This window comes from Brucella sp. NBRC 12953 (assembly GCF_040369775.1).
Lineage (GTDB): Bacteria > Pseudomonadota > Alphaproteobacteria > Rhizobiales > Rhizobiaceae > Brucella > Brucella pseudogrignonensis.
Genome location: NZ_BAABSV010000008.1, coordinates 56,976 through 114,646, shown reverse-complemented (window position 1 = coordinate 114,646; position 57,671 = coordinate 56,976). Strand labels below are relative to the sequence as shown.

Below are 57,671 nucleotides of genomic sequence, written 5' to 3'. Positions count from 1 at the left end.
CAAAAACGCGCCCCGAAAGGAGCGCGTTTTGTACTTCTATCATGCACCCAAACTAGGTACTTCTATATTAGTCAGTGGAAGACTGACCATCAGCGCCGATATAGGCGATGCGTAGGAGGTTGGTGGCACCTGGCGTTCCGAATGGTACGCCTGCGGTGACGATCAGACGATCACCAGCCTTGCCGAACTCTTCCTTGAAGGCGACCTGACAAGCATGGTCGACCATGTCTTCCAGATCGTGTGCATCTTCAGTCACAACACAATGCAGACCCCAGACAACCGAAAGACGGCGTGCGGTTTCAACAATCGGCGACAGTGCGATGATTGACGTGCGTGGGCGTTCACGCGCAGCGCGCAGACCCGTTGCACCCGAAGCCGTATAGGTGACGATAGCCGACAGGTTAAGCGTTTCAGCGATCTGACGAGCAGCAAGGGCAATCGCGTCAGAACCGGTTGGTTCTGGGATTGCGCGCTGTGCATCGAGAATGCCCGGATAGGTCGGCTCACGTTCGACCTTTTCCGCGATGCGGTTCATGGTTGCGACAGCTTCAACCGGATACTGACCGGAAGCAGATTCTGCCGAAAGCATGACAGCGTCAGCACCTTCAAACACTGCGGTCGCAACGTCCGATACTTCAGCGCGGGTCGGAACCGGTGCAGTGATCATCGATTCAAGCATCTGCGTGGCAACCACTACTGGCTTACCAGCGCGGCGTGCCTTGCGGATCATCTGCTTCTGAATGCCGGGAACGCTTTCCAGCGGCATTTCAACGCCGAGATCGCCACGCGCAACCATGATCGCGTCAGAGAGCTCAATGATCTCATCAAGACGGGTCACAGCCTGCGGCTTTTCGATCTTCGACATCAGGCCGACCTTGCCGCCCGAAATCTTGCGTGCTTCGATCAGATCTTCAGGGCGCTGAATGAACGACAGGGCAACCCAGTCAATTTCTTCCTGCAAAACAGCATGAAAATCTTTGAAGTCTTTTTCCGTCAGTGCGCCGACACCCAGCGTGGTATCCGGCAAGCTGACGCCCTTACGATCCGAAATGCTGGTGCCTGCAACAACCTTGCAGCGGATCGACTTGCCGTCGCTTGCTTCAGCAATCAGCTCCAGCTTGCCGTCGTCGATGAGAAGGCGGTGGCCCGGCTCAACAGCTTCCAGAATTTCCGGATGCGGAAGATAGACGCGGGTTTCGTCGCCAAGCTCTTCATTGTTGTCGAGCGTGAAGGTCTGGCCTGCAACGAGTGCGACCTTTGTATTCTTGAACTTGCCAACGCGCAGCTTTGGACCCTGAAGGTCGGCCAGAATCCCGATCGGGCGACCCAGTTCCTTTTCCACATTACGGATACGCTTGACGAGCGTGCGCATCAGATCATGATCCGCATGGCTCATATTGATACGGAAGACGTCTGCGCCAGCTTCAAAAAGCTTGCGGATAACGGATTCCTCGCCTGACGCCGGGCCGAGTGTGGCGAGAATCTTGACCTTGCGGTTGCGTTTCATTGGTTATTCGTTCCTGTAACTGTGGAGTTTTCTAACGGCGTTTCATCGGTGAGCTGTACCATCCAGCTCGATTGTTCCCCGGTATCGTATTCCTGGAAGCCATTGCGTTGAAACCCGCGTGCAAAACAGTCCTGAACACCAGTGATGCGGAATTCCTTTTCCGCCACACACATGTTCACTTTGCCTTCCCAGCGACCACCACTCTGAGAATCCTCAGCGTAAAGATAATAATAGCGCGAGGTCAGAGGCCCTTCGATCAGGGTTTTGCAGGTGGAACCATCAATGTGCCACCAGCCCTCCGTCACCCAACCAGCTTTGGCTCTGTAGCCAATGGCAACGCCAACGAGATTCTGGGTTGAGTTGCATACTCGAAAATCGGCTCGCGCTTCCATGGATGTCATCCCCAGAGCACCAATCAGCACACTGGAAAACAAACCCAAAAACATTGGAAGTCGCATTCGCCGAACTCCTTCAGCCCGCAATCGCTTTTGTCTCACGCAAGGAAATCCTCTTTCGGTCGCTCTCTTTTCGGCAGTTTCGCCTTTGATGTCAACGCAATCCCGGAGAGAACAAATCAGTTACAGCATTTCCATTCGAACTGCATAGCGATTTCAGCACGATTTAAACGATTAGATTCGTTCCTTTGCCGCATTCCGGAAACTCCTTCCCCATTCTTTTAAGAATGATCGTTGCAATCCCGGCTTTCTCATGACAGAGCTAAAACTACTTGTGATTTATGACAGAAATCCTACCTAAGAAGCTGCATCCATGTCATGTGATCCGTCCTTTTCCCCCGTCTATCAGGTCGACGGCAATCTCAGCCTCGGCCTGTTGTTGACCGCCGACCATGCCCGCCGTGATTTGCCGGCTGAATATGGTAGCCTTGGCCTGGCGCAAGGCGAGTTCGAGCGGCATATCGCCTATGATATCGGCGTTGAGGAACTGACACGTCAATTGGCTGCGAAGCTTGATGCACCAGCCGTCATGGGTGGCTTTTCACGCCTGCTGATTGATCCCAATCGCGGCGAAGACGATCCGACGCTTATCATGCAATTGTCTGATGGGGCGGTGATCTCCGGCAATTATCCGATGTCGCCCGAACAGCGTGAAATCCGCCTCGACCGCTTCTATCGCCCCTATCATGATGCAGTTGCATCCATGAGCACGCGGGTTGCAGCCGAAAGCGGGAAAGCCCCATTCATCGTCTCGATCCATTCGTTCACGCCAAACTGGCGCGGCAAGGATCGTCCGTGGCAAATCGGATTGCTTTGGGATTCTGATCCGCGCGCCGTTACACCACTGCTTTCCATGCTGCGCGAAGAGCCGGGCCTCATTGTCGGTGATAATGAGCCTTATGATGGCGCACTTAAAAACGATGCGATGTATCGTCATGCAACGGCGCGTGGTTATGCGCATGTTCTGATTGAAGTGCGTCAGGATCTGATTGCTGACAAGGCGGGTGCGCGTGAATGGGCCGATCGGCTTGCCCCCATGCTTAATGCCATCAACGCAATGCCGGAAATCCACGAAATCCGCCATTATGGTTCGCGTTCAGGCCCGGTTCCACATCTGACAGACTGACGCTTTGCCCGCTATCCACAGCCATAACGCGATAAAACGCGTTTTTCTTACCCCAGCGGCTCTTAATTTTGCCTGCGACTCGCAGGAAAACCATGTCCGACTTTCGGCAACGGTCCTGTTCCTGTAACGAGTGACCTTTGACCTTTATTGATAATCGAGCTGAATTGGAGAAACCCGTGAGCGACGACATTACCAGCGAAGCCCAGACCATCGCCGTAGGCCAGTTGCGTGCTTTCATCGAGCGCATCGAGCGTCTTGAAGAAGAAAAAAAGACCATCGGCGACGATATCAAGGAAGTTTACGCGGAATTGAAGGGTTCGGGGTTTGACAGCAAGGTCGTAAGGACCATTATTCGTCTGCGTAAAAAAGAAGACCATGAACGTCAGGAAGAAGAAGCCATGCTCCAGCTTTATATGGATGCACTTGGTATGGGCTGACATTTAGGGCGCGGTGCGTCCGGCCTGTTGCTTCTTCCTGAAATCGAAGCCCTGCGAATTCGCCGGAATTCGTACACACAGGAAGGGGATAGGGTCCATGGAGTTTAGAAAACTCGGACGTACTGAACTCGAGGTTTCGCCGCTTTGTTTTGGCGGCAATGTGTTTGGCTGGACGGTCGATGAAGCAACATCATTTTCGCTTCTCGACCGTTTTGTCGATGCCGGTCTCAATTTCATCGATACTGCGGACGTGTATTCCGCATGGGCACCGGGCAATATCGGTGGTGAATCCGAAACCATTATTGGCAACTGGCTGAAATCCCGCGGCCTGCGCCACAAGGTTGTGATTGCCACCAAGGTCGGTTCTGAAATGGGCCCCGACGAAAAAGGCCTTTCACCAAGCTATATCCGCAAAGCCGTCGATGCCTCCCTCAAACGGCTGCAAACCGACTATATCGATCTCTACCAGTCGCACTGGGATGATCCCGAAACGCCGTTTGAAGATGTTCTCGGCACCTATCAGGAGCTGATCAAGGCCGGTAAAGTCCGTGCAATCGGCGCATCCAATCTGACACCGGAACGTCTGACAGAATCGCTTGATGTTGCGAAGAAGCATGGCCTGCCGCGCTATGAAACCTTGCAGCCGCTTTACAATCTCTACGACAGATCGGCTTTTGAGGATGGACTTGAAGCGATCTGCCGCGACAATGAGTTGGGTGTTATCAATTATTATTCGCTGGCTTCCGGCTTCCTGACCGGCAAATACCGCTCAAAAGACGATCTCGGCCAGAGTGCGCGCGGTCAAACGGTAGAGAAATACCTGACGGATCGCGGGTCGCGGATTATTGCGGCACTTGATCAAGTTGCTCGTGCCAATGACGCTAAACCGGCGCAAATCGCAATTGCCTGGCTAATTGCGAGACCATCCATTACGGCACCAATCGCCAGCGCCACGCGTCTCACACAGCTCAATGAGCTGCTCGATGCCGCACAGATCAAGCTGGATGCTGAAGCGATTGCCCTGCTCGACAAGGCAAGCGCTTAACCAGAAACGAAACGGAAGGGTAAACTACCCTTCCAGTTCTTCGCGCAACATCTCCAGCTTCAGCCATTCTTCTTCCATGGCAGAGTGTTCAGAGCGCTTCTTTTCAAGAAGATCGGCAGTCTTTCCAAAAAGCGTCGGGTCTTTGGCATAAAGTTGCGGGTCGGCAAGCTTACCTTCCAGCACAGTCATTTCCTTTGCCAAAGCATCCATTTTGCCGGGTAAGGTTTCGAGCGCGAATTTCTGCTTATAGGAAAGCTTGCGCTTTTCATCGCGTTTGGGCTGCGGTGCATCCCCACCCTTTTCGTCAGTGCGAGCTGTCGTCGTCTTGACGTTGCGTTTTGCCAACGCCTGCTCTTTACGCTGTGCCATCATATCGGCATAGCCACCGGCATATTCGAGCCAGTTACCATCACCTTCCGGCGCGATTACAGACGTTACCGTACGATCAAGGAAATCGCGGTCGTGGCTTACAAGAATGACCGTTCCCGGAAAGCCGGAAACCAGTTCCTGCAACAGATCGAGCGTTTCCATGTCGAGATCGTTGGTCGGCTCGTCAAGGATCAGCAGATTGGCAGGCCGCGCCAGAACACGCGCCAACATCAGACGTGCCCGCTCACCACCGGAAAGTTCGCGGATTGGTGTCCGCGCTTGTTCCGGCTGGAACAGGAAGTCTTTCATGTAGGAAACAACATGGCGCTGCTCGCCATTGACCACGAGGCTTTCGCCACGCCCGTCTGTGAGATAATGCGCGAGCGTGTCATCAAGGTTCAGGCTTTCGCGCTTCTGATCAAGCTCGGCCATTTCCAGATTGACGCCAAGTCGTAATGTACCGGAATCAGGCTCAAGCTTGCCGGTCAGCATCGACAAAAGCGTCGTCTTGCCTGCGCCGTTTGGACCAACAAGACCGATACGGTCGCCACGTTGAACACGCGTCGAAAAATCCTGAACGAGAACGCGCTCGCCATAAGCCTTGTTCAGCTTCTTCGCTTCAATCACCAGCTTGCCGGATTCCTTGGAATCACTGGCCGCCAGAACAGCTGTACCCTGTGCCTTGCGGTGATTGCGGAAATCAGCGCGCATGGAATGCAACTCACCAAGACGGCGCATATTGCGCTTGCGGCGAGCGGTTACGCCATAGCGCAACCAATGTTCCTCGCGCGCAATCTGGCGCCCAAGCTTGTGATGGTCGCGTTCTTCTTCTTCGAGAACCTTGTCACGCCATTCCTCAAAATGACCAAAGCCCTGATCGATGCGGCGGGTAAGGCCGCGATCAAGCCAGACTGTCGAACGGCTGACATTCTCCAGAAAGCGGCGGTCGTGCGAGATTAGAACGATGGCTGAACGGATCTGACGCAGCTCACCTTCAAGCCATTCAATCGTTGTCAGATCGAGATGGTTGGTCGGCTCATCGAGCAACAATACATCAGGCTGTGGAGCAATCACGCGGGCAAGCGCTGCACGACGTGCTTCACCACCTGACAGATGATCGGGCTTTTCCTCGCCGGTAAGCCCCAGATGTTCCAGCAGATAGGTCACACGATGCGGATCGTCTGTTGGTCCAAGACCGGCTTCCACATACGCACGGACATTGGCAAAGCCATCAAGATCAGGCACCTGCGGCAGATAACGGATAGTGGCACCCGGATGCTTGTAGATTTCGCCAGAGGTCGCTTCGACCATACCGGCGGCAATTTTAAGCAGAGTGGATTTGCCGGAACCATTGCGTCCGACCAGCGCGATGCGGTCGCCCTCGCTAACCGAGAGGGCTGCGTCCTCAAGCAGCGGCGTGCCGCCAAAGGTTAGCTTGATCTGATCGAGGCGAAGAAGCGGAGGTGCCATGGTTCTCTTTGAAAAATGCCGTTGAAATTTCTGCCCTGCTTGTCGAGGACAAAACGCATTCTGTCAAATGGGTATGGCCAAAAAAGAAACAGGCCGGGTTTCCCCGGCCTGTTTGTTGAATTCAAAACCGCTCAGCGGCTTGGGCACCTTAGTTACAAGGTGCTTCGTATGTGCGACCGTAATTGTCGCGGTAACGGCAGTATTGAACGCCATTACGGGTCTGTGCTGCACCGAGAAGCGTACCAGCGACGCCACCGATAGCTGCACCAGCCAGAGCACCGCGACCGCTGCCGCCAATTGCACCGCCGGCGAGCGCACCAAGAGCTGCACCACCAACGCCATAGCCGGCAGTACGCTGTTCAGCCGTCGTGCATGCTGCTGTTGAGAACGCAAGCGCGCCGACGATTGCAATCATGGAAAGACGTGATTTCATGAAACAATCTCCTACTTAAAGTTACACCAACACCGACTTTGCGTCCCCAATTTCGGCGTAAAGCAGATCTTACCCGCTTGGGAACATTTACAATACGTTTCGACCGTCAGCGTCAAGCAGTTTCAATTGATAAGGTTAGCAGCCGTCCTAAAGCGGGGTCTCTTCACCAAAGTTAGCTACGAGTATCGCAAGACCAGAACGCACGGAAACACAAAGAGTTCCACGCACAATGTTGGATACGGTCCAGGAAGAGCCGAAAGGCAGTGTCACATTATCTAACGGCCACTCGGCATTTTTGATCGACAAACCTTCAACTGTGCAGAAATTTATGACGCTGAACGATGTGCCGTCTGCAAAATCATAGAGATAATCACCGGGCACCAGCGGCCATGCTTCTTCCTCTCCACTTGAGAGAAGAATGTTGCGACCGTCCGCTGCCTGAGCTGTCGCCATGGTGAGGTGCAACAGCGTATGATCGGTGCGGGCGCCGCCAAAAGCACCGCACAAAATGACCTTTTCGGCGCCACGCTCATAGGCTTCCGACAGCGCAAGCTCACCATCGGTCATGTCTTTGGCGCGCGGAAAACTCTTCTGCGGCACATGGGCATACTGCTTTTGCAAAGCATCGGAAGCGGAATCGAAATCCCCCAGCCACAGTTCCGGCTCCACGTCCAGCGCGGCCGCATGACGTATGCCACTGTCCGCCGCAAGAACACGCGCTCCTGCAATCTGGCTTTTCAGGCGATCCGTGACGACGAGATCGCCGCCGAGTAGAATGACAAATGTGCTCATAAACCGCTCATAACATGCAGAAATTATAGCTGAAAGCCCGCATTGCGATCCCTTGCCCTTCGTGATGCAAACATCTATTGTCAGCCCTGCTCTAACGGGGTGCCATTCAATCTCTGAATGGCTGAGAGGCCGCACTCCGGCTAACCCGCTGAACCTGATCCGGTTTGTACCGGCGGAGGGATTAGATGCTGACCGATTTCCCAAGCGGCGCTCAATCTTTTCGAATAAAAGAAAGGAATGCCGTTATGCGGCTTTTATCTCTGCTTACCCTGTCGCTGACCGCAGCTTTTGCCTTTGCGCCTGTTGCGCAGGCCAAAGACAAGCTGACCATCTATACCTATGACAGCTTCGTTTCCGAGTGGGGTCCAGGTCCAAAGGTCAAGGAAAATTTCGAGAAAGAATGCGATTGCGAGCTGGAATGGGTGGCATCGGCTGATGGCGTAGCACTGCTCAATCGCCTGAAGCTTGAAGGCGGCAATACCAAAGCGGACATCGTCCTTGGCCTCGACACGAACCTGACCACGGAAGCACGCGCCACGGGCTATTTCGCGCCAAGCGGCATTGATCTTTCCAATGTCAAAGTGCCGGGCGACTTCAAGGACGATATTTTCGTACCTTATGATTACGGCTATTTCGCCATCGTCTATGATTCCGAGAAACTGCCAAATCCGCCCAAAAGCCTGAAAGAGCTGGTCGAAGGCGATCCTTCGCAAAAGATAGTCATTCAGGATCCGCGCACATCGACACCGGGCCTCGGCATTCTGCTCTGGATCAAATCGGTCTATGGCGATCAGGCAGGCGAAGCATGGGAAAAGTTGCAGAAGCGCATTCTCACGGTTACTCCGGGCTGGTCGGAAGCATATGGCCTGTTCACCAAGGGTGAAGCGCCAATGGTGCTGTCCTACACCACCTCCCCTGCCTACCATATGATTGCCGAGAATACGGAACGCTATAAGGCGCTGGCTTATCCTGAAGGCAATTACCTTCAGATTGAGCTTGCCGCCCAGACAACAACGGGTGCAAAAAACCCGCTGGCGCAGAAATTCCTCGCATTTATGACCGGCCCAGGCTTTCAGGATGTAATCCCTGAAACCAACTGGATGTTCCCGGCAGGCAAAACATCTGCACCTCTTGCTGCCGCCTTCGACAAACTGCCGAAGCCGGAAAAGACACTTCTCATCCCGGCAGACGAAGTTGCAAAGAACCGCAAGGCCTGGGTCGATGAATGGCTGGCAGCTTCCAGCAAATGAGTGAAACGCTGACCAGCACCCGGCCAGTCCAGACAACGCCCGCAATCAAATCTCTTGCGGGCGTACTGGCGCTTGGCTTTCTGGCAAGTCTGGTCGGCGGCTCACTAATCGCCCTGGGACTTGAGGCCAGCGGCTTTAGCTTCAGAATATTTCTTGATCCCTATCTTCAGCGTATTGCACGTTTCACGATCTGGCAGGCGGTTCTGTCGAGCCTGATTTCAGTGCTGTTTGCCATTCCTGTAGCGCGCGCTCTTTATTCGGAAGCCCGTTTTCCGGGGCGCGGATTGATCCTGCGCCTTTTCGCGCTGCCGCTCGCCCTGCCCGCCCTTGTAACTGTGCTCGGCATTACCAGCATTTACGGGCGCAATGGTTTTATCGCGCAGCTATCGCAGACGCTGGGATATCCAGTACAACCCGATATTTACGGCTTGACGGGCATTCTGATCGCGCATGTGTTTTTCAATATGCCCTTGGCGGTGCGGCTCATTCTGGCAGCCTATGAATCGATTCCCGCTGACTACTGGAAACTCGCAGCACAACTCGGCATGAAGGGCACAGCTCGCTTTCGCCTGATTGAATGGCCGACCATAAGGCGCAATCTGCCCGGCATGATCGGCCTTATCTTCATGCTCTGTGTAACGAGTTTCACAACGGTTCTCACACTCGGCGGCGGGCCACGCGCCACTACACTGGAAGTTGCAATCTATCAAAGCCTGCATTTCGACTTTGATCCAGCACGCGCCGTGGCACTCACACTGGCACAGCTGACACTCACTGTGCTAATTCTCGCGGCCTTACGCCTCACGGGTCGACCTTCGGAAGAGGGTTTCACTCTCACCACTGCCCCACGCCGCTATGGCAGGCCAGATGGCCTTGAACGCCTCTTCAACATTGTGGCGATTGGCATCGGCTTTCTCTATGTGGCTTTGCCCGTTACGGGCATTGTGGTGTCCGGTCTTGCTGCTGATCTCATGCGCCTGATGAGCGAAAGAGCCGTATCAAATGCTATTGGCACCAGCGTTGTTCTGGGATTTGGCGCAGCGCTTCTTGCCGTCATCCTATCGCTTTCCCTTGTGATAGCGCGCGAAGCAACCAAAAGCAGGCGCTTGGCTAATCTTTTCGATACGGGTGCAAGCCTCATCCTTGTGATGCCGCCTATCGTCATTGGTGCTGGCTGGTTTATTTTGCTGCGTCACTTCACCGACCCATTCACGATGGCCCCTTTCATGGTCGTGACAGTCAATGCGGCAATGGCAATGCCTTTTGCCGTGCGCCTGCTGCGTCCGGCATGGGATACATCAGCTGTTCGTCATAATCGACTTTGCGCGCAGCTCGGCATATCCGGCTTCAACCGGTTGCGGCTCATCGACTGGCCAGCCATTCGCAAGCCTTTCGGCATGGCATTCGCATTTGCGATGGCGCTTTCGCTTGGTGATCTCGGAACCATTGCGCTTTTTGGCAGCGACGCGCTGCAAACCCTACCCTATCTGCTGTTGCAGCGTATGGGCAGCTACCGCACATTCGATGCAGCGGGCCTTGCCCTGATCCTCGGAATCTTATGTCTTTGTCTGATGATGATTGCCGACCGCGCAGCCGCGTCCCGAAAGGAAATACCGCTCCCATGAATGCGCTCAGCAAGAGTAGCCTCAGCGAAATCAAGCTCCATGATGTGCGTTTCAGCTATGGCGAAACAGTGATGGAATTCAGAGCGACCATTCCGGGCGGTGCGATTGCAGCCATTGTCGGACCAAGCGGCTCTGGCAAATCCACTCTGCTGAACCTGATCGCCGGTTTTGAAACCCCGCAGTCAGGGCAAATCAAAATCGGCAATGAAGATGTAACAAGCCTGCCGCCAGCATCTCGGCCCGTATCGATGGTGTTTCAGGAAAACAATCTGTTTGCTCATCTGAGCGTTGAACAGAATGTCGGGCTTGGCCGCTCTGCGAACCTGAAGCTCAACCAGCAGGACCGCGCCGCTATCGCGACGGCACTGGAGCGTGTGGGGCTGAAAGGCAAAGAGAACCGCAAACCCGAAGCGCTTTCGGGCGGCGAACGCCAGCGCGTCGCAATTGCACGCGCGCTGGTACGGGCAAGACCCGTTTTATTGCTGGACGAAGCCTTCGCATCGCTTGGCCCTGCTCTGCGGCACCAGATGCTTGATCTTGTGCGGGAGCTGCACAAGGAAAACGGCATGACCGTTCTGATGGTCACGCATACGCCGGAAGACGCGCTCTATCTCGACGCACTGTTGCTATTTCTCGACAATGGCCGAATTTCCGCACAAGGCCCTGCCCATGAGTTGCTGTCGCCATCTGGACCGGAAGCTTTGAAACACTATATCGGTGGTGAAACCTCAAAGCTCAAATAGAGTTAACGCTGTGGACATATTTTGTTCGCATTCGCCTTGAAGAACGGCTTTGAGGACTGATCTACTTCTTGTAGGTACTTCAGTCTATGGCTAGATTTGCGCCAATGCTATCGGTGCTGATTCAATTGCGAGGGTAAAATACTGTTCCGTCACACGACCCGTCTCCGGGCCTCCCTGTGTCTCCCCCTTTCTCTGCCAGAACGGGCACAGCGCAATTGGCGGAAACCAGCCATTGGTTTTGGCTTGCTTGCTGTCAGCTTGATATCAGGCTGTCAGTCGATCAATTCAAGCAAAGATCTTGGGCTGCAGCCTTCTTCAAATCCTGTCACCGTTGAAAACGTCACGCGTAACGACCGGCTGGCACAGATCGGCGCGCAACAGCATCCGCGCATCCTCGCCACCTATGGCGGCGAGTATAAAGATCCGAAGCTTGAACGCATGGTCGCCAAGATCGTCGGCAATCTGACAACGGTTTCCGACAAGCCGGATCAGACCTATCGCATCACAATCCTCGACAGCCCCAACATTAATGCCTTCGCTTTGCCGGGTGGTTTTCTTTACGTAACGCGCGGCCTGCTGGCGCTGGCTAACGACTCGTCCGAAGTCGCAGCCGTTATCGCGCATGAAATGGGTCACGTCGTTGCCAATCACGGCATTCTTCGTCAGGAGAAGGAAGCCGAAACTGCTATTGCAGGCCGTGTCGCAACCGAAGTGCTGCATAATGAGAGCGCAAGCCGCGAAGCAACCATCCGCGGCAAGCTTCGTCTTGCACAGTTCTCGCGCAATCAGGAACTGCAGGCCGATGCTATCGGCATCAAAATGATTGGCGAAGCAGGCTACGATCCTTTTGCCTCCGCCCGCTTCCTGCAGTCTATGGAAGCCTATACCGATTTCCGCTCCGTATCGGGTGCAACCGATGCAAGCCTCGACTTCCTTGCAAGCCACCCGGCAACGCCACAGCGCATTCAGCTTGCGCTCGGCCACGCGCGCCGCATCGGTGCGCCGGGTGTCGGCACCACGGATCGCGATTCCTTCCTCAATGGTATCGACGGGCTGCTTTACGGCGACTCGCCAAATGAAGGCTATGTGCGTGAGCAGACCTTCATCCATCCAAAGCTCGGCGTAACCTTTACGGCTCCTGCTGGCTTCACCATCGACAATTCTGCCAATGCCGTCATGGCCAGCGGTCCGGGTGAAGTGGCAATCCGCTTTGACGGCGCATCGCTGCCTTCCGGCTCAAACCTCACCGATTATATCAAGTCGGGCTGGGTGACAGGGCTTGATGAAAGCTCGATCCGTCCGATCACGATCAACGGCATGCCTGCTGCAACTGCGAGCGCAAGCGCTGATCGCTGGCAGTTCGACATTGTGGTGATCGGCACCAACAATAAGGTCTATCGCTTCCTGACGGCTGCTCCAAAAGGCAGCACTGCTCTGCAGCCTGCATCGCAGACCGTAACACAGTCCTTCCGTCTACTGACGCCGACCGAACAGGAAGCGCTCAAGCCATTGCGTATCCGTGTCGTGACAGTGAAGCCCGGCGATACAATGGGCAGCCTGTCCGCACGTATGCAGGGCACAACGCGTAAACTTGAACTCTTCCGCCTGCTCAATGCCATGTCGGCGGGCGCGACAGTTTCCGTAGGTGATCGCGTCAAGATCATCAGTGAATGAAGCATGTCGCATGAATAGTTTAAATCACGAGACGTTTTAAGCCCATGGAAGTCATCGTCGAGTCATTGCTTGCAGGCCAGATCGCTCCACTGGGACCGCGTGGCGCACCGAGCGGCATCGATAAGAAGCCGGTATCTGGCCCCGTTCGTTTGCTGCGTGAGGGGCTCGAATGCGACGCACAGGGCGACAGGAAAGTGCATGGCGGCCCCGAAAAGGCCGTCCATCATTACCCGCACGATCATTATGCAACCTGGGTTGACGATGTTGGTGAAAATCCGCGTCTCGAAATGCCCGGTGCCTTTGGCGAAAACATTTCCACCACCGGACTGACCGAGCATAATGTGGCGGTTGGCGATCGTTTCCGCCTTGGCAGTGCGCTCGTTGAAGTCTCGCAGGGCCGCCAGCCTTGCTGGAAGCTCAATGCCCGCTTCGACATTACGGATATGGCAATCCGCGTACAGAAGAGCGGCCGCAGTGGCTGGTATTACCGGGTTGTTGAAGAGGGTATAGTCAGCGAAGGCGACACGATGCGCCTCGTCGAGCGCCTGTCACCGGAATGGACGCTGCATCGCGTATGGCATCTGCTCTATGTGGACATGCTCAATTATGAGGAGCTGGCGTTGATGGCCCAGATTCCACACCTTGCGGACGGCTGGAAGCGCTACGCTATCCGCCGCCTTGAAAATCGCAAGGTCGAAGATTGGTCAGCCCGACTTCAGGGAAATCAGGCCTGATAAGCCGCCATCTCATGCTGGTCGAGTAACGCCAGTTTAAGCTTTTCCATTGCCCGGCTTTCAATCTGGCGAACGCGTTCCTTGGAAATACCGAGCTTTTCGCCCAGTGCTTCTAACGTCACGCCATCATCGTCGAGCCGACGCTCGCGAATGATGTGCAGCTCACGTTCGTTCAGCGCATGAAGCGCCGTATGAAGCCAGCTGACGCGACGCTCCATATCGATCGTGCTTTCCACGACTTCATCCTGCAAAGGATGATCATCGACGAGAAAATCCATCCGTGTGGAAGTGCCTGATTCATCATTATTCATTGATGCCGACAAAGAACTATCGGAGCCAGACAGCCTGCTATCCATGAACTCGACATCTGTTGCCGAAACCCCGAGCTGGGTCGAAATTTCGCGATAGATATCGGCTTTGCTCATCGTCTCGTCTTCCTGCGCAAGCTTGGAGCGCAGACGACGAAGATTGAAGAAAAGAGACTTTTGCGCCGAGCTGGTACCACCGCGCACAATCGACCAGTTGCGCAGGATATAGTCCTGCATCGATGCGCGGATCCACCATGATGCATAGGTGGAAAACCGCACTTCGCGATCAGGATCGAAACGGGCAGCTGCTTCCAGAAGACCAACATAGCCTTCCTGAACGAGATCGCTCATCGGAAGCTTGAATTTTCTGAAACGACCGGCCATCGAAATTACCAGTCGCATGTGCGAGGCGGTAATCCGATGCAACGCATCCTGATCCTTGTTTTCTTTCCAGCGAATGGCGAGGTCGCGTTCTTCTTCGCGTTCAAGGTAGGGCGCAGACATCGCATTGCGGATCATCGATTGGGAGGATGCAGCTGGCGCTTGAATGCTGCGCGCAGATATCGGCAAGCGTGTCGGCGGAACGGTGGAGGAACTGCTCATTGATGACTGCTTCATCTGGCTCTCCTGTTCTGGCTGCGGTGCTCTCAGGGAAATCTGAGGCCCGAAACTGAAACTATTCCAGCTCTGCAAAGAACAATTGAATGAACATCTTGTATTCGTTCAAACTGCCTTTCACAGACCTGTCCTGAGGCCAGACTGGTACGCCGCAAAACAAACCCGCTACGAACTGGTTTGAGAAGAACGCAGAAAGTACCCTCCGGTTCCATCCGGAGTGCGATAAATCTTTGAGATACCAAGAAAATAGGACACATAGCCCGTTGGGCAAGAGCAGCTACTCTTCGCCCCATAAATAAAAAGCCCGCCAATGGCGGGCTTTTTTATAGCATTTCCAGCAAAAGTGCGAAGCGGTTTTGCGTGGGACAATGCATAAAACAAACAGTTACAGCGGTTCTAACGATTCATTCTTAACTGGAACCGCTGTAAAGAAATGCGGGCGTAATTGATTACGCTGCTTCGACTTCATCACCGTCGACATCGCCTTCAGCGTCGGCATCAGCCTTGGTACGCTTAGGGCTCTTGGCGAGATTGGTCTCGATAAGACGGACAGCTTCAGTATCTGAAAGCTTGTTCACAGCTGCGATTTCGCGCGCCATGCGATCCAGCGCTGCTTCATACAGCTGGCGTTCCGAGTAGGACTGCTCTGGTTGATTTTCAGCGCGATGCAGATCGCGGACAACTTCAGAAATCATAATCAGATCGCCGGAATTGATCTTTGCATCATATTCCTGAGCGCGGCGCGACCACATGGTGCGCTTCACGCGTGCACGGCCCTGAACGACCTTGAGAGCACGCTCAACATAGTCGGTTTCCGACAGCTTGCGCATACCGATGCTGACAGCCTTGGCGACTGGCACCTTGAGGCGCATCTTGTCTTTTTCAAAGTCGATAACAAAAAGCTCAAGCTTATGGCCGGCTACTTCCTGCTCTTCGATCGCTACGATCTGGCCAACGCCGTGAGCTGGATACACAATGGACTCACCGGTCTTGAAACCCTGACGAGCCGGTGTCTTCTTCTGCTGGGATGTCATACGCTCTAATACTCCCTGTTGTGCCCGGCGCAACTCGCCGGTTTACACATGATATCGACCGCGCCACTTGGGAGAGGCACGGAAGTCGTTGCGGTTTGAACTGGAAGCGCGTCTCGGACACAGATTTATCTACCGGGAAGGTTGGTTAGGGACGGACGCGAAATCGCAAAAATCCGTTCCGGTGCCATACAGCCCAGTAAAAAAAGCTAGCCCTTTCAGAGATTAATGCGTTTGCGCCACGAGTTGACGTCCAGTCACCGAAATTATCTGTGCAACTTAACACAATTTTGCGCAAGAATCAACAAATTGCCAAATATCTTACTTTCGGCAACTTTAGACGCCCTTAAAATAGGCGGTATTCGCGCATTCGTGCAGACAAAACGCGCCCGCAATGCGATTTTTAGTCGCCCGAACCCGGTTCTGCCGAGAAAAACTGCTCAAGCTTGCCAGTTACGCCGTCCATTTCCTTGGCTTCAGGAAGTTCATCCTTCTTAGCCGTCAGATTAGGCCACTTGGCAGCATATTCAGCATTCAGCTCAAGCCACTTATCAAGACCCGGCTCGGTATCCGGGCTGATGGCTTCCGCTGGGCATTCCGGTTCACAAACGCCGCAGTCGATGCATTCATCGGGATTGATGACGAGCATGTTCTCGCCTTCATAGAAACAGTCGACAGGACAAACCTCGACGCAGTCCGTATATTTGCAACGAATGCAATTATCGGTCACGACATAAGTCATTGTCCAACTCCTGTTGCCAACCTTCTATTTGAAGGAACGGCTTATCTATCCTGAACTGGCTGTTTGAACACTCAGATCGGACATCTGAATGATTTCGCTCCGGTCACGACATATGTGTCACGCATATGGTGGCTACGGCGTGTGGCTTGCTTGCCAGCTCATGCCCTTGCAATCGCCAACGGTGAGGTAACGACTTTATCTGCCTATGACAAGAGCCCAATCGCCGCAATATCACTATGTCACGAACATCTGAAACGACATTTCGTTTATGAACCTAAACGCGGAAAAGACTTTTATTTTAAGGCTTTGATACGCAATTTCTATCGCGCAGAGGCGCTATCCTGCGTCATCGCGTCCGCCATAGAGCGTTTCCTGCTTCAATTGAAATGCTCTATCCGGCCGCTTTTACGCGCATCGCTGCCCGAAAACCAAGGCTCACTTATTGGGATTCACTCTAATTACCGCGCAAACGATCAGTTTCGCGACGTTCTTTCTTGGTTGGACGGCCTGCACCGCTTTCGCGTCGTGGCTGTATTGGCTCAGCGACCTGATCTCCCGGTACGGGTTTGGGCGTCATATCTTCATAAAGAAGCTGCGCTTCGGGCGCTGGACCGCGCCGCTCGCCAGGGGCAAGTATCTTGTAAACCAAAATGCGCCGATCAAGCGTGATGGTCAAAACATCGCCGACTTTAACCTGATAGGCTGCCTGCTCAATCTTATCGCGATTGACGCGGACTTTGCCGCCGACGGCGAGTTTCGCCGCCAGCGATCTTGATTTGACCACGCGCGCAAAGAACAGCCACTTGTCGATCCGCTGTCTTGCGCCGTGTTCGCCGGTCATCTTACTTCTTCAACTGCTCCTTGAGCGCCAGAAGCTTGGCAAAAGGCGAATCGGGATCAATCCGTACCGGACGTTCCTGTTCCACGCGTTTGTTGCCCTGATGATTATTGCCATGGTCACGCTTAGGCTGACGATCGCGATTGCCATCGCGTGGCTTGCCTTTGAAGCCTTCGCGCTTGTTCTGGCCTTCGCCATCATGGTTGCGGCGATTCTTGTCGAAACGCTTGCCACCACGATTGTCACGCGCGTTCTGGCCTTCGCCGCCTTCCGAACCGCCTTCAGACTTGCGAGCCTCATTGCCCTGGCCACCCTGTGGGCGGTTATGGCGCTGACGGTTCTGGTCCTGATTACGGTTATTACGGCCTTCAAAACGGCCCTGACGCCACAGAAGAACAGGCTTTGGTTCTTCTGCAGGCGCTTCAGTAAGCTGAACGGCAGGCTTTTCTTCGCCAGAGACTTCCGCTGCAGCAGCAGCTTCAACCGGTGCAGGTACAGGTTCAGCTGCAGGAACAGCAGGCTTTGCTTCGCTCGCAGGTGCGGCAGCAGGAACAGCTGGTTTGAAGACGGTATCTTCAACAACAGCCTCCGCTTGCGCGGCGGCAGCCGCAAATGCATCGAGTTCAGCGAGCTTTGCTGTGACAGCGGCAGCTTCTGCAGCTTCATGGCGATAGCCAAGGCTCTTCAGGATTTCTTCCATATCTTCGGTGGTTGCACCGAGAATGGACATCATCGCCGGCGTGACGATGAAGCGTCCGCCATCATAAGCGCCTTCCGGACGAGTGCCCGAACCCGGACGCCAGGCAAGAGCCGGACGGATCAGGTCAGCAAGACGTTCCAGAATATCGATACGAACAGCACGACGACCCAGCACGCGATAGCCTGCAAGGCGGTAGAACTGGTGATCGAAAGCCGGATCGACGACAACCGATGTACGGCCTGCAGCCAGAACATTGACCACGTCACCATAACCGGCACGTTCGCGACCATCGTTCTTCAATGCCCAGAGCAGCGTGATGAGGCCAGCAGGTGCAGGCTTCAGCAGCATTGGCATGAAAACATGATAGGCACCGAAGCGCACGCCAAGACGGCGAAGAGCGGCACGGGAATCCTGATCAAGGCCACGGACTTCCTCAGTCACATCGCGACGCTGAAGAATGCCGAGGCTCTCGACGATCTGGAAAGCCAGACCGCGCGTCATACCGGTCAGCGCATCGGCGGCGCTGAGATCGGTCAGAGGCTTCAAAATGGTTTCGATATGATGCGCCACAAAACGTTCGATGCGGGCTGCAACCTTGTCGCGTGCCGGACCGGTCAGCTGCTCATCAGCTAAAATGACCGCGCGTGGCTTCAGAACATCGTCGCCTGCAACCAGCGTTGCGACAGTTGCGCCGACCCAGCGAAGAACGCCATCCGAACCGAGTGCGAAGTCGCCGTTGGGAGCAGCAGCGAAACGCTCCGCACGACGATCAAACTCGGCGGCCAGCGCCTTTTGTGCAGCCGTCTTTACTGCCTTCGCATCCGGTCCATCGGACTGAACGTCGGCTGTAAAACGGAATCCTTCCAGTTGCCCGACATTATGGCCTTCGACAATTACGTCTCCGGTCGAGCTGATATCTGCTTCTAGCATGGCATTCTCTCTCAGGCGCCTCATAAGCACGCTTGTCCTGCGGTCTACAAAGCGTTTCGTCAACCTTTCATGCAGCGCATCGGACAATCTGTCCTCAATTTCGCGCGTCTTTTCCTGCCAGTGTGTCGGATCGGCAAGCCATCCCGGCCTGTGCGACACAAAAGTCCAGGTACGGATTTGCGCCACGCGGTGAGACAGAGTGTCGATTTCCCCCTCTGTACTGTCGGCGCGGCGCACCTGTTCGCTCATATAATCTTCATCAACGCTCCCTCGGCGGACCAGATCCTGATAGATGGTTGCTATGATATCGGCATGTTGTGCCGGCGCAATCTTACGATAGTCGGGGAGCGCACAGGTATCCCACAAAAGTTCGATCCGCGCAGGCGAATTTGCAAGCCGCACAATGTCTTCGTCTTTTGACAAATTTTCAAGCGCCTGTTGATCAACAGCAGGCAGCGCCTTGGTCAGTCCTTCGATCGGCGTCGGCGTTTCCAGAGAATAACGCAACGCGCTCAACGATGAAAAATCGAAACGCCCTGTACGCCATTGCATAACTTTCACAGGGTCAAAGTCATGGGCTTCAACCCGCTCGACCATTTCATCGTCCAGCGGACGCACCTGCCCGGTCACACCAAATGTACCATCGCGCAGATGACGCCCGGCGCGGCCTGCGATCTGTCCAAGCTCAGCCGGTGTCAGGTCACGATACTGATAGCCATCGAATTTGCGATTCTGTGCAAAGGCGACATGATCAACATCGAGATTGAGCCCCATGCCAATCGCGTCGGTCGCAACCAGAAAATCGACATCGCCAGACTGGTAAAGCTCAACCTGTGCATTGCGCGTGCGTGGGCTAAGAGCGCCCATAACCACCGCTGCACCGCCACGTTGGCGGCGGATCAGCTCGGCAATGGCATAAACTTCTTCCGCAGAGAAGGCCACAATCGCTGAACGATTTGGCAGGCGGATAATCTTCTTTGAACCAGCATAAGTGAGATGCGACAGGCGCGGACGCGTCACCACCGTAATCCCGCGCAACAGCTTTTCAAGAATGCCGCGCATGGTGCCTGCACCCAAAAGCAGCGTTTCCTGACGTCCGCGCAGATGCAGAATGCGATCAGTGAAAATATGGCCGCGTTCAAGATCGCCTGCCAGCTGCACTTCGTCGATAGCCACGAAAGGCATATCCGTGCGGCGTGGCATGGCCTCGACTGTGCAGACGGAATAACGCGAGGTCGGCGGCGTGATCTTTTCTTCGCCAGTAATCAGCGAAACATTGGCAGCCCCTACCCGCTCAACCACACGATTATAGACCTCGCGCGCCAAAAGGCGCAGCGGAAGACCTATCATGCCACTGCCGTGCGACAGCATCCGCTCGATAGCGAGATGCGTCTTGCCGGTATTGGTTGGCCCCAGAACCGCAGTAACACTGCGGCCGCTCAAGGTCAGCGGCAGATCATGGGCAGGGAGTTGGTTCATGCCAATAATAGAATTCCCGGAACAAATGCCATACGTAAAGCCATGCGTTAGCACTATATGACTTGAGCCGAAAGCGCTCCTGTTAAGTTTCAATCCATGTTTCGGGACGTTTCCGGCACGATCCAGTCTTTACTGTTCTATCCGGAACTTATCTCGCGTGCACCCTGAAAAGAACAAAACGGCTTTCAAATGACCATCCGTTTTAAAACACAGGATTGAAGGTTGGTCTTCCATCAGTCCGCATCTTAACAAACGTGCCTTTTAATAAATAGAACGACTCTGGAACGAATCGGCGACGAATCGCTCACAGAACTTCCTTCGCCTTTTGTTCACGGCAACATATAGTGGCTGAATGCCCAATTCCCACTATATAATGAATCACCTCAGTTAATACTCAGCCCGAAACCAGAACAAACCTGCGGCCGCGTTAACTTTTATCTCGGAAGCCATTCTGCGAGCTGAGGCGTCAGATGGTCTATTTATAAAATATCAATATTTCCTGACAGTTAGTTAAAGCTTTCGTCACATGAGAACCGATTTTCATTAACCTTCAGGCCAAAGCCGGAACGAATCGGCGACGAATCGCTGATCCGAATATTTTCCGGCTTTGTTCTCACCAGATATAGTGGCAGAACTTATTCAAATACCCTAGAGCGGCAAGAATTCGCCGCTCCATGACAGTGATACTGACGCTCGCTGTTAACTTTTGAACCTCTTATACCAAGGCAGCTCAAGATGCTGACGCGCCACGCCTTGAAAAAGTTAATCTCCACTTGGGCTTAACCAGAACACCATGAGCCATACTCAGGATGTTACGGTCTCATGGCGTTTTGGTATTACGACCGCTCAACGCACATGGCGACACCCATGCCGCCACCGATGCAAAGGGTTGCAAGTCCACGTTTTGCGCCACGACGCTTCATTTCATATAGCAGGGTGGTCAGCACACGTGCACCCGACGCACCGATCGGATGGCCAATCGCAATTGCACCGCCATTCACATTGACGATCTCTGGATTAATACCAAGATCGCGAACGACAGCACAGGATTGGGCTGCAAAGGCTTCATTCGCTTCAACCAGTTCCAGATCAGCAACCGTCCAGCCTGCCTTTTCAAGCGCTTTACGGGTAGCAGGAATTGGTCCAGTCCCCATGATCGATGGATCGACACCCGCTGTTGCCCAGGAAACGATCTTCGCAAGCGGCTCGACTCCACGTTTTTCAGCTTCATCCGCATCCATCAGGACAACAGCCGCCGCACCGTCATTAATGCCGGATGCATTGCCAGCCGTAACCGTGCCCTCCTTGTCAAAGGCAGGCTTGAGCTTTGTCAGCGCCTCGATTGTTGCACCAACGCGGATATATTCATCCGCAGATACAATCGTCTCGCCTTTGCGGCTATTTACGGCAAACGGAACAATCTCATCCTCGAAACGACCTGCGGTCTGTGCAGCTTCGGCCTTGTTTTGCGATGCCAATGCGAATTGATCCTGATCATCGCGGCTGAGCTGCCACTGCTTGGCGATGTTTTCTGCGGTGATCCCCATATGGTAACCATTGAAGGCATCCGTCAGGCCATCCTTGATCATCGTATCGATCATCTTGAAGTCGCCCATCTTCACGCCGGAACGCAAATGCGCGCAATGGGGTGCCATGGACATCGATTCCTGACCGCCTGCCACAATGATCTTCGCATCGCCCGACAGAATCTGCTGCATACCGAGTGCGACGGCACGCAGGCCTGACCCACAAAGCTGGTTGATCGAGAATGCAGTCGTTTCCTTGGGGCATCCTGCGGCCATCGCAGCCTGTCGTGCCGGGTTCTGCCCCTCGCCTGCCGTCAGCACCTGACCGAGAATGACTTCATCCACATCAGCAGCATCCACGCCTGCGCGCTCAAGAGCTGCCTTGATTGCAGTAGCGCCCAGTTCATGCGCAGCCACATTTGCGAAAGCGCCATTGAACGCGCCCACCGCTGTTCGGGCTGCGCTGGCAATAATTATGGCTTTCTGGCTTTGCGATGCAGTCATTCTTTCCTCCTTGAAAAATCACCGACAGAGAAAGACCAAAACAGACACCTTGGCAAGCTCTGGCGTGTCCGCGGGTTCGGTACCTTCGCTCAAAACGATAATCAGTTTCTTCTCCACACATATAGTTTTCACCATACGTGTCCTTCAACAGTCGTTAGATTAGCTTCATGCAATCAAAGGAGATTTCTATGCCAAGCCTGACATTAGATAATGCCAATGCGATCATTACCGGTGCCTTTGCCAAGGCAGCCGAGTTGCAGTTGAAGCCGATCGTCGTTTCTGTTTTCGACGCAGGCGGCCATCTGAAAGCCTTTCAGCGACAGGACGGAACTTCGATTCTCCGCTTTGAAATCGCATCCGGAAAAGCTTTCGGCGCACTGGCCGTCGGCACTGGCTCACGCTGGCTCCACAATCAGGCCAAAGACCGTCCGCATTTTCTTGAGGGGCTGTCAGGCGTCTCAGGCGGGAGAATCGTGCCCGTGCCCGGCGGCGTGCTGATTAAAGACAGCACAAACGAAATTATCGGCGCTGTCGGCATCTCCGGTGATACATCTGACAATGATGAAGCTGCCGCCGTAGCCGGCATCGAAGGCGCGGGCTTTACAGCCGACATCGGATAAGAAGATCAAAACGCCGCGTATGCCATCAATATACGCGGCGTTTCATAGAATTGTATTGAAGATACCCGGATTATCATTTCAGATTTTTATTCGCAAAATGCGCTATTGCACCCGGCAAGGCATGTTCCACGCTGCCAACAAAAGAAGGTGTATCCGATATAACTTGAATATACCCTTCATTATATAATGTACAATTTACAACATTAAAAAATGAAACACCGGAATTTACAGATAAACCGCCGTTACCGATAATAATTTTGATAACATCATCCATTTTTACAACCCATAGAAAGTTGAATAACTAACAAGGGTGATGTTTCTTAATTTATAAGGCAAAATTGTGATTTTTTACCTTTTGATAAAACCTTGAATAAACATAGAATGCATAGTTGCTATTGCATTAGAACAAAGAAAACGCCGCTTCCGGAGACCGGAAACGGCGTTTTTGAAATTCATCTTTCAGCTGCGATGCAGCCTAAGACTATTCCTTAGCTTCGAGGACCTGACGGCCGCGATACATACCGCTCTTAAGATCGATATGATGCGGACGACGAAGTTCGCCCGAGTTCTTGTCCTCGACGTAAGTCGGGGCCTTGAGAGCGTCTGCCGAACGGCGCATGCCGCGCTTCGACGGAGACGTTTTGCGTTTTGGTACTGCCATGGATCCAGCTCCACTGATCGATAAACAAACGTCCGGCACGGCCCCGAGGAGCCTGTCACATCGGACATAATTCCGGAAAGTCACGTGCCTATACACGCTCTCACTGCATTTGACCAGTCAGAGTCTTATCTTTTTTCCTGTCCAGCCGTTTATCGAACGCATGTCACATAGGGCCCGGCCCTGGAAGCGCGCCCGGCAACGATGCGCGAGATACGCTGCATGTTGCGCGTTGGCTTTGCCGGATTGCGCAAAGCGGGATTGGGAAGCGTTACGGCAAGCAAAGCGGCTTGCTGGGCAGTCAGACGTGATGCAGGCCGATTGAAGTAATGCTGAGCGGCCGCCTCGATTCCATAGATGCCCGGTCCCCATTCAGCAATATTGAGATAGATCTCCATAATCCGCTGTTTTGACAGCACGGCATCGGCGACCAGCGCCAAAGGAAATTCAAGCCCCTTGCGGACATAAGACCGGCCGTTCCACAGGAACAGGTTTTTCACAGTCTGCATGGTGATGGTCGATGCGCCGCGGCTTGGACCGCCCTCACCCGCATCATCAAGCACGAGGCTGAGCTGGTGCCAGTCCACGCCGCCATGGCTGCAGAACTGTCCATCCTCAGCCATCATCACCGAATTCACAAGAACAGGTGCAACATCCTCAATGCTGACCCACTGCCGATCTACATCGCGCAGAAGAACATAGTCCTTCACCATCAATGTCGAAATCGGCCGAACAAAAGGAACCGAATAGACCAGGATCAGAAAAAGCGGCAGAATCGCAAGCACCACCAAAATCTTGAGCATGAGGGCAATTCTGCCACCCCAAACGGGATCAGCCAAGTAACCGCGACCATCTTTGCTCTTGAGAATGATTTTTGCCACGTCCACCGCCTGTTAGAGCATTTCCAGCAAAAGTGAGAATCGATTTTGCGTTCGAAAATGCGTAAGACAAATAGATAAAGCAGCTCGAGTGTTAGCTTGAACTGCTTTAGCCCCATTCAAGCGACATAAACTATTCCTTAACAATAATGAACCTGATTCCATAATCAGCCGCAGGAATTCAGCGACCAAATTGAGCGCTTTATGGCTCAAAATCCGCTGTTTGATGACCGCTTGATGAAAAAGCCTGTGCTGATCGATGTGGCCAGTTGACCAAATCAGCGCTTTCGTCCATCCCCTTTAGACATGGAAAACGTGTCTGTCGATTTTGCTCAATCCCTGAACCTACGCGCGCTCGAAGTCGAGACAATGCTGGTTGGGCTTCTGGATCTTCGTTTGCGCACCGGCGAAGTGGCTCGCCCCGAGCGACTGCTCGCTGCCATGCGTCATGGCGTGCTGAATGGCGGCAAAAGACTGCGTCCCTTCCTGGTCATAGAAAGTGCAGCCCTTTTTGGCCAGCATGGCGATGCGGTTCTGCGCGTGGCATCCGCGCTTGAGTGCATCCATTGTTATTCGCTCGTCCATGACGATCTGCCAGCGATGGACAATGATGATATGCGGCGTGGTCAACCGACCGTACACAAGGCTTTTGATGAGGCCGCAGCGATTCTCGCGGGCGACAGCCTGCTGACCTATGCTTTTGACATCGTGGCCTCAGACGAAACCGATCTTCCGGCCAGCATTCGCATCGAACTGGTCTCGGCTTTGGCGCGGGCTTCCGGCATTGGCGGCATGGCTGGTGGTCAGGCGCTTGATCTGATGGCGGAAGATAACAAACCCGATGAAGCAGGCATTATCACGCTGCAAGCCATGAAGACCGGTGCGCTGATTCGGTTTGCCTGTGAAGCCGGTGCGATCATTTCTGGCGCATCGCGCGAAGACCGCGAACGCATGGCGGAATTCGGTTCGGCCATCGGTCTCGCCTTCCAGCTTGCCGACGATCTTCTTGATGTAACTGCCGATGCGGCGATCATGGGCAAGGCAACAGGCAAAGATGCGGCGGCAGGCAAGGCCACGCTCGTGGCGTTGCATGGCATCGACTGGACGCGCAAGCAGCTCTCCGGTCTTGTGGCTCAGGCGGAAAGCCTGCTGGAACCATTTGGCGACGATGCAGTGATTCTCAAACAGGCCGCTCGCTTCATTGCAGAGCGACAGAGCTAAAGCGCATCCCGAAAAATGTGAAACGGTTTTCGGACCAGATGCACGTCAAAACCAACTCTTAGAGATCGTCTTCACGCACTTTGATGATGGTAACGTCATCGACCGAGAGCTGACGGCCATCAAGTGCGCGCACCTCAAGCTTCGCCACGCCTTCACCATTGATGGTATCAACCAGTTTTGAATGCGGCTCATCAGGCGCAAACAGATAGTTCTCGCCCCATTGTCGCAGGGCAACGACAACCGGCAACAGATCACGACCCTTGGCGGTCAGTCGATATTCCTGATGTGCGCCGCCTTTGGGATCGGACACCATCTCCATAATGCCCTCGCCCGTCAGCTTGCGCAGCCGTTCAGCCAGAATGTTACGCGCGATGCCCAGATTCTTCTGGAAGGCGCTGAACCGCGTTACTCCATCAAAAGCTTCACGCACGATCAATAGCGACCACCAGTCGCCGATCACATCCAGCGCACGCGCGCTTGGGCAATAGTCACCTTTCAGGCTCTTCTTGCGAACCATGTTTACTCCATGCATTTCAACTTGGTTGCAATATAAAACCAATCACGCTAAAAGCAAAATGGTTTCATTTTAAAACCATTTTGCAGGAGCCAATCATGCAGTCCTATCTCAGCGCGGCAGCACCGTCTGCCGCGAACGACCTTGTGCGCCCTTCGCTTTCCCGAGCGACACTGCTGCTGTTTGCCATTGCCAGCGGCCTCGCTGTGGCCAATGTCTATTTCGCACATCCGCTTCTTGATGTGATGTCAGATGATATGGGGCTTAAACGTTCAAGAGCTGGCCTTATCATTGCGTCAAGCCAGGTCGGCTATGCAATCGGCCTCATTTTTCTGGTGCCCCTTGGCGACCTTTTCGACCGGCGAAAACTGATTCTCGCGCATTTCCTGCTGTCGGTCTTATCGCTTCTAGCCATTGGCTTTGCAGGAACTGCTACCATGTTGTTGCTGGCAATGGCCACGACAGGGCTTCTGGCTGTCGTCACACAGGCACTCGTTGCCTATGCGGCAAGCCTTGCCGATCCGATGCGGCGCGGTCATGTGGTGGGGATTGTCACAAGCGGCATCGTGCTTGGCATATTGCTGGCACGCGCCATAGCTGGCGCGCTCACCGATATTGGCGGATGGCGCAGCGTTTACTTCAGTTCCGCAGCACTCACATTGCTGATTTCGCTTCTTCTATGGCGCAGCCTGCCACAACAGAATCGTCAAACGACCAGCGTCTCCTACCCCGCACTTATTCTGTCACTTATAACGCTGTTCCGCTCCGAACCCGTGCTCCGTGTCCGCGCAATCATTGCCATGCTGATATTTGCGGATATAACCACGCTGCTTGCGCCGCTCGTCATGCCCCTCAGCGCACCGCCTTTTGAATTGAGCCATGCGCAAATCGGACTATTCGGCCTGGCCGGAGCCGCAGGTGCGCTTGCCGCTTCTCGTGCGGGCGCGGCTGCGGACCGGGGGCAGGCTCAGCGCATGACCGGCATCGCGCTCATGCTGATGCTGTTATCGTGGATACCAATTGCCCTGCTCGATTATTCACTGCTCTGGCTGATTGCAGGTGTGCTGGTCATCGATTTCGGACTTCAGGCTGTGCACGTCACCAATCAGGCAATGATCTATCGCGTGCGACCCGAGGCACAGAACAGACTCACCGCTGCCTATATGGTTTTCTATTCCATCGGCAGCGCAAGCGGCTCGGCTCTTTCAACATGGATCTATGCTTATGCGGGCTGGAACGGTGTCTGCCTGCTGGGTGCTGGCATCAGCCTCTTCACACTCATATTCTGGGCTGCGACCCGTAAATCAATGCCGGAGGTCGCAACGCGCCCAGTATCAAACTGAAATCAGTTCTGACCAGCAGCGATCTTCCGATCAAGCCCAAAACGGTTTTCGATATATTCGGCAACCATCTTCTGGAAATCGGCGGCAATCTCAGGTCCGCGCAGCGTCGTAACCTTCTTGCCATCGACAAAGACCGGTGCGGACGGCGTTTCGCCCGTGCCGGGAAGCGAGATGCCAATATCAGCATGTTTCGATTCGCCCGGACCGTTGACGATGCAGCCCATGACTGCGACCGAAAGCGATTCCACACCCGGATATTTCTCGCGCCAGACAGGCATACTGCGACGAATATCGTCCTGAATATTCTGCGCCAGTTCCTGAAACACAGTTGAGGTCGTGCGTCCGCAACCCGGACACGCGGCAACAATCGGAATGAACTGACGGAAACCCATGGTCTGCAGCAGTTCCTGTGCCACCTGCACTTCACGCGTGCGGTCGCCGCCCGGCTCCGGCGTTAGCGAGATACGGATCGTATCGCCAATGCCCTGCTGAAGCAGGATACCCATGGCAGCCGACGAAGCGACAACGCCCTTGGTGCCCATGCCCGCTTCGGTGAGGCCCAGATGCAGCGCGTGATCGGAGCGCTGTGCAAGCATCGTGTAAACAGCGATCAGATCCTGCACCTGACTGACCTTGGCCGACAGAATGATCTTGTCGCGGCTAAGGCCGATTTCTTCTGCAAGGTTTGCCGAAATCAGCGCCGACTGAACAATGGCTTCACGCATGACTTCCTGCGCGCTCAAAGGCGCACCCTCAGCCTGATTGCGATCCATCAGCGTGGTCAGCAATTCCTGATCGAGCGATCCCCAGTTAACGCCGATACGGACAGGCTTGTCATAACGGATCGCCATTTCAACGATATCGGCGAACTGCTTGTCTTTCTTGTCCTTGAAGCCGACATTGCCCGGATTGATGCGATATTTTGCGAGCGCTTCCGCACAGGCCGGATGATCGGCGAGCAGCTTGTGGCCGATATAATGGAAGTCTCCGACCAGCGGCACATTCATGCCCAGGCGTTCAAGACGCTCACGAATTTTTGGAACGGCAGCAGCGGATTCATCACGATCCACCGTGATGCGCACAATCTCGGAACCCGCGCGATGCAAAGCTGCAACCTGCGCTACAGTGCCATCGATATCAGCCGTATCGGTATTGGTCATCGACTGGACAACAACAGGTTCACTGCCGCCAACGATAACTCCGCCAACGCTCACGCCAACGGATTGGCGACGGGGAAATGGATGCGAAAAATAGCTGACGGTCTCGGAAGACATTGTGCTCTGTTCTTTTGTCCTGCCGCAATTGCCGATGGAAACCATATTTCACGCATCGGGAACTGCTCTTGGTACGGGCCTGCTTTCAGGTGGCGTAGCAAGGCGCAATTGTCAACGCCTGACCGCCTCGCTTTGTTGTTATATAATCACTTGCCGACGCCTTGTCGCCTCCTCATTATGGGATGATTCCAGAGGAGGAGATAAAAAATGCCAAATGCGAATGCCCGCAAAACCGCAATTATCACCGGTTCCAATTCAGGCATCGGACTTGGCATTGCCCACGCGCTTGCGGGTTCTGGGCACAATGTTGTGATCAACTCCTTCACGGACCGCAGCGAAGACCACGATTTGGCAAAAACAATCGCCGCAGAACATGGCGTAAGCGTGATCTACGTCAGCGCCGATATGTCCAAAGCTGACGACTGCCGCACGCTGATTGAAAAGAGCGTGGAAGCCTTGGGCAGTGCCGATATCCTCGTCAACAATGCCGGTATCCAGCATGTGGCACCGGTCGAAGAGCTTCCGACCGAGCAATGGGACCGGATCATCGCGATCAACCTGACCTCAGCATTCCACACGTCAGCGGCTGCAATACCACATATGAAAAAAGCTGGCTGGGGCCGGATCATCAACATCGCTTCGGCCCATGGACTTGTCGCTTCGCCATTCAAGTCAGCCTATGTGGCAGCCAAGCACGGCATTGTCGGTTTCACAAAAACGCTGGCACTTGAACTTGCCCTTGCCAGGATCACAGCCAATTCCATTTGCCCGGGCTATGTGCTGACCCCGCTTGTCGAAGCGCAGATACCCGATCAGATGAAAGCTCATAACATGGATCGCGAAACGGTAATCCGCGAAGTCATGCTCGATAAACAGCCGACGAAGGAATTCGTGACCACTGCTCAGATTGGTGCGCTTGCGGCCTTTCTTGCAACAGATGCAGCAGCGCAGATCAACGGTGCCGCCCTGCCGGTCGAGGGCGGCTGGACCGCTGAATAAACATCGAGCAATAATCGCTCGATGTATTTTTTCCACGCATTATCCTACGCAAAACCGCTACGCACTTTTGCTGAAAATGCTTTAATGCGAACTATCCGCATATTTTGCCAGTCCTGAGAAAGCGAGCACCACTAACAATAGCACAGGCAATGACAGGAACACGACGCTGAAGCCGCTATGCTTGGCGACAAAGCCGATCAGCGAAGGCGCAACCAGCATACCGGAATAGCCCATGGTGGTGGCAATCGACAGGCCAACACTTGGATTGATGCCCGGCAGATTGCCGCCAATCGAGAAGGCTATCGGCACCATGTTGGAAATGCCGATACCGCAAATGGCAAAGCCAAAGATCACCGCGTAAGGGTGGCTCGACAGGCCGACAATCACCATGCCGATAATGGCAATCGACGTGCAGAAGCGCAGCGTGTTGATCGCGCCGAAACGGTCGCGGACAATATCGCCTGCAAAGCGCATGATCGCCATGGTCATGGAGAAAGCTGCGAAGCCAAAACCAGCGACCGTAACTGACGCACCCATTTCATCGCGCAGATAATATGCACCCCAATCAAGTATCGCGCCCTCCGGGATCATCGAGAACAATGCGATAATGCCGACCAGCCATGGCAGCGCATTGCGCGGCAGCACCAGCTTCTGCTTCTCGCCGCTTGGATGGTGAAACTTGTCCGCAACAATCGAAGGCCATGCAAAAATCAGCAATCCTGCTGCCACAACGGTCGCAATCAGCGCATGAATAGTCGAGCCGACATGCGCGATGAGAAAGCCACCAGTTGCTGCCCCGATCAATCCGCCAAGGCTCCAGAATGCATGACAGGACGACATTATGGCCCGGCGCATGTTCTTCTCAACGGCGACCGCATTGGCGTTCATTGCGACATCCATCGCACCTATCATGCCGCCAAAATAGAACATGACAATCACAGCTGTGACGATATTCGGCACAAGCGCAATAATCAGCAAAGCGGGGATAAGTCCGATTGCAAACAGCTTGACGACGGCGCCCGAACCGCGATGTGCGGACAATGCACCGGCCACCGGCATCATCGACAGAGAGCCGACACCGAAGACGAGGATCATCAATCCCATGCCACTGGTATCAAGCCCGAGACGCCCTGCAAATTCGGGAATTTTCGGTGCCCAGCCGCCAAAGATATAACCATTCATCAGAAAGAGCAGCGCCACAGCGATACGCTCTCTGGTTACAATTGGCGCACGGTCATTCAGCGCATCGTTTCGTCCGGCCGTCTGTTCCATCATGTCCTCAGTCACGCCCTTCTACGGCGTGTATAATCGTGATGCCCGACGCTCGGTAGGGCGCAAGCACATCTTCATTTGCATCCTGTTCGACAGCCATAACATTGACCGCCTCAATGGGTATGACATCGTGCGCAGCAACTGTGCCGAGCTTGTCACTGGTGATTGCCAGAACCACCTTGCGGCTGCGCCCGGCAATAACCCGCTTGAATTCCGCATCTTCCAGATGAAGCGCTGTGATGCCCGTTTCCGCTGAAAAGCCGCAGACACCGAGCATACAAAGATCAGGCCGCACCAGTTCCGCATCGCGCAAAGCGCGTGCACCAACCGCCGCACTCACGCGACGATCAATAGGGCCGCCGATCATCACGACGTCGATCTTGTCTGACTGCAGAACAATAGCAGCAATGGAGGGCGTGTTGGTAACAACGGTGATCACATCACCCCGATCAGCCAAAAGTCGCGCAAGCGCCAGATTGGTTGAGGATGAATCCAGAAACACCGTCATGTTCGGCTCAATCAGAGCAGCCAGCGCAGCGGCAAGGGTTGTCTTGGCCTCCGGTCTTTCCGTATCACGTTCTGCGAGCGGCGCGTAAGAAGGAGCGGCCTTCAAAGCACCGCCATAGACGCGCTTGCAAAGCCCCGCCGCCGCCATCTCGCGGAGGTCACGGCGGATCGTGTCTTCCGAAACCCCGAATGACTCCGCAAGCTCGCTCGCCAATACGCGCCCGGACTGCTCAAGCAGCTCCTGAATACGCGCCTGTCTTTCGTCCAGTAATAGCTCTGTCATCGCTTGTTCCTGCCACCATGCATAAACATGCATGAATCGGTAAAAACGTGCATAGCAGATTTTTACGGTCATGCAAGCAAAAGAAAACGCCGCACCCTTTACAGGGCACGGCGTCAATCATTCTACGATGTGAAAGCTGGATCAGTCGGCGTAAACGATAAGCAAATCCTTCGCGTCGATCTGTTCTCCGGGGCGCACAAGCACTTCGGCAATCGAGCCATCGCGTTCAGCACGCAGAGCCGTTTCCATCTTCATGGCTTCAATAGAAAGCAGCACATCACCTGCCTTCACGTTCTGGCCTTGTGCGACAGCAACCGTGGACACAACACCCGGCATCGGCGCGCCGACATGCTTGTCATTGCCCAGTTCCGCTTTGCGCTTAACACCACCCGACGCACCCTTGGCGCGGTTTGGCACCTTGACGCGGCGCGGCTGACCATTGAGCTCGAAGAACACAGTGACCATGCCCTTCTCATCAGTCTCAGACATCGCCTGATTGACGATCACAAGCGTCTTGCCGCGTTCAAGATCAACGAAAACTTCTTCTTCCGGCTTCAAGCCGTAGAAATAAACCGGCGTTGGCAGGACACTGGTTGGACCGTAGTTTTCCTGCGCCGCCGCATAGTCGGTGAAGACCTTTGGATACATCAGATAAGAAGCAAATTCCTGATCCGTGATCTCGCGACCAAGCGTTTCCTCAATCGACTTGCGCTCGGCATCAAGATCAGCGGCTGGAAGCAGCGAACCGGGACGTACCGTGAAAGGCTTTTCGTCTTTCAGCACCTTCTTCTGCAACGATGCAGGCCAGCCCGATGGCGGCTGACCGAGATCGCCACGCATCATCGACACAACCGAATCCGGGAAGGCAATATCCTTGTCCGGGTTTTCGACATCGGCAACAGTCAGGTCCTGAGAGACCATCATAAGCGCCATGTCGCCCACCACCTTGGAGGACGGCGTGACCTTGACGATATCGCCAAACATGCGGTTCACATCGGCATAAGCCTGCGCCACTTCATGCCAGCGGGTTTCAAGACCCAGCGAACGCGCCTGTTCTTTCAGGTTGGTGAACTGACCGCCCGGCATTTCATGCAGGTACACTTCCGAAGCCGGTCCCTTGAGATCGCTTTCAAAGGCCGCATATTGATTGCGCACCGCTTCCCAATAGAAGGAAATGCGGCGGATCGTTTCCGTATCAAGCCCCGGATCACGTTCCGAACCATGCAGAGCTTCGACAATCGAACCAAGGCATGGCTGCGATGTATTGCCGGAGAAGGCATCCATTGCCGCATCAACCGCATCGACACCGGCATCAACCGCAGCAAGCACAGTCGCCGCCGAAATCCCCGACGTATCATGGGTGTGGAAATGGATCGGCAGATCGGTTTCCTCACGCAGCGCCTTAAACAGCACGCGTGCCGCCGCAGGCTTCAACAGACCCGCCATATCCTTGAGAGCGATAATATGCGCGCCAGCCTTTTCAACCTGCTTGGCCAGCTCGACATAATATTTTAGGTCGTATTTGGCGCGATCCGGATTGAGAATATCGCCCGTGTAGCAGATGGCCGCTTCACAAAGCTTGTTCTCTTCCAGCACCGCATCCATCGATACGCGCATGTTCTCGACCCAGTTGAGGCTGTCGAACACGCGGAACAGGTCCATGCCGCCACGCGCTGCTTCACGCACGAAATACTTCACCACATTGTCCGGGTAGGACTTGTAGCCAACGCCGTTCGCACCGCGCAGCAGCATTTGCAGCAGGATGTTTGGCGCGCCTTCGCGCACCATTGCCAGACGTTCCCATGGATCTTCCGTCAAAAAGCGCATCGACACGTCAAAAGTCGCACCGCCCCAGCACTCAAGCGAGAAGAGGTTTGGCAGCGCCTGCGCATAGGCATTGGCCACACGCGCAATATCATAGGTGCGCACACGCGTTGCCAGCAATGACTGATGCCCATCACGCATGGTCGTGTCGGTCAAGAGAACACGCTTTTCATTGCGCATCCATTCGGCAAACTTCTGCGGTCCAAGCTTGTCGAGCAGCTGCTTGGTGCCATCGACCACCGGACGATCACCAAACCACGGCACTATCGGCTTCGCTGCATCCTGCGATGGTTCTGCACGGCCCTTGGTTTCCGGATGACCATTGACAGTGACATCAGCCACATAGGTCAGAAGCTTGGTCGCGCGGTCCTGACGCTTCATATGCGTGAAAAGCTCAGGCGTCGTATCGATGAAGCGCGTCGTGTAATCATTCGACTGGAAACGCGGATGATTGATGATCGCTTCAACGAAGGTCAAGTTCGTCGCGACACCGCGAATACGGAATTCGCGCAACGCACGGTCCATACGGCGAATAGCTTCAATCGGTGTCGAACCCGACGCCGTGACCTTCACCAGCAGTGGATCATAATAGCGCGTGATGACCGCGCCCGAATAGGCCGTTCCGCCATCAAGACGAATGCCAAAGCCCGATGCCGAGCGATAGGCCTGAATGCGTCCATAATCCGGAACGAAATTCTGCTCAGGGTCTTCGGTGGTGATACGGCACTGCAGCGCATGACCGTTGAGGCGAATATCCTTCTGTTCCGGTACGCCCGATTCCGGCGTACCAATGGCATAGCCTTCCAGAATATGAATCTGCGCCTTGACGATATCGATACCCGTCACTTCTTCCGTGACAGTATGCTCCACCTGAATGCGCGGATTAACTTCGATGAAGTAAAACGCACCGGTATCGGCATCCATAAGGAACTCGACCGTACCCGCACCAATATAATCGGTGGCATGGGCGATCTTCAGGCCATAGCCTGCCAGTTCCTGACGTTGCGCATCATTCAGGTAAGGTGCTGGCGCACGCTCCACAACCTTCTGGTTACGGCGCTGGATCGAGCAATCGCGCTCATAAAGATGAACCGCATTGCCATGCGTATCGCCCAGAATCTGCACTTCAACGTGACGCGCACGCTCAACGAGCTTTTCGAGATAGACTTCATCCTTGCCGAAAGCCGCCTTGGCCTCGCGCTTGGCTTCCATCACTTCGCGATCAAGATCAGCCTCGGCACGAATGGCGCGCATACCGCGACCACCGCCACCCCATGATGCTTTCAGCATCAACGGATAGCCGATCTTGGCTGCGAGCTTCTTTACTTCGGCGATATCGTCCGGCAGCGGATCGGTTGCAGGCACAACCGGAACGCCAATCTCAATTGCGAGATTACGCGCGGCAACCTTGTTACCGAGGCGGCGCATGGTTTCTGGCTTAGGGCCGATGAAAATGATGCCGTTCTCAGCACAAGCATCGGCAAATTCAGGGCTTTCCGACAAAAGGCCATAGCCCGGATGGATCGCATCGGCCCCCGAAAGCTTGGCAACGCGGATGACTTCATCAATCGACAGATAGCTTTCAATCGGTCCGAGATCACGCGCGAGATGCGGTCCACGACCGACCTGATAGCTTTCATCTGCTTTAAAGCGATGCAGTGAGAGTTTATCTTCCTCTGCCCATATGGCCACCGTTTTTATGCCAAGCTCATTGGCTGCACGGAACACGCGGATAGCGATTTCGGAACGGTTGGCGACCAGAATTTTACGGATGGACAAGGCAGAACTCCCACACTGCAATGATCGGTATGGCTTTGATTAGCCTGCAATCTAAGCAAGCGCAAACAAACTGTGCAACAGCGATACAAAAACAAAATGCCCGACCAAAAGTCGGGCATCCTGCCAAAATTTGAAGCAAATTTTGCTAATATATGAGGCAATCTGCACAGTATTATTGGCTAAATAGTACATTCAGCCAATTGAACATTGTTCAGAACTCACTTTGATAAGTGAGTCTGCCTCTTTCAGTCTTATTTCTTCTGGAAGTAGTTATATTTTCCATCGTCGCCCTTGCGCCATTCGAACATGACATAAGGTGAAAGGCTTGGATCACCCTTTGCATCATAAGAGACGTCACCGAGCACCGTCTTGAACGGACCCTTGGCCTTCATGGCTTCAGCAACCGACTGCGGATCGTTGTTTCCGGCAGCATTGGCTGCATCAACCAGCGACTGCACACCTGCATAAGCGTAGAAGGTATAGGCTTCCGGCTCAAAACCCTTGTCGCGGAACGCCTTGATCAGATCAGCATTGGCTGCATCATCGCGCGGGTCCGGGCCGAACGTATTCAGAACACCTGCAACCGCATCGCCAGCAATCGAAGCCAGCTCGTTGGAAACAATGCCGTCACCGGAGATGAACTGTGCCTTCAGACCCTGATCGGCCATCTGACGAATGATAAGGCCTGCTTCCGGATGCATCCCGCCCCAATAGACGGCAGTAATGCCTGCAGCTTTCATCTTGGAAATCAGTGCTGAGAAATCCTTATCGCCCTGATTAACGCCTTCATACAGCGTCTCTTCCTTGCCATTGGCATTGAGCGACTTCTTGGTTTCATCTGCAAGACCCTGACCGTAAGGGGTCTTGTCATGCAGGATCGCGACTTTGCCGTCCTTGTAGGTATCGGCAATGTATTTGCCCGCAACGATGCCCTGCTGATCGTCACGACGGCAGGTACGGAAGGTGTTCCACAATTCGCGTTCAGTGAAGGTTGGGTTGGTCGTCCCCGGCGCAATCATCAGCACGCCGTTTTCAGCGTAAATATCGGAGGTTGGAATGCTCACGCCTGAATTGAAATGGCCGATCACGAATTGAACGCCGTCACCAACGAACTTGTTGGCAACCGAAATCCCCTGACGTGGATCGGCAGCATCATCGCCATAAACGATCGTGATCTGCTCGCCGTTCATGCCGCCCTTGGCATTAGCTTCTGCGACAGCCGCTTCAACGCCGCGCTTGATCTGGTCGCCATAAGCCGCCTGACCACCGGTCAATGGTGCACCGACGCCAAGTAGCACATCAGCAAACGACACGCCGCCCATCGCAACCAGAGCGGAAAGGCACACACCACAGAATAAGGACTTTTTCATTTCAATTCTCCCATTGAACCACGATCTCCGGACTGAATTCCGGAGCCGCCAATTCCACTGGAAGAGAGTTTTTCATACCCCGTGCGAGAGACAGGCCTGATGCTATGAATTGACAATCCACGCACCCAACGCTTCCCGACACCCTCGCCCCTCCTCCAGGGAACGAATTGCCAACCGTGCTTTACGCCAAACAATGTCGTTGCATTAGGTAAAATGGCTTTGATCAGTATTGTCCATCCTCATTAATATCTAAATTTGATGCTTTTTCCGCATGATGTCATGAATTTAAAGTTTTCGTAAAATAAAAATGCCCGGCATATAGCCGGGCACTTTTCTTAGAGACGTAATAATACAGACAGAGACTTACTGCTGAATGTAATTATATTTCCCGTCTGCACCCTTTTCCCACTTATACATTACGTAACCTGGGAGTTTCGGGTCGCCCTTGGCATCATAGGAAAGATCACCAAGCACAGTTGGGAACGGACCTTTTTCCTTCAACGCCTTAGCAATTTCCTGTGGGTCGTTGCTGCCAGCTGCCTTTGCAGCACCTGCCAGAGACTGAACAGCCGCATAGGAGTAGAGCGTGTAGGCTTCTGGTTCAAAACCTGCATCGCGGAACTTCTTGACGAGATCAGCATTGGCTGGGTTGTTGCGTGGATCTGGGCCGAATGTGTTCAGCGTGCCTTCAACAGCCGGACCTGCAATCGAAGCCAGCTCGTTGGAAACGATACCGTCACCCGAAATGAACTGAGCCTTCAGACCCTGATCAGCCATCTGACGGATGATGAGACCGGCTTCCGGATGCAGACCACCCCAATAAACGACGGTGACGCCTGCCTGCTTCATCTTGGCGATGAGTGCAGAGAAGTCCTTCTCACCGACGTTCACGCCTTCATAAAGGGCTTCCTTGGCGCCGAGCTCGTTGAGCTTCTTCTTGGTTTCATCGGCAAGACCCTGACCATAAGGGGTCTTATCGTGGATCACAGCAATCTTCGCGTCCTTGAAGTTGTCGAAGATATACTGACCGGCAACGATGCCCTGCTGATCGTCACGGCCGCAGGTACGGAACGTGTTCCACAGGTCGCGCTCGGTATAGACAGGGTTGGTCGCTGCTGGCGAAATTTCGAGAATACCGTTTTCGGCATAGACTTCAGACGCCGGGATCGAAACACCGGAGTTGAAGTGGCCGATCACGTATTTCACGCCATCAGCGGCAAACTTGTTTGCAACCGAAATACCCTGCTTTGGATCCGACACGTCGTCGCCGAGCGTAATCGAGATCTTTTCGCCGTTGATGCCACCAGCATCATTGATTTCCTTGATGGCTGCTTCCGCACCCTTCTGGATCTGCGCGCCATACACAGCGTTTGGACCAGTCAGCGGTGCGCCGATGCCCAAAAGTACATCTGCCCAAGCCGAGCCACTGAAAGCCATCACTGCTGCAAGAGCAACGCCTGAGAAAAGCGATTTCTTCATTACTTGAACTCCCGATTATAGTTACCCCGAACGATGTTTTTGCATCGCTTTATTATCTTGCTGATTTGCCAGCAATATCTACGCTGAACCTGTTTTTCAGCGTGATCTTTTTAAAGAAGCTCCGCCGCCAGAGCATTTTGAGTTTTCTATTTTATCAGAGCAAATGCTCTGAATTATTGTTTTTAAGCCGTCCCCCAAAACCGGTTCCCACTTCTGGGGGACATGCTCTCACGGCGAAGCTTCGAATTATTTTGCCTTCCAGCTAAGTGGTGAAGCTTTTTCATAGAGCCAGTTATACTGGCGCACCATTTGTTTGGTGCGCGTATAACGATAGCCGATCGTACCGATGACCATCAGCACGATCACATCAACCAGATAGTAGTGCAGCGAAAGCAGCGTGCCCTCAAACAGCGCATAGTGGATAAACCGCACGGCTGCGCCCAAAGGGATGAGATAGAGCAAAAGCTGCGGATAGGTCCGCCATGTCTGTGCGCAGGCACGGCCTGTCATCCAGGCAGCCCAGCCACCCAGAAGGCAGGTGATGAGAAAAAACAGCCAGAATGACGGTTCTTCGTAGAGAATTCCCTGCATGATTTTTCTCCTTAATGCCTTCCGCCTTCGAGATAGGCGGCACGCACTTCCGGGTCAGCCAGCAGTTCGCGGCCAGCGCCGCTCATTGTGATTGATCCATTGACCATAACATAGCCGCGATCAGCAAGCTTCAGCGCACCGAAAGCATTCTGCTCGACGAGAAACACTGTGAGACCCTGCGTGCGGTTGAGTTCCTTGATCGCTTCGAAGATCTGCTTGACGATCAGAGGAGCAAGACCCAGTGACGGCTCGTCAAGAAGCAGAAGCTTCGGACGGGCCATCAGCGCGCGTGCAATCGCCAGCATCTGCTGTTCACCACCCGAAAGTGTGCCGCCGCGCTGATTGATACGCTCCTTCAGACGCGGGAAAAGTTCGAACATCAGCGCAACATCTTCCTCGAAATATTGCTGATGATCGAGGCTCGCACCCATCTGCAGGTTTTCAAGCACTGTCATGCGCGGGAAAATGCGGCGACCTTCCGGCGATTGTGCAATTCGCAGCTTCGCAATCTCATGCGGCGGCATTGACGTAATGTCCTTGCCGCCGAAAAGAATGCGGCCTGTACGAGCGCGCGGCGAACCGAATATGGTCATCATGAGTGTGGACTTGCCAGCACCGTTGGCGCCGATCAGCGCTACGATTTCACCCTCGTTGACTGTCAGGTCGATGCCCTTGAGTGCGCGGATGTTGCCGTAATAGGTCTCGACCTTTTCGACGGCCAGAAGCGGTTGCTTTGTTTGCATAGTGTCAGCCGTCATCATTCAGCTCCCTTCTTGGGCTTTGCCGGAGCTTTGGCGCTCTTTGTGCCTTTAGGGGCTCTGGCTGCCTTTGCGGGAGCAGTCTTATGGCTCGTAGGGACATCTCCGGCTTCAACACGAGTTGAAAACTCGGTTGCCTGGCCCGAAGCAAGTTGTGCTGCCTGCCCCACCCAGTCTTCGCGGGCAATGCGACCGTCGAATTCCAGATAGGTTTCAGCCTGAACGATGTCAGCTTCAGTCCAGGCGGCAATCTGATCAAAATGATAGATGCCGTGCTCGTTGAGCTTCTTCTCGTTGACTTCACCGATGCCCTTGATGAGCGTCAGATTATCAGGCTTGCCATCACGCGCTGCAGCCAATCCGCCTGCAAAACGAACGGCCTCTTCAGCCTTTTCTTCCTCGATTGCCTCTACAGCAAGCTGAGTTGCGATAAAGTCTGCAGGATCGCCAGTGCCCGGCTTGTCCGCTTCCTCGATCAATTCTGCGATCTCATCGTCATCAACGCCGAGATAGGCGGCGATAACGCGCGGATCGTTGCGTACTGCTTCCGGTGAGCCGTCAGAGATCTTTGTGCCGTATTCAAGCACGATCACATGGTCGGAAATTTCCATAACCACTGACATATCGTGTTCGATCAACAGGATCGACGTGCCGGTTTCCTTGCGAATATCGAGCAGCAGCTTGTTGAGCTCTGCCGATTCACGAGGGTTAAGACCCGCGGCCGGCTCATCGAGGCAGAGAATTTCTGGCTCAGTGCACATGGCGCGCGCAATTTCCAGACGGCGTTGATCGCCATAAGGCAGATCGCCAGCCGGGTCGTCCGCACGATCAATGAGATTGATCTTCTCAAGCCAGTAGCGCGCTTTTTCGACCGCTGCCTTAGCGGCTTTCTTATAGCCCGGCAGACCCAGAAGACCGAGGATCGTGTAACCTGACGAACGCATCAGCACATTGTGCTGTGCGACAAGCAGGTTTTCCAGCACGGTCAGACCCGAGAACAGACGAATGTTCTGGAACGTACGTGCAACGCGGGCATCCTGCGTAATCTTGAAATCGGGCAGGCGTTCCAAAAGGAACTTTTCGCCCGTATTCCGGTTCATCGTCAGCATACCGCCGGTTGGCTTGTAGAAGCCGGTGATGCAGTTGAAGACCGTCGTCTTGCCCGCACCGTTAGGACCGATGATGGCTGTGATGTCGCCGCGCTTCACATCGAAGCTCAGATCATTGATCGCAACGAGACCACCAAAGCGCATCGACAGATGCTCAACTGTAAGAATGGTATCTTTCGAACCATTGCCAGCCATAATTTTTGTCTCCGCCATCAGCCGTGCCCTTCCTTGGTAAAGGCACCCGACACCAACTTCTTCTGATTGAGGAATGCGCTCGGTTCTCGGCTTCCGACAAATCCGCGCGGTTTCCAGACCATGACGACCACCATGGCAAGACCGAAGATCAGCATACGGTAGAGTTCAGGGGTGAAGTTGGCTCCAAAAATAGCTTTCAGGAAGCCCATTTCACGCAGGATTTCCGTGCCGCCGATCATAACGATTGCAGCAATCGCAATACCGACGAGCGACCCCATACCGCCAAGAACGACGATAGCAAGAATGACAGCGGATTCAAGGAACACGAAAGATTCCGGGCTGACGAAACCCTGACGGGCAGCGAAGAACGAACCAGCAAAACCACCGAACATCGCACCCGTCGCAAAAGCGGTGAGCTTGGTTGTGGTGGTATTGATGCCGAGCGAACGGCAGGCGATTTCATCTTCGCGCAGCGCTTCCCATGCGCGACCCACAGGCATACGGCGCAAACGGATCGTAACGAGAGCCGTAACAAGCGCGAGTATGAGGATCACATAATAGAGGAAGAACTTGTAGTGAGCAGCCGAGAATGTCAGGCCGAAATAGGCGGCAAAGCCGTCTTTGCTGGCATTGAAAGGCAGACCGAAGAAGGTTGCCTTCGCGATACCGGAGATACCGAACGTACCCTTGGTAAGATCCGTCCAGTTGATAAGGACAAGTCGGATAATTTCACCAAAAGCCAGCGTCACGATGGCGAGATAGTCACCGCGCAGACGCAAGACCGGGAAGCCGAGAATAACACCCCAGGTCGCAGCCAGAATGCCTGCAATCGGCAGCAGCATCCAGAAGGACAAACCGAAATAAGCCGAAAGAAGCGCGTAGGAATATGCACCCACAGCGTAGAAAGCGACATAGCCGAGATCGAGAAGGCCAGCGAGGCCAACCACGATATTAAGGCCCCAGGCCAGCATCACATAGATGAGGATCTGGACGCCGAAATTGTCGACCCACTTCAACGATCCCTGCCAACCAAGCATGGTAACGATCAGAACCGGGTAGACGAAAAGAAACACCACACCAATTTTTGAGAAATGAGCGCGGAAGAAAGACGGCGCTTCAGCAGCCACCACAGGGCGGCTTGCTTTTGCGAATTTGCGGGCCTCAAGCGTGGGCTGCAGGAACGCGATAAAGGCAAAGCGACCAAAAGCCGCCAAAGCCACCAGGATTGCCAGCGCCCCCCAGCGCTGCTGCAACACCAGCTCGTTATTGATGTTCTGATCGGTCTTGAAACCGACGATCAGAATGAAAAGTCCCAAAGCCAGAAGACCGGCAATGAACCCTTCACGAATAGCCCGGGCAAAAAGGGAATCCGGGCGTGAACCTGTTTGTACGGCCATGATTACACCTTTTCGACTTCAGGACGGCCAAGAATGCCGGACGGCATGAAGATGAGTACGATGGCAAGGATCGAGAACGCGGCAACATCCTTGTAATCGATCGAGAAATAAGCCGACCACAATGCTTCAATGAGACCGATGAGCAAGCCACCAACCACTGCACCCGGCAGCGAGCCAATCCCACCCAGAACGGCCGCCGTAAACGCCTTGACGCCAGGGATGAACCCGTCAGCAAAGGAAATAACGCCGTAGAAGGAGAGGTAAAGCGTACCGGCAACGGCCGCCAACATGGCACCCATCACGAAGGTCAGCGAAATAACGCGGTCGACATTGATGCCAAGAAGCGCGGCCATCTTGCGGTCCTGCTCGCAGGCACGCTGCGCACGACCAAGCGATGTTCGATTGACGATATACCAGAATATCGTCAGCAGCACCGCCGTCACCACGATGACCACGATCTGCTTGAGCGAGATCGTCACGTTGGTTCCGAAGATATTGTAGGAGCCAGTCAGGAGCTGAGGCACCGGCTTGTTGCGCGGACCCTGCGTAACCTGAACGAAGTTCGACAATGCAATCGACATACCGATCGCTGTGATCAGCGGCGCGAGACGGAACGATCCACGCAGCGGCCGATAAGCAGCCCGCTCAATCGTCCAGCTCCAGAGCCCCGTCAGAAGCATTGCAACAACCATCATCAGCAGAAGCATGAGCGCAATTGGCAGCGCTCCGATGAATGTTGTGATGATTAGAAAAACAATCAGCGCCATAAAGGCGCCGAGCATAAAGACATCGCCATGTGCAAAGTTGATCATGCCGATAATGCCGTAGACCATCGTATAGCCGATGGCGATCAGGCCATAGATCGATCCGAGCGCGAGCCCGTTGATCACCTGCTGGAAGAAATATTCCATCGAGAAGCCACCCATTTAACTCTACCCGGTATTATTGCCGCATCATTATTTCGTGCGACTTCTGTTTATTCCCGGATAATTACACCTAACGGCTGTATAAAGGAATGCAAGCCCCTTTTGTCTCAGACAAAAGACTAATGACTTCATTCCTCCACAAACTAGTTATGTCCCCTAAAAAGGGCCCTGTATATATACTTTTCTCCTAATTCGGGCCCGTTATTCCATAATTTCCCCAACGCGTCACAGACAAAAAATAGGGAGCGTCTCCCTATTTTTGCCTACCGTACCCGTTTTACGCAACAGTGAATCCGTGTGCAAACGGATCACGGTCATCAATGAAGATCGTATTGTAGCCCGTCATACGTGCCCAACCGGCAATTGAAGGGATAATTCCGGTGCCGCCAGCGACCTCCACGGCGCGTTCAACACGGCCATGAAACAGCGAACCAATGATGGATTCATGCACGAAATCATCACCCGGTTTCAGCTTTCCTTTGGCCGCAAGCTGCGCCATACGGGCAGAAGTGCCGGTTCCACAAGGCGAACGGTCGATTGCCTTGTCGCCATAGAAAACGGCATTGCGCGCATGAGCTTCAGGATGTGTCGGCTCGCCGGTCCAGAGAATATGCGTCAGACGATTAATGTCTGGCAGGTCTGGATGCTGGAATTTATATTTCTCATTCAGGCGCTGACGAAGCACCGGACTCCAGGCAATTAACTGCAGCGCGGAATAATCTTTCATGTCGCTGTAATTTTCTTGCGGCTCTACGATTGCGTAGAAATTTCCGCCATATGCAACATCGACTTTAATTGGTCCGAGATCAGGGCATTCCACTTCCAATCCTTCGGCATAAAGGAAGGCTGGAACGTTGGTCAGTCGCACGCGGTCGACATATTGACCATTCTGCTCATATTCGATTGCCACCAGACCGGCAGGCGTATCGAGGTTGAGCTTTCCGGGTGTCTTTGGCGTTACAAGCCCTTGCTCGATAGCCATTGTCACAGTGCCGATTGTGCCATGACCGCACATTGGCAGACAGCCGGATGTTTCAATAAACAAAACAGCTACATCGCAATCCGGACGTGTCGGTGGATAAAGAATGGAGCCGGACATCATGTCATGACCACGCGGTTCGAACATAAGACCCGTGCGGATCCAGTCATACTCGCGCAAGAAATGTGCGCGCTTTTCCATCATGTTCGAACCTTCAAGGTTCGGGCCACCGCCAGCAACCAGACGCACTGGATTGCCGCAGGTATGTCCGTCGACGCAGAAAAATGAATGTCTTGCCATGATGGTCAGTTCCGAAAACGTTGTGGCTTGAAAGGTTCGATATCGACAGCCGGCGCAGAACCCATGATCAGGTCACAGATAATCCTGCCAGTCGCCGCTGATTGTGTGAGGCCAAGATGGCCATGGCCGAAGCCGTAATAAATATTTCCGCCTGCAGAGGCACGTCCGATAACTGGCATAGAGTCTGGCATAGACGGTCGATACCCCATCCATTGCCGCCCACCCTCAATCTTCAATCCCGGCAGGAACATGGAGGCCTTTTTCAGCATTGCAGTTGAACGGGCATAATTGGGCGGCAACTGAAGGCCACCAAACTCCACCGCACCACCTACACGCAAGCCAGTCGCCATCGGCGTGATTACAAAACCATGGCCTGGGAAAGTCAGCTGGCGCTTAACATCAAAACTGCCAACCGGAAGCGTCGTGTTATAGCCACGCTCCGTATCGAGCGGCACTGCATCGCCAAATCCTTGCGCAAGATTCTTTGACCAGGCTCCAGCCATCAGCACCAGATTCGCAGCCCTTATCTCAGTGCCGTCCTCCAGATGAATCGTCGCACCGCCACGTTGGCTAGCGGCATGTTTCACTTTCGCATGAAGGAAACGCGCACCTTTGCTTTCAGCATATGCCCAGATGGCCTGACCGAAGAGCTTCGGATCACTGACATTCTTCCAGCCCGGAACAAACGTGCCGGCCACAAAGCGAGGGTCAAGCCCGGGCTGCAGTTCCTTCAAGCGGGTTCCACGCACATGCTCATAAGCGATACCGGCTTTCGCCTTTGCATCCCAACCGGGTTGCGACGCAGCAAGTTCGGCTTCACTTTCATAAAGCTCCAGATTGCCATCTTCCTGCAAACGGTCGCGTAAGCCCGCTCTATCGATCAGCCCCAGCATCTCGCGTTGCGCAAGCTGCATCATATTGCCCTGGGCAACCGTGGTCTTCTCGAGAGCCTCCGCGCTGCTTGCACGCCAGAAGCGATAAAGCCAGGGGATCATCTTTGGAAAGTAAAAGGGGCGGATCGTGAAAGGTCCGAGCGGGTCCATAAGCCAGCCCGGAACCTTGCCCATAACACCTTTGGAGGCCATCGGCAGTATGTCGGAGAAGGCGAGTGCCGCCGCATTCCCTGAACTCGTCTCCTCGCAAATCCCGCTTCGATCAATCACAAGAACTTCGCGCCCTGATTCGGCAAGAAGTGCTGCCGTAGCCACGCCGACAATGCCGCCACCAATAATGACGATGTCGCGCTGCCTACTGGGATCAAATTTCATTTATGCGCGGCTCCCTACCGGTCTTGTATATTCGCCTTAGCTTATAAGGCTGACGTAAGTTCACGCCAACTGCACCGGTTTTGTCCATCCATTTTTTGGAATGACACCATGCAAAAAGCCCGTTATCGATGATATTCGCACAACGCCTGCATTGTTATTATTTTTTAACAGCGCACCGCCCATCATTGATATATCAGAGATATATCTGTAGGGTCAAAAGATGTCAATCGCATAGTATGAGGCTTCAATCTGCATGGAACATGCAAGGGTCCACGAGAAAGTTGCAAAAGGCAGCGCAGCGCTGACAGATAGCTGGGGCAGTGAAAGCCTTGCCGAGCAAGCTTATCGTTTGCTGGAGCGCTCGATCGTAACGCTTGAACTGGAACCTGGCTCAATCGTCAATGAGCGCACATTGATTGAACTGACAGGAATGGGCCGCACGCCGATCCGCGAAGCCATACAACGGCTCGCCTGGGAAGGGCTCGTTGAAGTACGCCCGCGTTCCGGCATCGCCATCACGCAGATCGATCCCAAGGATTTCTCAAAAGTGCTCGACGCCCGGGAAGGTGTCGAGCGTGTTTTGGCGCGTGATGCTGCACGCTTTGGCACTCCGCGAGACTACGAACGCTTACAAGCGGCAGCCGACGCAATGCGCGAGGCTATTCCGTCAGAAGATGTTTCGCTGTTTTTAGATGCGGATAAGGCCTTCGACATCGTGCTCGGCTCAGCTGCCAGTAATCCCTATGCCACGCGTCTTGCGGCACCGCTGCAAACCCACAGCCGTCGATTCTGGTTCAGACTACGCCCATCAACCGGCATCACCGGCTCTGCCAATGCCCATGCTACGCTGATCGAAGCAATCATTTCCCGCGAACCAGACCGGGCGAGCGACACAGCTAGCGAGCTGATGTCCTATCTGCGAACGCTTGCACCATAAGACTATAGTTCTCAGGCAGCGCCTAAGGCGTTTCGCGCATGGGCCACTGCGTTCATGTCCACTGTTGTGGTTGATCTTGTATCGAAAATAAGACCATCATCCGTACCGATATCATTTACGGCTCTCGCATAAAAATGCCGGGAGCCGTGACTCATATCGATTGTCTGAACTGAAGCGATAGAAAGAATGGCCAAAAGGCCCAAAACTGCCTGCGACGAATAACGCATCTCCAACGCTCCGCCTTGAAATTTGACGGATGAAATTAAGCGCTAGCTGATGTTCGAAAGATGGCAAAGTTCAGCTGTAGAGGTGGCAGTAATTCACAAAACTGAGAGCGACAACTACGTTAATGCGCTTTGTTCATCGAGTCGGACATTTTGCGCATAACTTTTAGAGCCACAGTTAGCTCTTCGTCGCTGACACCTTCAAGCAGATCAGCACGCACATCGCCAGCAAGCTTCACCACCTGCTCTGCCAGAGACTTGCCTTCTTCAGTCATCACAATACGTTTGGCACGACGATCGCCTTCGACCGCCTGACGTTCGACAAAAGACTGACGTTCCAGACCGTCGATCAGGCGAACCATGGTCGCGTTCTCGATCTCGAGCACTTCCGCTAATTCTTTCTGATAAAGGCCTTCCTGCTCAATCAATGTGAGAAGGGTGCGCGCACGCGCCAGCGTCAGGCCGCGTTCTTTAACCCGAGCATCAAATAATGTCCGCAGTCTACGATTGACCTTCGCCATGGCATCGATCATTTCCGCGCTGAGATCTGCTCTGCTCATAATGAAAGCCTTATATTAGTGACCTAACAATTAACTAATGAGATAAATGGCCAGCACACGGTTTTCAAGCGATCATACCAAACTCACGCAAGCGTGATGGTATAAGCACGGTCAGTCGCCCAGTTGACCGATAATTTCCCGCTCACAGTAGTGTTCAAAAAAGAAAAGCGGGCCGAAGCCCGCTTTCTTAAACATTCGCTTAGGGTAGCCGAAGCCTAACCTTTTCAGGCCGGAAGGACCGTACCCTGCAACGTCATCAGCTGATGCAGGAAAATCTCTGCCTTCGTGCGATGTTCGTTCGTCGAAGCGTCTTCGAGATGCTTGCGAGCAATTTCGATGCGCTTCTGAATATCAGCGGGATCGACGTCATCAACATGCGTGGCGGATTCCGCGAGAATGGTGCAGCCCTGCGGGGTAATGTCGGCAAAGCCGCCAAAAACCACATAGGCGTCAGACTTGCCGTCGCCCAGCTTCACCGAAACGACACCCGGCATGATCGTCGTCATCAGCGGCGAATGACCTGCGAGAGCCGTCAGGTAGCCTTCACTGCCCGGAATGACGACTTCCGTCACCTGTGCGGAAATCAGGAGGCGTTCTGGCGACACGAGTTCGAATTGGAAAGCTTGAGCCATGGTTCTCACTTAAATTTCTAGAGCTTGATCCCGAATGCAAACCGGCTTCCGGAAAAGATCATACTCAAACAAATGAACAGGCATTTTCGGCGGGCATGAGAGCCCGCCGAAAACTCAATTCATTAAGCGGCTTCAGCAGCCAGCTTCTTCGCCTTTTCGATCGCTTCTTCAATCGATCCAACCATGTAGAAGGCTGGTTCTGGAAGATGATCGTATTCACCTGCGCAAAGGCCCTTGAAGCCCTTGATGGTGTCGGCGAGGTCAACCAGCTTGCCTGGCGAACCGGTGAACACTTCAGCAACGAAGAACGGCTGCGACAGGAAGCGTTCGATCTTACGAGCGCGCGCAACGGTCAGCTTATCTTCTTCCGACAGTTCGTCCATGCCGAGGATGGCGATGATGTCCTGAAGCGACTTGTAGCGCTGCAGGATCGACTGAACCTGACGGGCAACATTGTAGTGTTCTTCACCGACGATCATTGGATCGAGCATACGCGAAGTGGATTCCAGAGGATCCACAGCAGGGTAAATACCCTTTTCAGCGATCGAACGGTTCAGCGTGGTGGTCGCATCCAAGTGAGCGAACGACGTTGCCGGTGCAGGGTCGGTCAAATCGTCGGCAGGAACGTAAATTGCCTGAACCGAAGTAATCGAACCCTTGGTCGTCGTGGTGATGCGTTCCTGCATCGCGCCCATGTCGGTTGCCAGCGTTGGCTGATAACCCACAGCGGAAGGAATACGGCCCAGAAGTGCCGAAAGTTCCGAACCAGCCTGCGTGAAGCGGAAGATGTTGTCCACGAAGAACAGAACGTCCTGGCCCTTGTCACGGAAGTTTTCAGCAACCGTCAGACCCGACAGAGCAACGCGAGCGCGCGCACCCGGAGGCTCGTTCATCTGACCGTAAACAAGTGCGGCCTTCGAGCCTTCACCGCCACCGAGCTTATTAACGCCCGATTCGATCATTTCGTGGTAAAGGTCGTTACCTTCACGGGTACGTTCACCAACGCCTGCGAATACGGAGTAACCACCGTGCGCCTTAGCAACGTTGTTGATCAGTTCCATGATGAGAACGGTCTTGCCAACGCCTGCACCGCCGAACAGACCAATCTTACCACCCTTTGCGTAAGGAGCGAGAAGGTCAACAACCTTGATGCCCGTTACGAGGATTTCAGCTTCGGTCGACTGTTCGATGTACTCAGGAGCTTCCTGGTGAATCGCGCGACGTGCAGTGGTCTTGATCGGACCTGCTTCGTCAACTGGCTCACCAATAACGTTCATGATACGGCCAAGCGTTTCTTCGCCAACCGGAACCATGATCGGGTTGCCCGTGTCGCGTACTTCGTGACCACGGACGAGACCTTCGGTCGAGTCCATAGCAATCGTGCGAACGGTGTTTTCGCCCAGGTGCTGTGCAACTTCAAGAACCAGACGGTTGCCGAGGTTGTCGGTTTCCAGAGCGTTGAGGATCAGCGGGAGCTGACCGTCTTCGAACTGTACGTCGACAACAGCGCCGATGACCTGAGTGATCTTGCCTACTGCACCGGTCGTTGCTGCCTTAGGAGCTGCGTCAGCCTTAGCGGCGGCCGCCTTAGCTGGAGCAGTCTTGGCTGGAGCCTTCTTGGCTGGAGCCTTGGCCGCAGCTGGCTTCGCTTCGGCCGCGGCGGTAGTTTTCGGGGTCGCTGCTTTTGCCATCGATCCTTTTACCTTCCGATTAGAGCGCTTCCGCGCCCGAAATGATTTCGATCAGTTCCTTGGTGATCTGAGCCTGACGCTGACGGTTATACGTGATCGACAACTTGTTGATCATGTCACCGGCGTTACGCGTCGCATTGTCCATTGCGCTCATCTTCGCGCCCATTTCGCCCGCCACATTTTCCAGCAGAGCGCGGAAAATCTGGACCGAAATATTGCGCGGGATCAGCGTGCTCAGGATCGCCGCAGGATCAGGTTCGTACTCATAAATCGCATCGCCTGCAGTATCCGCCTGCTCAGCATTTCCAGCCGAAGCCGGAATGATCTGCTGTGCGGTCGGAATCTGTGCGATCACCGACTTGAACTCGGAATAGAACAGCGTGCAGACATCAAAAGCGCCCTGTTCAAACAGTTCAATGATCTTGTGGCCGATCTGGTCGGCATGCACAAAAGCAAGCTGTTTGACTTCACGCAGATTGACATGGTCAATGATCAACGAAGCAAATTCACGACGCAGAATGTCTGCACCTTTTTTACCGATCGTCAGAATCTTGACTGTCTTGCCTTCAGCGAGGAGCTTGCGGGCATGATCACGCGCATAACGCGCAATCTGCGAGTTGAAACCGCCGCAAAGGCCACGTTCTGCAGTAGCGACGACGAGCAGATGCACGTCGTCCTTACCTGTACCAGCCATCAAAGCCGGTGCATCTTCACCGCTCACGTTCTGCGCGATGTTAGCGAGAACGGCGCCCATGCGCTGCGAATAAGGCCGTGCAGCCTCCGCAGCTTCCTGGGCACGGCGCAGCTTCGCCGCGGCGACCATCTGCATCGCCTTGGTGATTTTCTGCGTCGCCTTGACCGAGGCGATACGGTTTCTCAGATCCTTTAGTGAAGGCATCCGTTCATCCCGTCACAAAGTTCAAGCAAAAGACTTGGCGAACGCGTCGACCGCTGCCTTGAGCTTTGCTTTGATGTTGTCGGTGAGTGCCTTTTCGTCGCGGATCGCGTCGAGAACATCCTTGTGCTCGGTGCGCAGCGAAGAAAGAAGACCTGCTTCGAACTTGCCAACCTGGTTGACGGCGATCTTATCGAGATAGCCATTCACGCCAGCGTAAATCACGGCTACCTGTTCTTCCGTCTTGAGCGGCGAGAACTGTGGCTGCTTGAGAAGTTCGGTCAGACGTGCACCGCGGTTAAGCAGACGCTGAGTCGAAGCATCGAGATCCGAACCGAACTGAGCAAATGCTGCCATTTCACGATACTGGGCGAGTTCACCCTTAATCGAACCGGCAACCTGCTTCATGGCCTTGATCTGAGCGGACGAACCAACGCGGGAAACCGACAGACCGACGTTAACAGCCGGACGGATACCCTGATAGAACAGGTTGGTTTCGAGGAAGATCTGGCCGTCGGTGATCGAGATCACGTTGGTCGGAATAAACGCGGAAACGTCGTTGCCCTGCGTTTCGATGACTGGCAGAGCCGTCAGCGAACCAGCGCCGTTTTCGTCGTTGAGCTTTGCAGCGCGCTCAAGAAGACGCGAGTGCAGATAGAAAACGTCGCCTGGGTAAGCTTCACGGCCCGGAGGACGACGAAGCAGAAGTGACATCTGACGATAAGCAACAGCCTGCTTGGAAAGATCGTCATAGCCGATCAGAGCGTGCTGGCCATTGTCACGGAAATATTCGCCGATAGCGCAGCCTGCAAATGGTGCAAGGTACTGCATCGGAGCCGGATCGGAAGCGGTAGCCGCGATCACGACGGAATATTCGAGAGCGCCGCGTTCTTCGAGAACCTTAACGAACTGAGCAACAGTCGAACGCTTCTGGCCGATAGCAACGTAAACGCAATAAAGCTTTTCGCTGTCTGGGCCGTTGTCGTGGATTGGCTTCTGGTTAAGGAAGGTATCGAGAATGATAGCAGTCTTGCCGGTCTGACGGTCACCGATGACCAGCTCGCGCTGACCACGACCAACAGGGATCAGAGCGTCAACAGCCTTGAGGCCGGTCGACATTGGCTCATGAACCGACTTACGCGGAATGATGCCCGGTGCCTTAACGTCGACGCGGCGACGCTCAGTAGCAACGATTGGGCCCTTGCCGTCGATTGGATTGCCGAGAGCATCGACAACGCGGCCGAGCAGGCCTGGACCGACTGGAACGTCAACGATCGCGCCGGTACGCTTGACGACGTCGCCTTCCTTGATGTCACGGTCGGCACCGAAAATAACCACACCGACATTGTCGGTTTCAAGGTTAAGCGCCATGCCGCGAATACCACCAGGGAATTCGACCATTTCGCCAGCCTGAACATTGTCCAGACCGTAAACGCGGGCGATACCGTCGCCGACGGACAGAACCTGACCGACTTCGGAGACCTCAGCCTCCTTGCCGAAGTTCTTGATTTGCTCTTTCAGGATAGCGGAAATTTCCGCGGCGCGGATGTCCATCAGCCGACCTCTTTCAGTGCAAGCTTGAGAGAAGAAAGTTTAGTGCGAAGGGACGTGTCGATCTGACGCGAACCCATTTTGACGACAAGCCCGCCGAGGATCGAAGGATCTACGGTGACATTGATCGTCACGTCCTTGCCGGCCACGCTCTTCAGCGTTGCCTTCAATTCGTTCTGCTGAGCGCTCGTCAGCTCATGCGCAGAAATAACATCGGCGGAAACTTCGCCGCGATGTTCAGCTGCAATCTCACGGAAAGCGGCGATGATACCCGGCAGCGCAAACAGGCGACGATTAGACGCCACGACGCGCAGGAAATTGCCGACCAGACCTTTGATGCCAGCCTTGTCAGCAATCGCGCCAATGGCGTGAAGCTGGTCTTCAGCATTGAAGACCGGGCTGGAAATCAGACGCTTCAGGTCTTCGCTTCCGCTCAGAAGCGCCTCGAAACGGCCAAGATCTTTTTCCACAGCAGCAACGGATTTTGCATCGAGCGCAAGCTCAAACAACGATCCGGCGTAGCGCTGTGCGACACCTGAAATGAGCGAAGACGTTTCTGCCACGAACAACCTGCTCTCTACGTTGAAACCATCTTTTTGGGAGTTCAGCAGGACCAAAAGGCCCAAGCAGATGATTTTATTGAATGTTTCCGGGGAACCCCTGACGCGCGAGCGCGACAACACCGAAATGTGATTGCCGTCTAGCATAGACGAACCGGACTCGCAACACGCGAATCCCGCACTTTTGTGTAAGTTTTGCCGCAATTTTAGGTTAGAAAACTACTAACCAAGCCCACTAATGAAGCAGGATGCTTTTTAGCACGGCAACTTGGCCTCGACTCTCGCCTCCGCCCTGCCCTTACCTGGCTTCTCAGCTGACGAAACCAAAAGCGTAAAGCAAAGGTCCGGCGGCAAGCAAAAATTCGATGACGGCAGCAACAATGTTGTAAAAAGTTGCGCTTTTATCCGACATCATTGAAATGAAGCGGCCGAAGAGCGCAAATCCCCATACGGCACCCAGCACAACCCAGAGAAAAGGTTGTGCGAAGATGAGACAACCGAGCCCGACGCCAAGATAAGGACCGGCCAGAACAGCGCGGATGGAGCTATAAGCTTCCGGACGCGCGTTGATTGGCTGAAGACGCAGCAGCTTCATGGTGATGCCCGGCGCAAAAAGCATGATCAGTCCCGCTAGCGCCGTTACGACCGCAGCACTCCAGGCAAGCCACTCGCCGGTGGTCATGGGGAGATAAAATTCCATTGCGTTTCACCTCTTGGTTTCAAGCGCTATAGCGAAAAACCCGACGCGTTTCCATAGCTTTGGACGCTACAGGAAGCTCTGCGGATCAATATCCACCTGCACCCGGATAGAACCACGCTCTTTGGGTGCAGCTGCAAGAAGCGCACGGATAAACCCTTGAATATCCGCTCTTTTCGTTCCGTGAACGAGGATGCGGAACCGATGTCTGCCACGCACCAGTGCAAGCGGCGCTTCAGCTGGACCAAGCACCGAAACCTCAGAAGAATGAGGTGCTGCACGCCTTAACGCGCGCGCATGATTTTCAGCATCAGGCCGGTTGTCAGCGGATATAATCAGCGCGGCAAGTCGTCCGAATGGTGGCAGGGCACTTCGTTCGCGCTCTTCGATTTCCCGCGCATAAAACGCTTCCGAATCACCGCTGACGATAGCTCGCATCACCGGATGGTCAGGCTGATAGGTCTGAAGCAAACCAAGGCTCTTGCGGCCTGTTCGGCCTGCGCGGCCTGTCACCTGATTGAGCAGCTGGAAAGTGCGTTCGGCTGCACGCGGATCGCCATTGGCAAGCCCGAGATCGGCATCCACAACGCCCACCAGTGTCATGTTTGGGAAGTTATGTCCCTTGGCCACGAGCTGCGTGCCTATGACAATATCCGCCTCGCCCTTGGCAATAGCATCCAGTTCAAGCCGAAGACGCTTAACGCCACCCGCCATATCCGACGAAAGAACAATGATTCGCGCGTCCGGGAAGGTTGCAGCCACTTCCTCGGCAATGCGTTCAACGCCCGGTCCACAAGCAACCAGATGGTCAAGCGTACCGCATTCCGGGCAAGCTTCCGGCACTGGTTCATGATAGCCGCACTGATGGCACATCAACTGCCCACGAAAACGGTGCTCAACCAGCCAGCTTGAACATTGCGGGCACTGGAAACGATGACCGCAAACACGGCAAAGCGTGAGCGGCGCGTAGCCCCGCCTGTTGAGAAACAGCAGCGCCTGTTCGCCGCGCTCAACAGTCTTACCCACAGCCTCGGTCAAGGCTGGCGACAAAAACCGTCCCGGCGGAGGCGGAGAGCGCCGCATATCAATAGTCTTCAGTGTCGGAAGTGCCGCTTCTGCATAGCGACCATAAAGCTTGATTCGCTTGTAGCGCCCCTGATCGGCATTCACCTGACTTTCGATAGAAGGCGTTGCCGATGCCAATATCACCGGAAATCCGCCAATATGGCCACGCACGACCGCCATATCGCGCGCATTATAGAAGACGCGGTCTTCCTGTTTGTAAGCCGGATCATGTTCTTCATCGACCACGATCAGGCCAAGCTCCTTGAACGGCAAAAACAATGCCGAACGAGCACCGGCGACCACACGCACGGTGCCTTCCGCAATCTGCCGCCAGACGCGCTCGCGTGTGCGTGGCGCAAGATCGGAGTGCCACTCGGCAGGCTTTGCCCCGAAGCGATCATGGAAGCGGTCGAGAAACTGTTGTGTCAGCGCAATTTCCGGCAAAAGAATCAGCACCTGCTTGCCCATCTCGAGCGCCTTGGCGACGGCCTCAAAATAGACTTCGGTTTTGCCGGAGCCGGTCACACCATCAAGCAGTGAAACTGAGAAAGAGTCTTCCTCAACCGATTCGGCCAGCATTTCGGCAGCAGCCTGCTGATCCTCCGACAGTGTGGCCCGCGAATAATCCGTATCCGGCGTGGCAACGACAGCAGGCGGCGGAAGCATCACTTCCTCAAACACGCCCTGCGTTTTCAGACCATCCACAACGGTCAGCGAGACACCAGCGGCATGGGCCAACCCCGAGCGGGTCCACGCCAAACCGTCGCGTGCCAGTTCCATCACCCGGGCGCGGGCATCCGTCATGCGCTCCGGCTCGTGACCATTGTAACGAAGCCCCGGTACTTTCGGCTCAGGATCGAAGGCTGCGGGCGCGCGAAGCACCATGCGCGCCACCATTCCAGGCGGTGAAAGCGTATAATCGGCGGCCCAGCGCATGAAACGCAGCATCTGAGCATCCACAGGCGGGCAATCGAAAACTTCAGAAATTGCACGCAGCTTCTTGGCGTCAACAGCATCGGTCGCGCCATCACAAACGATTCCCGCAACCTCGCGCGGCCCCAACGGCACGCGCACGATTGAACCGGGCTGGACATGCATTCCCTCCGGCACCATATAAGAATAAGGCCGCTCCGCGGGCATGGGTACAAGCACCGGCACCACACTCGGAGTGGGTTCCGCGAAAAGGCTCAAAATATCGTGCGAATCTTTCGACATGATTGCGTGACCTTGGCGTGGCTTTGCGCTAAAGAAAAGCCACCTTCCGGGAATTAAATGGATTTAGTTTCCCACAACACCCCGCGCTCATTATGGAGGAACGCTGTTATGAAGTTTTTCGTCGACACTGCGGACGTCAAGGAAATCCGCGAACTCAACGACCTCGGACTGGTCGATGGCGTGACCACCAACCCGTCGCTGATCCTCAAGTCTGGCCGCGATATTCTCGAAGTAACAAAAGAAATCTGCTCCTTCGTCAAGGGCCCGGTTTCGGCTGAAGTTGCTGGAACAGAATACGAGCAGATCATGAAGGAAGCTGCCGTTATTGCCAAGATCGCAGATAATATCTGCATCAAGCTGCCACTGACGCTCGATGGCCTCAAGGCTTGTAAGGCACTGACCTCCGATGGTCACAAGACCAACGTGACGCTCTGCTTCTCGGCCAATCAGGCTCTGCTCGCAGCAAAAGCAGGCGCGACCTTCGTATCGCCATTCATCGGCCGCATTGATGACATGGGCGTCAACGGCATGGAACTGATTGCTGAAATCCGTACCATTTTCGACAACTACGATTTCCGCACTGAAATCCTCGCCGCTTCGGTTCGTACCGTAAACCACGTCAAGGAAGCAGCTCTCATCGGCGCCGACGTCGTTACCGCACCTCCGGCAACACTCAAGGCACTCGTCAAGCATCCGCTGACCGACAAGGGCCTCGAAACCTTCCTCGCCGACTGGGCGAAGACCGGCCAGAAAATTGCTTAATCAGTCTACTGATTAGAATGTAAAACGGCGGATCATTGATCCGCCGTTTTTGTTTATCCAAGTTCAGTTTCGCCGTCATGCTTGGCAACATGGATCGGCCTGCTGCCGCAATATTCCGTAATGGCTTCCGCGAGCCGGGCCGAATGCGTGACCACCCATATCTGACTGCGCTCGGAAGCTCGCGCGATCATCTTCGCAAGCGATGGAATCATGTCAGGATGCAGGCTGGCCTCCGGCTCGTTCAGAGCAATCAAGGGCGGCAGCCGATAGGACAGAAGCGCGCCTGCAAGCGCGAGCAGCCGTATCTGCCCGTCAGATAGCTCGCCCGGCCGAAATACGCGTGGCGGAAAGGCCGGAAAATTAAGGCCAAATGTTGCGGTTTCTTCCGGATACGGAATGACCAGCTTTGCACCTTCCAGCGCATCGGCAATCAGATGATCAAGATCGACCGTATCCTGACGGATATGGGCAAGCGTCGCAAAGACCGAAGCCAGATTGCTGCCGTCTTCATCGAGCATCGCAGCGGTTGCGGCAATTGATGGCTGACGCACCGGTGCATCGCGGTCGCTTCTGAAGCCATGATAGAAGCGCCAGCCGCGCATTTGCGCTGCGAGATCACCGATCTCCGGATAATGCCCTGACTGTCCCAAGACGGATAGGCCGCTCTCCGATGTTAAAAGGCGGCTCGGATGCTCGGTTCGCCGCCCCTCCCCGTCACGCGCAAAAACTGCTGGCCCCTTGCGGTCCATCAGGTCAACCGGACGTCGCCCGGTGTCAAGATTGAGCTGCTCTTCCTTGATCTGCGGCTCAAACGGAAAAGCGCCCGATACCGGCGGCGGGAGTCCTGCTTCGACACGGTAAGACAGACGCGAAGCGAGGCGTTCATCTTCAAATTCAGCCTCAAGGATGATTCGCGCCGGTTCATGTTTGCGCCGGGTGCCGCTCCACATGGCAGATTGCATACCGCCTTCGCGCACGATCTCAGTTGAGAATGTGCCTTCT

The 57,671-nt window shown here is 54.4% G+C and carries 51 protein-coding genes and 1 riboswitch (1 of these 52 only partly in view); of the genes, 14 read left to right on the top strand and 37 right to left on the bottom strand.

Annotated features, from left to right (window positions below):
* Positions 1-67: 67 nt before the first annotated feature.
* Together pyk and ABWV94_RS18510 are read right to left on the bottom strand one after the other, a co-directional pair.
* Complete coding sequence (gene pyk / locus ABWV94_RS18515) at positions 68-1,507, bottom strand: pyruvate kinase (protein ID WP_064321066.1); 1,440 nt, start codon at positions 1,505-1,507, stop codon at positions 68-70.
* Positions 1,504-1,965, bottom strand: coding sequence for a DUF1036 domain-containing protein (locus tag ABWV94_RS18510; protein WP_079212284.1), 462 nt, complete (start codon positions 1,963-1,965; stop codon positions 1,504-1,506). Before ABWV94_RS18510 ends, pyk begins: the two co-directional genes overlap by 4 nt.
* Positions 1,966-2,275: 310 nt before the next feature.
* Here ABWV94_RS18510 and ABWV94_RS18505 point away from each other — a divergent pair, with 310 nt between their 5' ends.
* The 3 genes from ABWV94_RS18505 (at position 2,276) to ABWV94_RS18495 (ending at position 4,570) form a co-directional block, all read left to right on the top strand.
* Positions 2,276-3,088: an N-formylglutamate amidohydrolase gene (locus tag ABWV94_RS18505; protein WP_079212285.1), complete on the top strand. Its 813-nt coding sequence runs from the start codon at positions 2,276-2,278 to the stop codon at positions 3,086-3,088.
* A 176-nt stretch (positions 3,089-3,264) separates the two neighbouring features.
* Positions 3,265-3,525, top strand: a complete 261-nt coding sequence (locus tag ABWV94_RS18500; protein WP_007876730.1) for a DUF2312 domain-containing protein — start codon at positions 3,265-3,267, stop codon at positions 3,523-3,525.
* Positions 3,526-3,622: 97 nt separating this feature from the next.
* Complete coding sequence (locus tag ABWV94_RS18495; RefSeq protein WP_079212286.1) at positions 3,623-4,570, top strand: aldo/keto reductase; 948 nt, start codon at positions 3,623-3,625, stop codon at positions 4,568-4,570.
* A 24-nt stretch (positions 4,571-4,594) separates the two neighbouring features.
* On the opposite strand, the gene ABWV94_RS18490 is transcribed toward ABWV94_RS18495, so the two are convergent.
* From ABWV94_RS18490 to ABWV94_RS18480, 3 genes are all read right to left on the bottom strand, one after another.
* Entirely contained in the window at positions 4,595-6,409 is a 1,815-nt protein-coding gene (locus tag ABWV94_RS18490) for an ABC-F family ATP-binding cassette domain-containing protein (RefSeq protein WP_113497833.1), read from the bottom strand.
* 148 nt (positions 6,410-6,557) lie between these two features.
* Positions 6,558-6,842 (bottom strand): YMGG-like glycine zipper-containing protein, encoded by a 285-nt coding sequence (locus ABWV94_RS18485; RefSeq protein ID WP_007876736.1) that lies wholly within the window; start codon positions 6,840-6,842, stop codon positions 6,558-6,560.
* A gap of 147 nt (positions 6,843-6,989) precedes the next feature.
* Entirely contained in the window at positions 6,990-7,634 is a 645-nt protein-coding gene (locus ABWV94_RS18480; protein WP_007876738.1) for a thiamine diphosphokinase, read from the bottom strand.
* 85 nt (positions 7,635-7,719) lie between these two features.
* Positions 7,720-7,832: riboswitch (TPP riboswitch) on the top strand.
* 47 nt (positions 7,833-7,879) lie between these two features.
* Between ABWV94_RS18480 and thiB the strand changes: the two genes are divergently transcribed.
* The 5 genes from thiB (at position 7,880) to ABWV94_RS18455 (ending at position 13,660) form a co-directional block, all read left to right on the top strand.
* Positions 7,880-8,884, top strand: coding sequence for a thiamine ABC transporter substrate binding subunit (thiB, locus tag ABWV94_RS18475; RefSeq protein ID WP_064321072.1), 1,005 nt, complete (start codon positions 7,880-7,882; stop codon positions 8,882-8,884).
* Positions 8,860-10,509 (top strand): thiamine/thiamine pyrophosphate ABC transporter permease ThiP, encoded by a 1,650-nt coding sequence (thiP, locus tag ABWV94_RS18470; RefSeq protein WP_353414892.1) that lies wholly within the window; start codon positions 8,860-8,862, stop codon positions 10,507-10,509. Before thiB ends, thiP begins: the two co-directional genes overlap by 25 nt.
* Entirely contained in the window at positions 10,506-11,252 is a 747-nt protein-coding gene (gene thiQ / locus ABWV94_RS18465; protein WP_113497834.1) for a thiamine ABC transporter ATP-binding protein, read from the top strand. Before thiP ends, thiQ begins: the two co-directional genes overlap by 4 nt.
* A 192-nt stretch (positions 11,253-11,444) precedes the next feature.
* A complete protein-coding gene (gene cdlP, locus ABWV94_RS18460; RefSeq protein WP_039860179.1) occupies positions 11,445-12,926 on the top strand; it encodes a cell division protease CdlP in 1,482 nt (493 codons plus the stop codon).
* Positions 12,927-12,970: 44 nt separating this feature from the next.
* Positions 12,971-13,660 carry an MOSC domain-containing protein gene (locus ABWV94_RS18455; protein WP_105518934.1) on the top strand — a complete coding sequence of 230 codons (690 nt, stop codon included), beginning with the start codon at positions 12,971-12,973 and terminating at the stop codon, positions 13,658-13,660.
* Here the strand turns inward: ABWV94_RS18455 and ABWV94_RS18450 are convergent.
* The 6 genes from ABWV94_RS18450 to ABWV94_RS18425 all read right to left on the bottom strand — a co-directional run bounded on the left by ABWV94_RS18450 (position 13,651) and on the right by ABWV94_RS18425 (position 22,336).
* Positions 13,651-14,586: an RNA polymerase factor sigma-32 gene (locus tag ABWV94_RS18450; RefSeq protein WP_007876745.1), complete on the bottom strand. Its 936-nt coding sequence runs from the start codon at positions 14,584-14,586 to the stop codon at positions 13,651-13,653. The genes ABWV94_RS18455 and ABWV94_RS18450 overlap by 10 nt on opposite strands.
* Positions 14,587-15,035: 449 nt before the next feature.
* Positions 15,036-15,620 carry a CarD family transcriptional regulator gene (locus ABWV94_RS18445; RefSeq protein ID WP_007876746.1) on the bottom strand — a complete coding sequence of 195 codons (585 nt, stop codon included), beginning with the start codon at positions 15,618-15,620 and terminating at the stop codon, positions 15,036-15,038.
* A 400-nt stretch (positions 15,621-16,020) separates the two neighbouring features.
* Positions 16,021-16,359 carry a ferredoxin FdxA gene (gene fdxA, locus ABWV94_RS18440; protein ID WP_007876747.1) on the bottom strand — a complete coding sequence of 113 codons (339 nt, stop codon included), beginning with the start codon at positions 16,357-16,359 and terminating at the stop codon, positions 16,021-16,023.
* Between the two features lie 454 nt (positions 16,360-16,813).
* Positions 16,814-17,200 carry an RNA-binding S4 domain-containing protein gene (locus ABWV94_RS18435; protein ID WP_007876749.1) on the bottom strand — a complete coding sequence of 129 codons (387 nt, stop codon included), beginning with the start codon at positions 17,198-17,200 and terminating at the stop codon, positions 16,814-16,816.
* A 1-nt stretch (position 17,201) separates the two neighbouring features.
* Positions 17,202-20,306 (bottom strand): helicase-related protein, encoded by a 3,105-nt coding sequence (locus ABWV94_RS18430; protein ID WP_353414889.1) that lies wholly within the window; start codon positions 20,304-20,306, stop codon positions 17,202-17,204.
* Positions 20,307-21,142: 836 nt separating this feature from the next.
* Entirely contained in the window at positions 21,143-22,336 is a 1,194-nt protein-coding gene (locus ABWV94_RS18425) for an acetyl-CoA C-acetyltransferase (RefSeq protein WP_113497836.1), read from the bottom strand.
* 188 nt (positions 22,337-22,524) lie between these two features.
* Here ABWV94_RS18425 and ABWV94_RS18420 point away from each other — a divergent pair, with 188 nt between their 5' ends.
* On the top strand, positions 22,525-22,956 hold the full coding sequence (locus ABWV94_RS18420; RefSeq protein ID WP_064321077.1) for a GlcG/HbpS family heme-binding protein: 432 nt from the start codon (positions 22,525-22,527) through the stop codon (positions 22,954-22,956).
* 73 nt (positions 22,957-23,029) lie between these two features.
* Here the strand turns inward: ABWV94_RS18420 and ABWV94_RS18415 are convergent, their stop codons facing one another.
* From ABWV94_RS18415 to mtgA, 3 genes are all read right to left on the bottom strand, one after another.
* The gene (locus ABWV94_RS18415) at positions 23,030-23,230 is read right to left on the bottom strand and encodes a hypothetical protein (RefSeq protein ID WP_007876757.1); all 201 of its coding nucleotides are present in this window, start codon (positions 23,228-23,230) and stop codon (positions 23,030-23,032) included.
* A 207-nt stretch (positions 23,231-23,437) separates the two neighbouring features.
* Positions 23,438-23,617: a 50S ribosomal protein L32 gene (rpmF, locus tag ABWV94_RS18410; RefSeq protein WP_006467787.1), complete on the bottom strand. Its 180-nt coding sequence runs from the start codon at positions 23,615-23,617 to the stop codon at positions 23,438-23,440.
* Between the two features lie 149 nt (positions 23,618-23,766).
* Positions 23,767-24,495 (bottom strand): monofunctional biosynthetic peptidoglycan transglycosylase, encoded by a 729-nt coding sequence (gene mtgA, locus ABWV94_RS18405; protein ID WP_181152521.1) that lies wholly within the window; start codon positions 24,493-24,495, stop codon positions 23,767-23,769.
* 303 nt (positions 24,496-24,798) lie between these two features.
* Here mtgA and ABWV94_RS18400 point away from each other — a divergent pair, with 303 nt between their 5' ends.
* Positions 24,799-25,713 (top strand): polyprenyl synthetase family protein, encoded by a 915-nt coding sequence (locus ABWV94_RS18400; protein WP_113497837.1) that lies wholly within the window; start codon positions 24,799-24,801, stop codon positions 25,711-25,713.
* Between the two features lie 58 nt (positions 25,714-25,771).
* Here the strand turns inward: ABWV94_RS18400 and ABWV94_RS18395 are convergent, their stop codons facing one another.
* Positions 25,772-26,230 carry a winged helix-turn-helix transcriptional regulator gene (locus ABWV94_RS18395; protein WP_113487059.1) on the bottom strand — a complete coding sequence of 153 codons (459 nt, stop codon included), beginning with the start codon at positions 26,228-26,230 and terminating at the stop codon, positions 25,772-25,774.
* 95 nt (positions 26,231-26,325) lie between these two features.
* Here ABWV94_RS18395 and ABWV94_RS18390 point away from each other — a divergent pair, with 95 nt between their 5' ends.
* The gene (locus ABWV94_RS18390) at positions 26,326-27,570 is read left to right on the top strand and encodes an MFS transporter (protein WP_113497838.1); all 1,245 of its coding nucleotides are present in this window, start codon (positions 26,326-26,328) and stop codon (positions 27,568-27,570) included.
* 2 nt (positions 27,571-27,572) lie between these two features.
* Here the strand turns inward: ABWV94_RS18390 and ispG are convergent, their stop codons facing one another.
* Complete coding sequence (ispG, locus tag ABWV94_RS18385) at positions 27,573-28,844, bottom strand: flavodoxin-dependent (E)-4-hydroxy-3-methylbut-2-enyl-diphosphate synthase (RefSeq protein ID WP_064322460.1); 1,272 nt, start codon at positions 28,842-28,844, stop codon at positions 27,573-27,575.
* Between the two features lie 207 nt (positions 28,845-29,051).
* Between ispG and ABWV94_RS18380 the strand changes: the two genes are divergently transcribed.
* Positions 29,052-29,843 carry a 3-hydroxybutyrate dehydrogenase gene (locus ABWV94_RS18380; RefSeq protein WP_353414884.1) on the top strand — a complete coding sequence of 264 codons (792 nt, stop codon included), beginning with the start codon at positions 29,052-29,054 and terminating at the stop codon, positions 29,841-29,843.
* Positions 29,844-29,924: 81 nt separating this feature from the next.
* Here the strand turns inward: ABWV94_RS18380 and ABWV94_RS18375 are convergent, their stop codons facing one another.
* The 12 genes from ABWV94_RS18375 to ABWV94_RS18320 all read right to left on the bottom strand — a co-directional run bounded on the left by ABWV94_RS18375 (position 29,925) and on the right by ABWV94_RS18320 (position 45,880).
* Complete coding sequence (locus ABWV94_RS18375) at positions 29,925-31,115, bottom strand: MFS transporter (RefSeq protein ID WP_112808184.1); 1,191 nt, start codon at positions 31,113-31,115, stop codon at positions 29,925-29,927.
* A 7-nt stretch (positions 31,116-31,122) separates the two neighbouring features.
* Positions 31,123-31,905: a DeoR/GlpR family DNA-binding transcription regulator gene (locus tag ABWV94_RS18370; protein WP_113497849.1), complete on the bottom strand. Its 783-nt coding sequence runs from the start codon at positions 31,903-31,905 to the stop codon at positions 31,123-31,125.
* A gap of 141 nt (positions 31,906-32,046) precedes the next feature.
* A complete protein-coding gene (pyc, locus tag ABWV94_RS18365) occupies positions 32,047-35,508 on the bottom strand; it encodes a pyruvate carboxylase (RefSeq protein WP_113497840.1) in 3,462 nt (1,153 codons plus the stop codon).
* A gap of 251 nt (positions 35,509-35,759) precedes the next feature.
* Complete coding sequence (locus tag ABWV94_RS18360; protein ID WP_112808188.1) at positions 35,760-36,878, bottom strand: branched-chain amino acid ABC transporter substrate-binding protein; 1,119 nt, start codon at positions 36,876-36,878, stop codon at positions 35,760-35,762.
* Between the two features lie 363 nt (positions 36,879-37,241).
* A complete protein-coding gene (locus ABWV94_RS18355) occupies positions 37,242-38,357 on the bottom strand; it encodes a branched-chain amino acid ABC transporter substrate-binding protein (protein ID WP_007876799.1) in 1,116 nt (371 codons plus the stop codon).
* A 246-nt stretch (positions 38,358-38,603) separates the two neighbouring features.
* Positions 38,604-38,948: a DUF6867 family protein gene (locus tag ABWV94_RS18350; protein ID WP_007876800.1), complete on the bottom strand. Its 345-nt coding sequence runs from the start codon at positions 38,946-38,948 to the stop codon at positions 38,604-38,606.
* 11 nt (positions 38,949-38,959) lie between these two features.
* Positions 38,960-39,706: an ABC transporter ATP-binding protein gene (locus ABWV94_RS18345; RefSeq protein WP_039860190.1), complete on the bottom strand. Its 747-nt coding sequence runs from the start codon at positions 39,704-39,706 to the stop codon at positions 38,960-38,962.
* Positions 39,706-41,010 carry an ATP-binding cassette domain-containing protein gene (locus ABWV94_RS18340; protein WP_039860196.1) on the bottom strand — a complete coding sequence of 435 codons (1,305 nt, stop codon included), beginning with the start codon at positions 41,008-41,010 and terminating at the stop codon, positions 39,706-39,708. The genes ABWV94_RS18345 and ABWV94_RS18340 overlap by 1 nt, the downstream gene beginning before the upstream one ends.
* Before the next feature lie 17 nt (positions 41,011-41,027).
* The gene (gene livM, locus ABWV94_RS18335) at positions 41,028-42,407 is read right to left on the bottom strand and encodes a high-affinity branched-chain amino acid ABC transporter permease LivM (RefSeq protein ID WP_079212306.1); all 1,380 of its coding nucleotides are present in this window, start codon (positions 42,405-42,407) and stop codon (positions 41,028-41,030) included.
* 2 nt (positions 42,408-42,409) lie between these two features.
* Positions 42,410-43,318: a branched-chain amino acid ABC transporter permease gene (locus ABWV94_RS18330; RefSeq protein WP_007876804.1), complete on the bottom strand. Its 909-nt coding sequence runs from the start codon at positions 43,316-43,318 to the stop codon at positions 42,410-42,412.
* 292 nt (positions 43,319-43,610) lie between these two features.
* Entirely contained in the window at positions 43,611-44,612 is a 1,002-nt protein-coding gene (locus tag ABWV94_RS18325; RefSeq protein WP_105518947.1) for a 4-hydroxyproline epimerase, read from the bottom strand.
* Between the two features lie 5 nt (positions 44,613-44,617).
* Positions 44,618-45,880: an NAD(P)/FAD-dependent oxidoreductase gene (locus ABWV94_RS18320; protein WP_113497841.1), complete on the bottom strand. Its 1,263-nt coding sequence runs from the start codon at positions 45,878-45,880 to the stop codon at positions 44,618-44,620.
* Positions 45,881-46,133: 253 nt separating this feature from the next.
* On the opposite strand from ABWV94_RS18320, the gene ABWV94_RS18315 reads away from it, so the two are divergent.
* The gene (locus ABWV94_RS18315) at positions 46,134-46,817 is read left to right on the top strand and encodes a GntR family transcriptional regulator (protein ID WP_064321088.1); all 684 of its coding nucleotides are present in this window, start codon (positions 46,134-46,136) and stop codon (positions 46,815-46,817) included.
* Between the two features lie 346 nt (positions 46,818-47,163).
* On the opposite strand, the gene ABWV94_RS18310 is transcribed toward ABWV94_RS18315, so the two are convergent.
* From ABWV94_RS18310 to ABWV94_RS18275, 8 genes are all read right to left on the bottom strand, one after another.
* The gene (locus tag ABWV94_RS18310; RefSeq protein ID WP_007876813.1) at positions 47,164-47,601 is read right to left on the bottom strand and encodes a MarR family winged helix-turn-helix transcriptional regulator; all 438 of its coding nucleotides are present in this window, start codon (positions 47,599-47,601) and stop codon (positions 47,164-47,166) included.
* A 224-nt stretch (positions 47,602-47,825) separates the two neighbouring features.
* Positions 47,826-48,233, bottom strand: a complete 408-nt coding sequence (locus ABWV94_RS18305; protein WP_113497843.1) for a F0F1 ATP synthase subunit epsilon — start codon at positions 48,231-48,233, stop codon at positions 47,826-47,828.
* Positions 48,234-48,355: 122 nt separating this feature from the next.
* Positions 48,356-49,924 (bottom strand): F0F1 ATP synthase subunit beta, encoded by a 1,569-nt coding sequence (atpD, locus tag ABWV94_RS18300; protein ID WP_007876816.1) that lies wholly within the window; start codon positions 49,922-49,924, stop codon positions 48,356-48,358.
* A 19-nt stretch (positions 49,925-49,943) separates the two neighbouring features.
* The gene (locus ABWV94_RS18295; protein WP_007876818.1) at positions 49,944-50,822 is read right to left on the bottom strand and encodes a F0F1 ATP synthase subunit gamma; all 879 of its coding nucleotides are present in this window, start codon (positions 50,820-50,822) and stop codon (positions 49,944-49,946) included.
* Between the two features lie 21 nt (positions 50,823-50,843).
* Entirely contained in the window at positions 50,844-52,373 is a 1,530-nt protein-coding gene (gene atpA, locus ABWV94_RS18290; protein WP_007876822.1) for a F0F1 ATP synthase subunit alpha, read from the bottom strand.
* Positions 52,373-52,933 (bottom strand): F0F1 ATP synthase subunit delta, encoded by a 561-nt coding sequence (locus ABWV94_RS18285; protein ID WP_007876824.1) that lies wholly within the window; start codon positions 52,931-52,933, stop codon positions 52,373-52,375. Before ABWV94_RS18285 ends, atpA begins: the two co-directional genes overlap by 1 nt.
* A gap of 307 nt (positions 52,934-53,240) precedes the next feature.
* The gene (locus tag ABWV94_RS18280; protein WP_007876827.1) at positions 53,241-53,630 is read right to left on the bottom strand and encodes an AGROH133_08824 family phage infection protein; all 390 of its coding nucleotides are present in this window, start codon (positions 53,628-53,630) and stop codon (positions 53,241-53,243) included.
* Between the two features lie 66 nt (positions 53,631-53,696).
* Positions 53,697-55,907 carry a primosomal protein N' gene (locus tag ABWV94_RS18275; RefSeq protein ID WP_113497844.1) on the bottom strand — a complete coding sequence of 737 codons (2,211 nt, stop codon included), beginning with the start codon at positions 55,905-55,907 and terminating at the stop codon, positions 53,697-53,699.
* A gap of 108 nt (positions 55,908-56,015) precedes the next feature.
* Between ABWV94_RS18275 and fsa the strand changes: the two genes are divergently transcribed.
* The gene (gene fsa / locus ABWV94_RS18270; RefSeq protein WP_007876832.1) at positions 56,016-56,669 is read left to right on the top strand and encodes a fructose-6-phosphate aldolase; all 654 of its coding nucleotides are present in this window, start codon (positions 56,016-56,018) and stop codon (positions 56,667-56,669) included.
* A 53-nt stretch (positions 56,670-56,722) separates the two neighbouring features.
* On the opposite strand, the gene ABWV94_RS18265 is transcribed toward fsa, so the two are convergent.
* A protein-coding gene (locus ABWV94_RS18265; protein ID WP_200637331.1) for an AAA family ATPase crosses the window boundary here: on the bottom strand, positions 56,723-57,671 show its 3' portion. The gene runs 146 nt beyond the window's last position; 949 of the gene's 1,095 nt are visible here — the last part of the coding sequence; its start codon lies off the right edge, out of view; its stop codon occupies positions 56,723-56,725.

Coding starts and splice junctions, on each gene's coding strand:
- thiP (WP_353414892.1), top strand. CDS start 8,860: ATGGCTGGCAGCTTCCAGCAAATGAGTGAAACGCTGACCAGCACCCGG.
- ABWV94_RS18315 (WP_064321088.1), top strand. CDS start 46,134: ATGGAACATGCAAGGGTCCACGAGAAAGTTGCAAAAGGCAGCGCAGCG.
- ABWV94_RS18425 (WP_113497836.1), bottom strand. CDS start 22,336: ATGACTGCATCGCAAAGCCAGAAAGCCATAATTATTGCCAGCGCAGCC.
- ABWV94_RS18395 (WP_113487059.1), bottom strand. CDS start 26,230: ATGGTTCGCAAGAAGAGCCTGAAAGGTGACTATTGCCCAAGCGCGCGT.
- rpmF (WP_006467787.1), bottom strand. CDS start 23,617: ATGGCAGTACCAAAACGCAAAACGTCTCCGTCGAAGCGCGGCATGCGC.
- ABWV94_RS18390 (WP_113497838.1), top strand. CDS start 26,326: ATGCAGTCCTATCTCAGCGCGGCAGCACCGTCTGCCGCGAACGACCTT.
- ABWV94_RS18455 (WP_105518934.1), top strand. CDS start 12,971: ATGGAAGTCATCGTCGAGTCATTGCTTGCAGGCCAGATCGCTCCACTG.
- ABWV94_RS18325 (WP_105518947.1), bottom strand. CDS start 44,612: ATGGCAAGACATTCATTTTTCTGCGTCGACGGACATACCTGCGGCAAT.
- ABWV94_RS18360 (WP_112808188.1), bottom strand. CDS start 36,878: ATGAAAAAGTCCTTATTCTGTGGTGTGTGCCTTTCCGCTCTGGTTGCG.
- ABWV94_RS18490 (WP_113497833.1), bottom strand. CDS start 6,409: ATGGCACCTCCGCTTCTTCGCCTCGATCAGATCAAGCTAACCTTTGGC.
- ABWV94_RS18370 (WP_113497849.1), bottom strand. CDS start 31,905: ATGACAGAGCTATTACTGGACGAAAGACAGGCGCGTATTCAGGAGCTG.
- ABWV94_RS18320 (WP_113497841.1), bottom strand. CDS start 45,880: ATGAAATTTGATCCCAGTAGGCAGCGCGACATCGTCATTATTGGTGGC.
- ABWV94_RS18340 (WP_039860196.1), bottom strand. CDS start 41,010: ATGGCTGGCAATGGTTCGAAAGATACCATTCTTACAGTTGAGCATCTG.
- ABWV94_RS18305 (WP_113497843.1), bottom strand. CDS start 48,233: ATGGCTCAAGCTTTCCAATTCGAACTCGTGTCGCCAGAACGCCTCCTG.
- ABWV94_RS18350 (WP_007876800.1), bottom strand. CDS start 38,948: ATGCAGGGAATTCTCTACGAAGAACCGTCATTCTGGCTGTTTTTTCTC.
- ABWV94_RS18345 (WP_039860190.1), bottom strand. CDS start 39,706: ATGACGGCTGACACTATGCAAACAAAGCAACCGCTTCTGGCCGTCGAA.
- ABWV94_RS18380 (WP_353414884.1), top strand. CDS start 29,052: ATGCCAAATGCGAATGCCCGCAAAACCGCAATTATCACCGGTTCCAAT.
- ABWV94_RS18495 (WP_079212286.1), top strand. CDS start 3,623: ATGGAGTTTAGAAAACTCGGACGTACTGAACTCGAGGTTTCGCCGCTT.
- livM (WP_079212306.1), bottom strand. CDS start 42,407: ATGGCCGTACAAACAGGTTCACGCCCGGATTCCCTTTTTGCCCGGGCT.
- ABWV94_RS18355 (WP_007876799.1), bottom strand. CDS start 38,357: ATGAAGAAATCGCTTTTCTCAGGCGTTGCTCTTGCAGCAGTGATGGCT.
- atpD (WP_007876816.1), bottom strand. CDS start 49,924: ATGGCAAAAGCAGCGACCCCGAAAACTACCGCCGCGGCCGAAGCGAAG.
- ABWV94_RS18435 (WP_007876749.1), bottom strand. CDS start 17,200: ATGACCGGCGAACACGGCGCAAGACAGCGGATCGACAAGTGGCTGTTC.
- pyk (WP_064321066.1), bottom strand. CDS start 1,507: ATGAAACGCAACCGCAAGGTCAAGATTCTCGCCACACTCGGCCCGGCG.
- ABWV94_RS18310 (WP_007876813.1), bottom strand. CDS start 47,601: ATGAGCAGAGCAGATCTCAGCGCGGAAATGATCGATGCCATGGCGAAG.
- ABWV94_RS18295 (WP_007876818.1), bottom strand. CDS start 50,822: ATGCCTTCACTAAAGGATCTGAGAAACCGTATCGCCTCGGTCAAGGCG.
- ABWV94_RS18450 (WP_007876745.1), bottom strand. CDS start 14,586: ATGAAGCAGTCATCAATGAGCAGTTCCTCCACCGTTCCGCCGACACGC.
- thiB (WP_064321072.1), top strand. CDS start 7,880: ATGCGGCTTTTATCTCTGCTTACCCTGTCGCTGACCGCAGCTTTTGCC.
- ABWV94_RS18415 (WP_007876757.1), bottom strand. CDS start 23,230: ATGGATGATGTTATCAAAATTATTATCGGTAACGGCGGTTTATCTGTA.
- ABWV94_RS18275 (WP_113497844.1), bottom strand. CDS start 55,907: ATGTCGAAAGATTCGCACGATATTTTGAGCCTTTTCGCGGAACCCACT.
- fdxA (WP_007876747.1), bottom strand. CDS start 16,359: ATGACTTATGTCGTGACCGATAATTGCATTCGTTGCAAATATACGGAC.
- fsa (WP_007876832.1), top strand. CDS start 56,016: ATGAAGTTTTTCGTCGACACTGCGGACGTCAAGGAAATCCGCGAACTC.
- ABWV94_RS18480 (WP_007876738.1), bottom strand. CDS start 7,634: ATGAGCACATTTGTCATTCTACTCGGCGGCGATCTCGTCGTCACGGAT.
- ABWV94_RS18505 (WP_079212285.1), top strand. CDS start 2,276: ATGTCATGTGATCCGTCCTTTTCCCCCGTCTATCAGGTCGACGGCAAT.
- ABWV94_RS18375 (WP_112808184.1), bottom strand. CDS start 31,115: ATGGAACAGACGGCCGGACGAAACGATGCGCTGAATGACCGTGCGCCA.
- ABWV94_RS18430 (WP_353414889.1), bottom strand. CDS start 20,306: ATGAACCAACTCCCTGCCCATGATCTGCCGCTGACCTTGAGCGGCCGC.
- ABWV94_RS18330 (WP_007876804.1), bottom strand. CDS start 43,318: ATGGAATATTTCTTCCAGCAGGTGATCAACGGGCTCGCGCTCGGATCG.
- ABWV94_RS18485 (WP_007876736.1), bottom strand. CDS start 6,842: ATGAAATCACGTCTTTCCATGATTGCAATCGTCGGCGCGCTTGCGTTC.
- ABWV94_RS18400 (WP_113497837.1), top strand. CDS start 24,799: ATGGAAAACGTGTCTGTCGATTTTGCTCAATCCCTGAACCTACGCGCG.
- ABWV94_RS18420 (WP_064321077.1), top strand. CDS start 22,525: ATGCCAAGCCTGACATTAGATAATGCCAATGCGATCATTACCGGTGCC.
- ispG (WP_064322460.1), bottom strand. CDS start 28,844: ATGTCTTCCGAGACCGTCAGCTATTTTTCGCATCCATTTCCCCGTCGC.
- ABWV94_RS18510 (WP_079212284.1), bottom strand. CDS start 1,965: ATGCGACTTCCAATGTTTTTGGGTTTGTTTTCCAGTGTGCTGATTGGT.
- ABWV94_RS18445 (WP_007876746.1), bottom strand. CDS start 15,620: ATGACATCCCAGCAGAAGAAGACACCGGCTCGTCAGGGTTTCAAGACC.
- ABWV94_RS18280 (WP_007876827.1), bottom strand. CDS start 53,630: ATGGAATTTTATCTCCCCATGACCACCGGCGAGTGGCTTGCCTGGAGT.
- thiQ (WP_113497834.1), top strand. CDS start 10,506: ATGAATGCGCTCAGCAAGAGTAGCCTCAGCGAAATCAAGCTCCATGAT.
- atpA (WP_007876822.1), bottom strand. CDS start 52,373: ATGGACATCCGCGCCGCGGAAATTTCCGCTATCCTGAAAGAGCAAATC.